The organism is Actinacidiphila epipremni (genome assembly GCF_012034175.1).
GTDB lineage: Bacteria > Actinomycetota > Actinomycetes > Streptomycetales > Streptomycetaceae > Actinacidiphila > Actinacidiphila epipremni.
On sequence record NZ_JAATEJ010000020.1, the window covers coordinates 115,062 to 172,161 of the forward strand.

Consider the following 57,100-nt stretch of genomic DNA (forward strand, 5'->3'; position numbering starts at 1 on the left):
TGCACATGCACCCCGACGAGACGGTCGGCCAGGCCATCGACGTGCTGCGCGAGTACGGCGTGTCGCAGATGCCCGTCGTCAAGCCCGGCGCCGGGCACCCGGACGTGATGGCCGCCGAGGTCGTGGGCTCGGTCGTGGAGCGCGACCTGCTGCACGCGCTGTTCACCAAGAAGGCCACGCTGGAGGACCCGCTCGACAAGCACATGTGCCCGCCGCTGCCGCAGGTCGGCTCCGGTGAGCCGGTCGCCGACCTGATGACGGTGCTGGAGGCGGCGGACGCCGCGATCGTGCTGGTCGAGGGCAAGCCGACCGGCGTCGTCAGCCGGCAGGACCTGCTGGCCTTCCTCGCCGCCCACGGCGGCGCCTGAGCCACCCGGGGCCCGGGTGGGGCCCGGCGGCGGGGATTCGCGGAACTGGTACACCCGCGACACGTCCGCGCAGCACGGGCTTAACACGCGTCCGGCAGATTGGGGGATGTCGAAAGGGCGGGCGGTACGCCGGCCCGGACGGCACCACACGGCGCCAAGGACTTCCGGAGCGGCTCCCGGACTCCATGGTGACCCGGACGCGCAAGGCCCGGCCCTGACCCGGCTCGCGTCCCTCGCGGGGACCGCCGTCGTCCCGCCCTCCGGACTCGCTCCGGGGGTGCGGCGGTCCCCGCGACATCCGTGTGCCCATTGCCCAGGCTCGGCAATGGGCCACGGCGCGGCAATATGCCGCGCCCCGCGCACCCTTCCCGCCGCCTAGTCCATGTCGTTGCGGGTCGTCTTCGTCCAGGCGTGGCTCAGCCCCTGGGCCAGGTTGACGCCGACTATGCCCGCCCAGGTGATGAACAGGCCCGCGGTGCCGGCGTTCACCGCGCCGATGGCCGACAGCGGGATCGCGACGATCAGCGAGAAGCCGGCGAAGCCGTAGCGGGCGAAGCGCGCGCTGGGCTGCGGCGGCCCGATCGGGTGGCGGTCGGCGCGGGCGGACGACGTCTGCTGCTGTGCGAGTTCGCGGCGCACCCGCTGCTCGACGCGGCTGTCGACGCGCTCCGACACCTTCTCGATGAACGAGTCGATCAGTTCGGACTCGTACTCCGCCCCCAGGTCCTTGCGGGCCTGCACAGTGGCGGACAGTTCCTTGGTCAGTTCCGGGTCGCGGGCGTCCATGGGCCCACGGTATGCGGGCCCGCGCGTGGGCCACACTGGGGTTAGCCCCCGGATCGGCCGGGGGCACGCCGTCCCCGAGGAGACCCGCATGGCCGACGCACCGCTGCTGACCGCCCTTCAGGGCGGCCCGGACCGGGCGGACGCGCTGACCGTCGACGGGCGCAGCAGCAGCTACGAGGACCTGCTCGGTGCCGCCGGGGCGGTCGCCCGCAAGGTCGCGGGCGCGCCGGCCTTCGCGGTACGGGCGACGGCCTCGCTGGAGACGGTCGCCGCGGTCGTCGGCGGGCTGCTCGCCGGGGTGCCGGTCGTGCCGCTCGCGCCGGACGCGGGGCCGGCCGAGAGCGAGCACATCCTGCGCGACTCCGGCGCCGAGGTCGTCACGGTGGACTTCGCCGAGCGCGCCGACTTCACCCCGGCCGCCCCTACCCCTGCTCCCGCCTCTGCCCCTGCCTCCGCCTCCGCGGACGCGGACCGGGACGCGGACCCCTCGCCGTACCGGAACGCCGCGCTCGTCCTCTACACGTCGGGGACGACCGGGCCGCCCAAGGGCGTGCTGGTGCCGCGGGAGGCGATCGCGGCGGATCTGGACGCACTGGCGCAGGCGTGGCAATGGACGGCGGAGGACACCCTGGTGCACGGGCTGCCCCTGTTCCATGTGCACGGGCTGGTGCTGGGGGTGCTGGGCGCGCTGCGCACCGGCAGCCGGCTGGTGCACACCGGGCGGCCGACCCCGCAGGCGTACGCGGCGGCCGGCGGCAGCCTCTACTTCGGGGTGCCCACCGTGTGGCACCGCGTGGCGCGCGACGAGGCCGCGGCCCGGGCGCTGTCCGGCGCGCGGCTGCTGGTGTCGGGCAGCGCGCCGCTGCCCACGCCGGTCTTCCGCGACCTGCACGCGCTGACCGGTCACGAGCCGGTGGAGCGCTACGGCATGACGGAGACGCTCATCACGATCAGCGCGCGGGCCGCCGGCGGGCGCCGCCCCGGCGCGGTCGGCACCCCGCTGCCCGGGATCGTCACCCGGATCGCCGAGTCCGCCGACGGCATCGGCGAGCTCCAGATGCAGGGCCCCACGCTCTTCGCCGGCTACCTCGGCCGGCCCGAGGCGACCGCGGCCTCGTACACCGAGGACGGCTGGTTCCGCACCGGCGACATCGCGGCGGTGGACGAGGACGGCACCCACCGGATCGTCGGCCGCGCCTCCACCGACCTCATCAAGTCCGGCGGCTACCGCATCGGCGCCGGCGAGGTCGAGAACGCGCTGCTGGACCACCCCCGCGTCCGGGAGGCCGCCGTCGTCGGGGCGCCGCACGCGGACCTGGGGCAGGAAGTCGTGGCGTACGTCGTCGCCGACGGGGTAACCGCCGCGGAGTTGACGGATTTCGTGGCCGCGCGCCTGTCGGTGCACAAGCGCCCGCGGACCGTCCGCTTCCTCGCGGAGCTGCCGCGCAACGCGATGGGCAAGCCGCAAAAGCGGTTGCTGCCCCCGCTCTGACCAGGGTAGAGGTGGGACGGAGGTGACCGGAGCGGCGTGCTCCCCCGAAGGGTGGCGCGTTCCACCCCGGGCTTGCCCCTAGCCGGGCGGCAAGTAAGCTCATCATCCAGACAACGATGCCCGTACCCACCGGGTGGCCGCCCCGGCCGCCCGGGTCGCCGATACCCCGGTTCCGCTCCGAAGGGTGGCGGTGATACGTCCTGCCATGGAGGCAGCACCGCATGTTCCACCGCATCGGACGCACAGTCGTCCGCCATCCCGTATGGACGATCGTCGCGTGGCTGATCGCGGCCGTCGCGATCATCGCGACGGCCCCGAGCCTGCCGTCCAACAGCGACGAGAGCAGCTTCCTGCCCAGCAGCTACGAGTCCATCAAGGCCATGGACCTGCAGGAGAAGGCATTTCCCCAGGCCTTCACCCCGGCTGCCATCGTGCTCTACCAGCGCGAGGACGGCGGCAAGCTGACCTCGGCGGACAAGAGCGACATCGACCGCATCACCAAGGGCCTGGGCGACAAGAAGATCGACCAGGTCCAGAAGGTCGTGGCCGGCTCGCCGTCCAAGGACGGCAAGTTCGAGACCGCCTACGTCCAGATGGACAAGAAGTCGCAGGGCCAGCCGAAGCAGGCCGACGCCGCCAAGGCGCTGCGTGACGACTCCACGTCGCTGGCCAAGGGCACGTCGCTCAAGGTCCAGGTCGGCGGCCAGGCCGCGCAGAACCTCGACCAGCAGGACGCCGGCAAGACCTCGGACGCGGTCGCGCTGATCGGCTCGTTCCTGATCATCATCATCACGCTGTCGATCATCTTCCGGTCCGTGCTGGTGTCGATCCTGCCGCTCGCGCTGCTGCTCGGCGTGGTCTTCACGACCTCCAACTCGCTGATCGCGTACGCCACCAAGATCTTCGGACTGCAGGCCAACAGCTCGATCTCGGCCCTGCTGATCGTGGTGGTGCTGGGAGTCGGCACCGACTACTTCCTCTTCCTGATGTTCCGCTACCGAGAACGGCTGCGGGCGGGGGACGAACCCAAGCAGGCGATGATCAACAGCGTCACCCGGGTGGGAGAAGCCATCGCCTCCGCGGCGGGCGCGGTCATCATCGCCTTCTGCGCGCTGGCGCTGTCGACCCTCGGCTTCCTCACCCAGCTCGGCCCGGCGCTGGCGATCCTCGTCGCGGTCACCCTGATCGCCGGCCTCACGCTCTTCCCGGCGGTCTGCTCGCTGATCCCGCCGCGCTGGCTGTTCGCGCCGGGCAAGAAGTGGCGGCAGGAGCCCTCGGGCACCCGCTTCGCCGCGATCGGCCGGGTGGTCGGCCGCAGGTCCGGCATGGTCGCGCTGGTCTCCGGCCTGGTGATGGTGCTGCTGGCGCTCGGCACGCTCGGCTACAAGGCGTCCTACGACCTGGCCTCCGGCTCGATCCCGAAGACCAAGGAGTCGATGGTCGTCCAGGACACCCTGACCAAGGCCTACTCCGCCGGCGCCGCCGAGCCGACCAACGTCTACCTCAACAGCACCGACGGCAAGCCGCTGCCGACCGCCGACTTCACCGCGTACGCGGACAAGCTGCGCGGCGCCGACGGGGTCGCGGACGTCACCTTCGACCAGAAGACCGACCTCAACAAGCCCGGCACCACCGCGAACTTCACGGTGACGCTGAAGTACGAGGCGGCCAGTGACCAGGCCATCAGCGCGGTGAGCGACATCCGTACGGTCGCCCACGACAACGCGCCGGCCGGGACGGAGGCGTTCGTCGGCGGCACGTCGTCGGTCTTCAAGGACATCAACGCGGCCGTCAACCACGACTACCGCACGGTCTTCCCGGTGGCCGCGGTGCTGATCATGGTCATCCTGGGCCTGCTGCTGCGCAGCGTGGTCGCGCCCTGGTACCTGATCGCCTCGGTGGGCCTCGGCTTCGGTGCGACCCTGGGCACGACGGTGCTGCTGTTCGGCCGGGGCGACGGCCTGATCTTCCTGCTGCCGATCATCATGTACCTGTTCGTCGTCGCCATCGGCACGGACTACAACATCCTGATGATCGCCCGGCTGCGGGAAGAGGCCCAGGAGGGCCGCAACCCCCGGGAGGCCGCCGCCGAGGCGCTCAAGCACGCCGGTCCCACGGTCGGCGCGGCCGGCCTGATCCTCGCGGCGACCTTCGGGACGCTCATGCTCTCCGGGAACTCCTTCCTCACCCAGATGGGCTTCGCGGTCGCCTTCGGCATCGTGATGGCCGCCTTCGTGATGGCGATGTTCTTCACGCCGAGCCTCACGGCGCTGATCGGTCACGCCGCGTGGTGGCCGGGGCATGCCGACCGGAGCACGAAGCAGGAGCTGCCGGGCTCCGGGCCGCTGGGCGGACCGGGTGCTTCCGGTGGTCCGGGCGGTCCGGGTGGTTCCGGGAGCCCCGACGGGCCGGGCGGTGCCGGCGGTCCCGGTGGCTCGCGCGATCCGGAGCTGGACGCCACCCGGCAGCGCTGAGCTGGGGTTTCCTCGCAGAAACCGAGTTATCCACAGGGCCGGACACGTGTCGATCACGTGTCCGGCCCTTTCGGTTACGCTGAGACAGCAGTCGGTGATCGGCGAGGAGGCCGACGGGGGAAGCGGGGGATCGAGATGAGTGACGCGATGGATCTCGCCTCGGGCGGGAGCGCCGCGGAAGGACCGGCGGGTCGCGCGGAGGCAGGGGCGCCGCCCCCGCCGGGGCGGCAGTGGCGGCGGCGGGTGCTGGGCGTGCCCGCGCTGGTGCTGCTCGGCGTGCTGCTGCTGATAGGGGCGGGCCTGGTGGACGACCACCAGGGCAAGCGCGCCGAGGAGCTGTGCCACCGGTTGCCGGTGCCGTGGCAGCAGTTCGCGCTGGCCTACGCCTCGCTGCTGTGCGGGCTCGCGGCCCTGGCGGTGTGCGCGCTGCTCTTCACGGCCGCCCGCCGCGCGGGGACACGCGGCGCCGACACGTGGCAGGGCAGCCTCGCGCTCGTCATATCCGTGCCCGGCCTGCTCGCGGTGCTCTTCGAGGCGACGGCGGTGTACGGCACGCATGCCGCGTCCGCCGAGCCGTACTGGCGCTGTGCGAGCGCCGGCTCGCTGCCGGGTGCCGCCGGGCTCGCCGCCGCCCTGCTGGGCTGAGGGTGCCGGGGGCGCGGCTCTTGCCCGCGGTGCATACGGTCATGCAGAGTCGGGGGCGAGTGAATAGGAGCCGGTGGACGGGGTCTGGGATGGACGGCGATGAGTAGCGCGGCCGGAGCCGAGAGCGGGTCCGCGGGGCCGGGCGACAGCGCCGCCGGCGGGTTGCTGAAGCTCTTCGAGGCGCACCGGCTGACACCCACCCAGCGGCGGATCGCGCACTGCCTGGTGCGGCGGGCGGCGGACGCGCCGTTCCTGTCCAGCGTGGAGGTGGCCGAACTGGCGGGCGTGAGCCAGCCGTCGGTGACCAGGTTCGCGGTGGCGCTCGGCTTCGACGGCTATCCGGCGCTGCGCCGGTATCTGCGGGAGGTGCCGGCGCCGGCCGCGCCGGAGGCGCCGGGTGGGAAGCCGGGGGGAAACGAGTACCAGCAGGCGGTGCAGGCCGAGATCGAGAACCTCAAGCACCTCGCGGCGGCGCTCGCCGATCCCGGGCCGGTCGTACGGGCCGGGGCGCTGCTCGCCCGGTCGCGTCCGCTGCCGGTGCTGGGGCTGCGGGCGGCGGGGGCGCAGGCCCGCGGGTTCGCGTACTTCGCCGCCAAGGTGCATCCGGACGTGCGGCTGCTGGACGAGGGCGGCACGATGCTGGCCGACCGTATCGACGCGGCGGTACGGGCGGGGGCGAGCGCGCTGCTGTGCTTCGCGCTGCCCCGGCATCCGCGGGAGGTCGTCGAGGCGCTGGCCCGTGCGCGGGGGGCCGGGCTGACGGTGGTGACCGTGGCGGACAGCGCGTTCGCGCCGGTCGCCGCGCACAGCGACCTGCTGCTGCCGGCCGCGGTCGGCACGGGGCTGGCCTTCGACACCGCGTGCGGGCCGATGCTGCTCGGCCGGGCGCTGCTGGAGGCGATGTGCGACGAACTGCCGGACGCACAGGCGAGATTGGAGGAGTTCGACACGCAGGCAGCGGCGCGCGGGCTGTTCGTGGAGTGAGGTCCGGCGGCTTCCTGCCGGCGACCGCACCTATAAACGTACGTCTTAACGAAAATCTGAGAATTTGGAAGTAGCCTCCCGACACCTGTCAGGTGCCGCCGTGGACCGGCCACGGTGGGCGAACCGGTGGACGAACCGGCAAACGATTCGGCGGAGGAGGCGGCGCGACGTGGTGCGCGGGACCTACACATTGGCGCGTGTGGCGGTGACGGTACGGACGGCGGGGGTCTGGCTGTTCTGGCTGGGCGTCGTCGCCGCGGCGCCCGGGACGGCGGTGACGTTCAGCCCGACCGGGCGGCGGATCGGCGTGATGGCCGGTGCCGCGCTCTTCGTCGTCGCCGCGGTGGCCGTCTTCCTGATACGTGGCGGGCGGGCGGCGGCGCGGGCCCGGGCGGCGAGCCGGGCGGCCAAGGTGGTGTTCCTGCAGGACCGCAAGGTGACCGCGCGGGCCTGGTTGCGGCGGCGGCGCTGGTGGCTGGTGCTCGCGTTCGTGGTGGCGGCCGGCTCGTCGGCCGGGCTGCCGTGCGCGGGCGGGATGCTGCTGGCCGGAGCGGGTGCCGGGCTGTTCGCCCGGGCGCTGCGGATCGGCCGGATCGAGCGGGGGCAGGACGCGCTGCTGTGGGTGCGCCCGGACGGCGACCCGGCGGCGTACCAGCTCACCGGTATCGCCGCGGGTGACGCGGTGCCCGGCGGCGGGCGCCGGCGCTGAGGGAGCGTGACGGGGCGGTCAGGGCTGGAGGGCGGGGAGGTCGGCGCCGGACTCGGTGAGCAGGTCGGTGAGGGACTGGGCGGGGCGGACCAGGGAGAAGGAGGGTTCGGCGCCGGGGGCGGTGGAGTAGGCCCAGACGGCGGGGCGGGGGAGGGCGTTGTAGGCGAAGTGGGTGGAGAAGTAGTAGGCGCCGGTGTCCAGCAGGGCGACATGGTCGCCGGCGTCCAGGCGCGGCAGGGCCCGGCCGCGGGCGACCAGGTCGCCGGCGAAGCAGCAGGGGCCGGCGATGTCCTGGACGACGGGCTCGCCCTTCTTCGGCCCGCCGTCCGGGTCGAGGGCGAGCACCCGCAGCGGCCAGGCGTCCGGGGCGAAGACGGTGCGGGTGGCGACCTGGGCGCCCGCGTGCGTCACGGCGATGGGCAGGCCGCCCGCGGACTTGGCGTATTCGACGCGGGCCAGGACCGTGCCGTGCTTGGCGAGCAGTGAGCGGCCGAACTCGGTGACGATGCCGTAGCGGCCGTCGAAGAGGCCGGGGACCTCGGCGCGCAGCAGGTCGGCGTAGGCGCCGAAGGTGGGCGTGGTGTCGTCGGAGCCGAAGTTGACCGGCAGGCCGCCGCCGATGTCCAGGGTGGTGACCTGGCGGCGGCCGGCGGCGGCGTTGATGCGCTCGGCGAGGTCGTAGGCGGCCCGGACGCCCTCGGCCATGAGCGGCAGCGGCACGCCCTGCGAACCGGTGTGGGTGTGCAGCCGGGTGAGCCAGGGCCGCTGCGCGTAGGCCCGCAGCACCCACTCCTCGGCGCCGGGGTCGCGCAGGGCGACGCCGAACTTCGAGGTGGCGGTCGCGGTGCTCATGGCGTCGATGCTGCCGCCGCCGACCTGCGGGTTGACCCGCAGCCCGAGGGGCGAGCGGGAGGGGCCGGCGGCCAGCAGGGCGTCGATCCGGTCGAGTTCCTGCGGGTTGTCGGCGTTGACGGCGATGCCGAGGGCCAGGGCCTCGCGCAGTTCGGCGAGGGTCTTGGCGGGGGAGTCCAGCACGGTGTGCTCGGGCGGGATGCCGGCGGCGCGGGCCATGGCGAGCTCGCCGGGGCTGGCGACCTCGGCGCCGAGCCCGTACTCCCGGAGCAGCGCCAGGACCGGCACCAGGGAGGCGGCCTTGACGGCGAAGGTGTGCAGGACGGCGACGCCGGGGGTGGCGAAGGCGGCGTGCAGGGCCGTCGCCGACTGCCGGATGCCCGTGATGTCCAGCAGCCCGGCCACCGGCTGCTCCTCGCCGACCAGCCCGCGCGCCACCGCCGCGCGCAGTGCCCCGTCCCGCCGTACCGCCGCCTCGTTGGTCATGGGCGCCATCCCACCATCCGCGCCCCGCCCGCCGCCAGCGCGAACCCCCGCCGGCACCCGGGGCGCCCGCCGGCCGGGCCGTACCCGCCGACTTGTTGACTAGAGCTATTCAGCTAGCCAGGATGTGAATATCTGACGCCATGACGAGGAGGCCGCACCGATGACGGGACCGAGGCCGGTACGCGCACCGCGCGGGACAGAGATCAGCGCGCGGGGCTGGCAGCAGGAGGCCGCGCTGCGCATGCTGCAGAACAACCTCGACCCCGAGGTGGCCGAGCACCCCGACAAGCTCGTCGTCTACGGCGGCACCGGCAAGGCCGCCCGCGACTGGCCGTCGTTCGACGCGATGGTGCGCACCCTGCGCGGCCTGAAGCAGGACGAGACGATGCTCGTGCAGTCCGGCCGGCCGGTCGGCGTCATGCAGACCCACGAGTGGGCGCCGCGGGTGCTCATCGCCAACTCCAACCTGGTCGGCGACTGGGCCACCTGGGAGGAGTTCCGCCGCCTGGAGGCGCTGGGCCTGACCATGTACGGGCAGATGACCGCGGGCTCCTGGATCTACATCGGCACCCAGGGCATCCTCCAGGGCACCTACGAGACCTTCGCCGCGGTCGCCGCCAAGCGCTTCGGCGGCTCGCTCGCCGGCACCATCACCCTCACCGCGGGCCTCGGCGGCATGGGCGGCGCCCAGCCGCTCGCCGTCACCATGAACGGCGGCGTGGCCCTGTGCGTCGACTGCGACCCCCGGGCCATCGACCGGCGCATCGAGCACCGCTACCTCGACGTGCGCGCCGACGACCTCGACCACGCGCTGCGGCTGGCGACCGAGGCCCGCGACGCGCGCCGGCCGCTGTCGGTCGGCGTGCTCGGCAACGCCGCCGAGGTGCTGCCGCACCTGCTGGCGATGGGCGCGCCGATCGACGTCGTCACCGACCAGACGTCCGCCCACGACCCGCTGGCGTACCTGCCGCTCGGCGTCGACTTCGCCGACATGGCCGACTACGCCGCCGCCAAGCCCGCCGAGTTCACCGAGCGGGCCCGCACGTCGATGGCCCGGCACGTCGAGGCGATGGTGGGCTTCCAGGACGCCGGCGCCGAGGTCTTCGACTACGGCAACTCGATCCGCGGCGAGGCCAAGCTCGCCGGCTACCCGCGGGCCTTCGACTTCCCCGGCTTCGTCCCCGCCTACATCCGCCCGCTGTTCTGCGAGGGCAAGGGCCCCTTCCGCTGGGCGGCGCTGTCCGGCGACCCCGCCGACATCCACGCCACCGACCGCGCCATCCTCGACCTCTTCCCGGAGAACGAGTCGCTGGCCCGCTGGATCCGGCTGGCCGGCGAGCGCGTCCACTTCCAGGGCCTGCCCGCCCGTATCTGCTGGCTCGGCTACGGCGAACGCGACAAGGCCGGCGAGCGCTTCAACGAGATGGTCGCCGACGGCACGCTGAAGGCCCCGGTCGTCATCGGCCGCGACCACCTCGACTGCGGCTCGGTCGCCTCCCCCTACCGCGAGACCGAGGCCATGCGCGACGGCTCCGACGCGATCGCCGACTGGCCGCTGCTCAACGCGATGGTCAACGTCGCCTCCGGCGCGTCCTGGGTGTCCATCCACCACGGCGGCGGCGTCGGCATCGGCCGCAGCATCCACGCCGGCCAGGTCACCGTCGCCGACGGCACGCCGCTGGCCGCCGAGAAGATCCGCCGGGTGCTCACCAACGACCCCGGCATGGGCGTCATCCGGCACGTCGACGCCGGGTACGAGGAGGCCGCCGACGTCGCCGACCGGCGCGGGGTGCGGGTCCCGATGCGGGAGACGGCCGTATGACGTCCGGCGAGCCGCAGACGGCGGACGCGAACGCCCCCGCTCCCCCTGCCGCCCCCACCCCTGCCGCCTCCGCCGCCGGCACCCGCGACCCGGCCGCCCCCGCCGCACCCGGCGACGGCTTCCTGACCATGTGGCGGGACCTCGCCGTCCTCGGCCGCAGCGCCGCGAGCGGCGGCTACCGCCGCTACGCCTGGACGCCCGCCGACGCCGACTGCCGCGCCTGGTTCCGCGCCCAGGCCGACGCCCGGGGCCTTGCGTACGAGACCGACCGCAACGGCAACCAGTGGGCCTGGCTCGGCGACCCTGCGGCCGGCGGCGCCGTCGTCACCGGCTCGCACCTGGACTCCGTACCCGACGGCGGCGCCTTCGACGGCCCCCTCGGCGTGGTCTCCGCCTTCGCCGCCCTCGACCTGCTGCGCGCACGCGGCGCCCGGCCGCGCCGCCCGCTCGGCGTCGTCAACTTCGCCGACGAGGAGGGCGCCCGCTTTGGCCTGGCCTGCGTCGGCTCCCGCCTGACGGCCGGTCAGCTCGACCCGGACGCCGCCCGCGCCCTCACCGGCGCCGACGGCGTGAGCCTGGCCGCGGCCATGGAGCGGGCCGGCCACGACCCGTACGCCATCGGCCCCGACCCCGAACGCCTCGCCCGCATCGGCGCCTTCGTCGAGCTGCACATCGAGCAGGGCCGCGCCCTGGACCTGGCCGGGCGGCCGGTCGGCGTCGCCTCGGCCATCTGGCCGCACGGCCGCTGGCGCTTCGACTTCCACGGCGAGGCCAACCACGCCGGCACCACCCGGCTCGAAGACCGCCGCGACCCGATGCTCACCTACGCCACCACCGTGCTGGCCGCCCGCAAGAAGGCCCGGCTGGCCGGCGCGCTCGCCACGTTCGGCAAGGTCGCCGTCGAGCCGAACGGCGTCAACGCCATCGCCTCGCTGGTCCGCGGCTGGCTGGACTCGCGGGCCCCGGACGAGGAGACGCTCGCCGCGGTCGTCGCCGCGATCGAGCAGGCCGCCGCCGAACGCGGCGCCCGCGACGGGGTCCGGGTGAGCGTCACCCGCGAATCGTTCACCCCGGTGGTGGAGTTCGCCCACGACCTGCGCGACCGGCTCGCCGCCCTGCTCGGACCGGGTGAACCGGCACCCGTTCTGCCGACCGGGGCGGGACACGACGCCGGAATCCTCTCCGCGGCCGTCCCGACCGCCATGCTGTTCGTACGCAACCCCACCGGCGTCTCGCACTCCCCGGCGGAACACGCCGCCGAGGACGACTGCGCCGCCGGGGTGTCCGCGCTCGCCGACGTATGGGAAGGTCTCGCGTGCAGGTGACGTACTGGCTGGAGAACGCCTGGCTCGGCACACACGCCGAACAGGGCACCCTGCTGACCGTGGTCGACGACCGGATCGCGGAGGTCCGCACCGGCGTCGAGCGCCCGCCCGCCGGCGCGGAGGTGCTGCGCGGCCTGACCCTCCCGGGGCTGGCCAACGCGCACAGCCACGCCTTCCACCGCGCCCTGCGCGGCACCGCCCAGATCGGCGCGGGCGCCCGCCCCGGCGGCGCGGAGCCCGGCGGCAGCAGGGGCCTGTCGGCGCCGACGTCCTTCTGGAGCTGGCGCGACGTCATGTACGACGTCGCCGCCGCGCTGGACCCCGACAGCTACTTCGCGCTGGCCCGCGCGGTCTACGCCGAGATGGCGCTGGCCGGCATCACCTGCGTCGGCGAGTTCCACTACCTGCACCACCAGCCCGACGGCACTCCGTACGCCGACCCCAACGCCATGGGCGAGGCGCTGATCGCCGCCGCCGCGGAGGCGGGCATCCGGATCACCCTGCTCGACACCGCCTACCTGCACGGCGGGTTCACCCGCACCGGCTACCGCCCGCTGGAGGGCGTGCAGCTGCGCTTCGGCGACGGCACCGCCGACCGCTGGTACGACCGCTGGTCCCGGCTCAAGGGCGAGGGCCATGCCAAGGTCGGCGCCGCCGTGCACTCCGTGCGCGCCTTCTCCGACCGTGACGGCTACCGGGTCTTCGCCGAGCGCACCGCGGACGTGCCCGTGCACATCCACCTGTCCGAGCAGACCGCGGAGAACGACGCGTGCATGATGCTGCACAGCCGCACCCCGACCCGGCTGCTGGCCGACAACGGCTTCTGGCGCGCCACCACCACCGCCGTCCACGCCACCCACCTCACCGCGGGCGACATCGCCCTGCTCGGCGCGGCACGCAGCACCGTGTGCATGTGCCCCACCACCGAGCGGGACCTCGCCGACGGCATCGGGCCCGCGCCGCAACTGCGCCGCGCCGGCTGCCCGATGAGCCTGGGCAGCGACAGCCACGCCGTCATCGACCTGTTCGAGGAGGCCAGGGCGGTGGAGATGGACGAGCGGCTGCGCGCCAGGACCCGCGGCCACTGGACGGCCGCGCAGCTGCTGCGCGCGGCGACCGACGACGGCCACGCGAGCCTGGGCTGGCCCGACGCGGGCCGGCTGGAGCCGGGCGCGCTCGCCGACTTCACGACGATCGCGCTGGACTCCGTCCGCACCGCGGGCCCGCCCCCGCGGCTGGCCGGCGAGACGGCCGTATTCGCGGCGACGGCGGCCGATGTCGTGCACACCGTGGTGGCGGGCCGGCAGATCGTCCGGGACGGCCGCCACCAGCTCGTCCAGGACGTCCCCGGCGCCCTGGCCACCGCCATCGGCGCCCTCCGCCACTGACCCGCCCCGCGCGGCGGAACCCGGCCCAGGCGCCGGCCCCGGCACCGGCACCGGAGCCCGCACCGCCCGAGCCCGCACCACCGGCCCCAGCACCCCCTGAGCCCTCGGCGGAACCGCCGCCCGCGGCCCTGCGCCCCCGAACCCCCACCACCCCCACGGCGAAAGCACCCACGATGACCACCAGCGGCACGCCGAGCACCCCGCCCCCCGGCGAAGGCGGCGGCACCAGCGCCGTCAGCCCCGTCAGCACGGCCATCACCGGCATCGGCAGCCTCCTCACCAACGACCCCTCCCTCGCCGCCGCCACGGGCGCCGCCGGACGCGACCCCCTCGGGCTGATCCCCGGCCCCGCAGCCGTCGTCATCGACGGCGACCGCATCGCCTGGATCGGTCCCTCCAGCAAAGCACCCCCCACCGACAACCGGCTCGACGCCGCCGGCCGGGCCCTGCTCCCCGGCTTCGTCGACTCCCACTCCCACCTGCTCTTCGCCGGCGACCGCAGTGCCGAGTTCGCCGCCCGCATGTCCGGCCGCCCCTACACCGCCGGCGGCATCCGCACCACCGTCGAGGCGACCCGCGCCGCCGGCGACACCGAGCTCGCCGCGACGCTGGCCCGCCACCTCGGCGAGGCGCTGCGGCAGGGCACGACCACGCAGGAGACCAAGTCCGGCTACGGCCTGACCGTCCACGACGAGGCCCGCGCCCTCGCGGTCGCCGCCCGCCACACCGACGAGGTCACGTACCTGGGCGCCCATGTCGTCCCGCCCGAGTTCGCCGGCGACCCGGCCGGCTACGTCGCCCTGGTCACCGGCGCCATGCTGGACGCGTGCGCCCCGCACGCCCGCTGGGTCGACGTCTTCTGCGAGCGCGGCGCCTTCGACGGCGACCAGGCCCGCGCGGTCCTCACCGCCGGCGCAGCCCGCGGCCTGACCCCGCGCGTGCACGCCAACCAGCTCGGCCACGGCCCCGGTGTCCAACTGGCCGTGGAACTCGGCGCGGCCTCCGCCGACCACTGCACGCACCTGGACGACGCCGACGTCGACGCCCTCGCGAGCGCCGCGGGCACCACGGTGGCGACGCTGCTGCCCGGCGCGGAGTTCTCCACCCGCGCCCGCTACCCCGACGCCCGCCGCCTGCTGGACGCCGGCGCCACCGTGGCGCTGTCCACCGACTGCAACCCGGGCTCGTCCTTCACCACGTCCATGCCGTTCTGCGTCGCGCTCGCCGTGCGGGAGATGGGCATGACCCCCGACGAGGCCGTGCACGCGGCGACCTACGGCGGCGCGCGGGCCCTGCGCCGCGACGACATCGGCCGGATCGCGGTCGGGGCCCGCGCGGACCTGCTGCTGCTCGACGCGCCCAGCCACGTCCACCTCGCCTACCGCCCCGGCGTGCCGCTCGCGGCGGCGGTGTGGCGCGGCGGTGTGCTGCGGCACGCGCCGGGCCTGCCGGCGGCCGAACGCGGCGGCCCGACCGGCGGACTGCTCATCGGCAGTGCGTGACCGGCCGGGCCGACTACCGCGCCGAGTACCGCGGAGGTCCGGGCGGGCCTACTCCTCGACCAGCAGCCCCCGGCGCAGCCGGGACAGCGTGCGGGTCAGCAGCCGCGAGACGTGCATCTGCGAGATGCCCAGCTCGTCGCCGATCTCGGCCTGCGTGAGATTGCCCACGAAGCGCAGCGCCAGGATGGCCCGGTCGCGCTGCGGCAGCCCGGCGATGAGCGGCTTGAGCGACTCGACGTACTCCACGCCCTCCAGGTCGTGGTCCTCGTAGCCGATCCGGTCGGCGAGCGCGCCCTCCGGGTCGTCCTCGGCGGGCTGGGCGTCCAGCGAGCTGGCCGTGTAGGCGTTGCTCGCCGCCATGCCCTCGATGACCTCCTCCTCGGGCAGGTCCAGCCGGTCGGCGAGTTCCCGCACGGTGGGCGTGCGGTCCAGCTGCTGCGCCAGTTCGTCGCCGGCCTTGGCGAGGTCCAGCCGCAGCTCCTGGAGCCGCCGCGGGACCCGTACCGACCACGACGTGTCGCGGAAGAAGCGCTTGATCTCGCCGACGATCGTCGGCATCGCGAAGGTGGGGAACTCCACGCCGCGGCTCAGCTCGAACCGGTCGATGGCCTTGATCAGGCCGATCGTGCCGACCTGGATGATGTCCTCCATCGGCTCGCTGCGGGTGCGGAACCTGGACGCGGCGAACTTCACCAGCGCAAGGTTGAGTTCGACGAGCGTGTTGCGGACGTACGCGTGCTCCTCCGTGCCCTCCTCCAGGCCGTGCAGCCGGCCGAAGAGGGTCTTGGACAGAGCGCGGGCGTCCACCGGTCCGATCTCGTCGTACGGGGGGATCTCCGGGAGCCCGTCCAGCGCTTCGAACTGCTCGAAAGCGGTGTCCTCGTGGTCCAGGCCGAGCCGGGGTGCCATGTGCTCCTCCTTGCTTGCGGCGGTCGGCTGTGCCTCGTGCCGTAACTCCACCCCTACGCCTGTTGCCGGGCGCGTCGCAAGTTCGGCGCCCGGACCGGGCGTTTTGCCCCGGTCCCGGCGGTCACCACCCGCGTGCGCCGGAACGCGCACCGTGACGGCAAGGGGGCCGCTCACCGGCCCGCCTCCCCGGACGACTACCGTCCCACCTGCGGAACGCGTAGGGTCGGGAACCGCGTCACCACGAAGGGCGAAGGAGCGTACATGGACCGTGAAGCGGTCGGCACCGCCGGTCTCGGCCGGCTGCGGGTCGAGGTCGCACAGCATGGTCGCACGGCGGTCTTCACCCCGGCGGGTGAGCTGGATCATCACACCGCCGACGTGCTCAGCGAGCCGCTGGGCGCGGCCATCGACGCCGGCACCCGCCGGCTCGTGGTCGACTGCTCCCAGTTGGAGTTCTGCGACTCCACGGGCCTGAACGTCCTGCTGAGCGCCCGGCTGCGGGTCGAGTCCGAGGGCGGCACGGTGCATCTGGCCGCGATGCGGCCGACCGTCGCCCGGGTGCTGGAGATCACCGGCGCGGATGTGGTGTTCACCGTGCACGAGACGCTCGACCAGGCCCTCCAGGAGTAGGGGGGTGGCCACGGGGGCGAGCACAGCAGCGGGTGCCGTGCGGCACCCGGGGTTTCGTGGATGCCCGGACGTGTTCCGGGAGATCCTTCGGGCAGGAGTAGGACGGACCCAGTCGGACTTCCGTGAGGTGAGGCCTAGATGAGCACGACCCGGCCCTACGCCGCGGACGACCGTGGTCCGGACCAGGAGGGTCCTGCCCGCGACGGGGGGACGGAAACCGTGGAATCCGACACCGAGCGCCGCCTGCCGCTCACCGAAGAGAGCGGCATCGTGCCCCGCGCCCGGGACTTCACCCGGCAGGCGCTGCACGACTGGGGCTGGCTGCCCGCGGCGAACGCCGAACGCAAGGCCGCCGCCGAGGACGTCCTGCTCGTGGTGTCCGAACTGGTCACCAACGCCTGCCTGCACGCCGGCGGACCCGAGGAGCTCCTGCTGCGCCGCAGCCCCAAGGTGCTGCGCCTGGAAGTCGTCGACGGCGGCACCGGCGACCCCGCCCCCCGCACCCCGCACCGCGCCGGCCGCCCCGGCGGCCACGGCATGTTCATAGTCCAGCGCCTGTGTCTCGACTGGGGCGTCGTCCGCCGCACGGACCGCCCGGGCAAGACCGTCTGGGCCGAACTCTCCTCCCCCTTCTGACCCCTTCCGACGGTCTCACCACCCGCCCATTGCCCCGCCGTGGCCATATGCGCCGAGAAACACTCCCCGCGCATATGGCTTTACGTTTTCCCGTCCGCGGCCATGTGCCGCGCCGTTGCCCCGCCGGTGGCCACGCCCGCCGGCGCCACCGTCCGTACCCGGGGTGTCAGCTCTTCAACGCGCGGGCCAGCGCCGCCAGGGCCGCCGGGTAGGCGCCCTCACCGGGGGTGCCGTAGCCGACGACCAGGCCCTGCGGGCGGTCCCCGGCAGCCGGGCCCGGCCCGTCGGCGGTGTGCCAGTGCTCGCCCAGCGCGCCCACCGCGAGCCCCCGGGCCGCCGCCCTGCGCATCACCTGCGCCTCGTCCGGGCCGTCCGGCGGCAGCTCCAGCAGCGCCTGGAGCCCCGCGGCCACGCCCCGCACCCGCACACCGCCCGGGCGCCCCGCGCCGATCCGGGCCAGGAGCAGGTCGCGGCGGCGCCGGTAGCGCAGCCGGGCGGCCCGCACATGGCGGTCGTACGCGTGGCCGGCGATCAGCTCGGCGAGCGTCAACTGGCCCACCGCCTCGGTCTGGTAGTCGCTGTAGAGCTTGGCCTCGGCGACCGGCCCCACCAGGTGCGGCGGCAGCACCATCCAGCCGAGCCGCAGCGCCGGGCCCAGCGTCTTGGACGCCGTGCCGAGGTAGGCGACATGGTCGGGCGCGGTGCCCTGGAGCGCGCCGACGGGCTGCCGGTCGAAGCGGAACTCCCCGTCGTAGTCGTCCTCGACGACGAGCCCGCCGCTCGCCCGCGCCCACGCGGTGAGTTCGTGCCGCCGGGAGGGGTGCAGCGTCACGCCCGTGGGGTACTGGTGCGCGGGGGTCAGCACGACCGCGTCCGGCGTGCCCGTACCTGCGTGCGGCAGGTCCGCGGCGGCGCCGTACGCGTCGACCGGCAGCGGCACGACCCGCCCGCCGGCCCGCCGCACCACCTCGCGGTGGAAGGGCAGCCCGGGGTCCTCCATCGCCACCACCGGCCCGCCGCCCGCACCGCCGCCCGCCGCGCCGCCCCGCAGCCCGCCCAGCACCCCGGTGAGCAGCGCCAGGCCCTGCACATAGCCCGAGACCACCACGATCCGCTCCGGGTCCGCCGCCACCCCGCGGGTCCGCCCCAGGTACTCCGCCAGCGCCCCGCGCAGCTCCGCCGTCCCGCGCGGGTCCCCGTAGCCGTAGCCGGCCGACGGCGCGGCGGCCAGCGCCCGGCGGGCGGCGCGCAGCCAGGCGGCGGCCGGGAAGGCCGTGACGTCCGGGCTGCCGGGCCGCAGGTCGTACCGCGGGGGCGGGAGCACGGCGGAGCCCCCGGGAGCCGCGGGCGGCGGCTTCTGCGGCCGGCCGGCGACCACCGTGCCCGAGCCCTGCCGCGCGGCCAGGTAGCCCTCGGTGGTGAGCTGGTCGTACGCGGCCTTGACCGTGCCGCGCGACAGCCCCGTCTCCGCCGCCAGCCGCCGGCTCGACGGCAGCCGGGCCCCGGGCGCGAGCCGCCCCTGCCGTACCGCGTCGCGCAGCGCCCGCTCCAGGCCCGCGCGGCGCCCGTACGAGCCGTCCGGCGGCAGGTCGAGCCGCAGGTCCAGGTGCAGGTCCACCCCCGACTCCCACGGTTCAGCGGCCGGCGCGGACGGCCGGGCGGGCGGCGCAGTGGGCCAGGATTCGTCCATGGAAGTGGACCTTATCCCGGCCCACCGGCGCCCGTAGATTCACGGCCATGAGCACTCAGCCCCTTGCCCAGGAAACTCAGGAAACCCCGGAAACGCCGCAAGCCCAGGAAACCCCGCACGCCCCCGCGGAGGGCGCCCCCGTCGTCCCCGCCGTCCGCCTCGCCGTCGACAAGCTCGTCCCGCACGTCAACCGCGCCATGAACGCGCTGGACGCCGCCGCCCGCGAGGTCAGCCTCGAAGCCCCGCTGCTGGAACTGGTCCGCGCCCGCGCCTCGCAGCTCAACGGCTGCGCCTATTGCGTCGACACCCACAGCAAGGACGCCCGCGAGGGCGGCGAGAGCGAGCACCGGCTGTACGCGCTGCCGGTGTGGCGCGAGACGCCGTTCTTCACCGCCCGCGAGCGCGCCGCCCTGGAGCTGACCGAGGCCGTCACCCGGCTCGCGGACGGGCACGTCGGCGACGACGTCTACGCCCGCGCCGCCGCCGAGTTCGACGACAAGCAGCTGGCCGAGCTGATCTGGGCGATCACCGTCATCAACGCCTGGAACAGGCTGGGCGCCACCGCCCGCCCCTGGCCGCTCGGCTGACCCGGCGGACCACCCCCTCGCGGCCCGGGCACGCGGTCTACCATCAAGCCCATGACCCGCGTACTTCTGGCCGAGGACGACGCATCCATCTCGGAACCCCTCGCACGCGCCCTGCGCCGCGAGGGGTACGAGGTCGAGGTGCGCGAGGACGGACCCGCCGCGCTGGAGACGGCCCTGCTGGGCGCCGTCGACCTGGTGGTGCTGGACCTGGGCCTGCCCGGAATGGACGGGCTGGAGGTGTGCCGGCGGCTGCGCACCGAGGGCCACACCTTCCCCGTGCTGGTGCTCACCGCCCGCGCCGACGAGGTCGACACGGTCGTCGGCCTGGACGCCGGCGCGGACGACTACGTGACCAAGCCGTTCCGGCTCGCCGAACTGCTCGCCCGGGTCCGCGCCCTGCTGCGCCGCGGCACGACCGAGCCGGCCCAGCCCGCCACCCACGGCGTGCGGATCGACGTCGAGTCGCACCGCGCCTGGATGGGCGACGACGAACTCCAGCTCACCGCCAAGGAGTTCGACCTGCTGCGGGTGCTGGTGCGGGACGCGGGCCGGGTCGTCACCCGCGAGCAGCTGATGCGCGAGGTGTGGGACACCACCTGGTGGTCGTCCACCAAGACGCTGGACATGCACATCTCCTGGCTGCGCAAGAAGCTGGGCGACGACGCGGCGAACCCGCGGTACATCTCCACCGTCCGCGGGGTCGGCTTCCGGTTCGAGAAGAACTGACCCGACGACGCCGTGCGCCGCCGCCTGATCTCCTCCACGCTGGCCGTGGTGCTCGTCGTCATCGCCGTCTTCGGGCTGTCCCTGGTCCTCGTCGAGTCGCGCACCATCGAGAGCAGCGCCCGCGACGGCGTGGAGTCCGAGGCGGTGCGCCTGGTCGGCATCGTCGAGAACCGCATCCTGGCCGGCGAGAGCATCGACGCCCAGGGCCTGGACCGGCAGATCGCCGCCGACCGCTACGCCGTCGTCCGGGTGCCCGGGCACCCGCAGGTGACCCTCGGCGCCCGCCCGGCCGGCAAGGTCATCACCTCCACGCAGCGCGGCGACCACGGCGAGTCCGTGACCGTCGAGCAGTCGCATTCCACCGTCAGCCGCGACATCGGCCGCAATGTGCTGGTGATCCTCGCGGTCGCGCTGCTCGCCGTGCTGGCCGCCGTGGGCCTCGCCGTATGGCAGGCCCGGCGCCTGGCGAGCCCGCTCAGCGACCTCGCCGCGACCGCGGAACGCCTCGGCTCCGGCGACCCGCGCCCCCGGCACCGCCGCTACGGCGTGCCCGAGCTGGACCGTATCGCCGACGTGCTGGACTCCAGCGCCGAGCGCATCGGCCGGATGCTCACCGCCGAGCGCCGGCTCGCCTCCGACGCCTCGCACCAGCTGCGCACCCCGCTCACGGCGCTGTCGATGCGGCTGGAGGAGATCATCGCCACCGACGACCAGGAGACGGTCAAGGAGGAGGCGTCGATCGCGCTGGGCCAGGTCGAGCGGCTGACCGACGTGGTGCAGCGGCTGCTGACCAACGCCCGCGACCCGCGCACCGGCTCGGCCGTCTACTTCGACCTCGACGAGGTCATCAAGCAGCAGGTCGAGGAATGGCGCCCGGCCTACCAGAACGAGGGCCGCTCCATCGTCCGCTCCGGCACCCCGGGGCTGCGGGCCGTCGGCACCCCCGGCGCGGTCGCGCAGGTGCTGGCCACGCTGATCGAGAACTCCCTCATGCACGGCGCCGGCACCGTCGCCCTGCGCACCCGCGTGACCGGCAACCAGGCCGTCGTGGAGGTCACCGACGCGGGCCGCGGCGTCCCGCCGGACCTGGGAGCGCGGGTCTTCGAGCGCACCGTCAGCGGGCGCAACTCCACCGGCCTCGGCCTGGCCCTCGCCCGCGACCTCGCCGAGGCGGACGGCGGCCGGCTCGAACTGCTCCAGCAGCGCCCGCCGGTCTTCGCGCTCTTCCTGGCCCGCGAGATGCAGGCCCCGCCGCCCCGCGAGGACGTCGTCAGCTGATCCGGCCGGGCCGGCGCGTACCGCCCTCGGCACTCTGCGCGCCCTCGGGACCGTGCGCGCCCTCGGCCAGGAACGACTCCGCCTCTTGCACAGCCTCCTTGGCCGGCATCGCCCGGAAGACCCAGGTGCGGTACGACCAGAACCGGAACAGCGTCGCCAGGCCGAGCCCCACGAACTTGAACACATTGCTCTGCAATGTGCTGTCCCAGTGGAAGCCGTACGTGGCCACGTACAGCAGCCCGTTCTCGATCACCAGCCCGACGCAGCTGAAGACCAGGAACAGCCCCATCTCCTTGGTGCGCTGCTCACTGTCCCGGTCGCGGTAGGTGAAGTAGCGGAAACCCAGGTAGTTGAAGGCGATCGACACCAGGGTCGCCAGCACGCTGGAGCGCACCGTCTGCAGCCCGGTGTTGCGGATGATCAGGTTGTACACCCCGAAGTTCACCAGCACGCCGGCCCCGCCCACCGCACCGAACTTCGCGATCTCGCGGTACATCAGCGCCATCCGGGCGCGCAGGGCGCTCAATCCGCTCATGGTGGTCGTCGGCCCTGTCTGTGGGGGTCGGTGTTACGGGTGTGTGTCCTCATGCTAACCGGCGGCGCCGGGCCATCAAGGAGCCGTCCGGCGTTCGGGCGCCCGTCGCGCGGCCGATACCCTGGTGGGGGCAACCCCGGGGGACCCGCCCCCGCGCACCACCGGCAGGACACAACGTGACATTCCCCGTAGTCGGCATGGTCGGCGGCGGCCAGCTCGCGCGTATGACGCACGAGGCGGGCATCCCGCTCGGCATCAGGTTCCGCATCCTCAGCGACACCCCGCAGGACTCGGCCGCGCAGGTCGTCTCGGACGTCACCGTCGGCGACTACCGCGACCTGGACACGCTGCGCGCCTTCGCCCGGGGCTGCGACGTGGTCACCTTCGACCACGAGCACGTGCCCGTCGAGCACCTGCGCGCCCTCCAGGCCGAGGGCGTCACGGTACGGCCCGGGCCCGACGCCCTCGTCCACGCCCAGGACAAGGGCGTGATGCGCGCCCGGCTCGCGCAGATCGGCGCGCCCTGCCCGCGCAACCGCATCGTCGCCGATGCCGCCGACGTCACCCGCTTCGCCGCCGAGGGCGCCGGCTACCCGGTCGTCCTGAAGACCGTGCGCGGCGGCTACGACGGCAAGGGCGTGTGGTTCGCCCGCTCCGAGGCCGACGCCGCCGACGCCTTCAAGGCCGGCGTCCCGGTCCTCGCCGAGGAGCGGGTGGACTTCGTCCGTGAACTGGCCGCGAACGTCGTGCGCTCCCCGCACGGCCAGGCGGTGGCCTACCCCGTGGCGGAGTCCGTGCAGGTCGACGGGGTGTGCGACACGGTGATCGCGCCCGCCCCGAACCTGCCCGAGGAGTTGTCCGCGCAGGCGCAGCGCCTGGCGCTGACCGTGGCGAGCGAACTCGGCGTCGTCGGCCACCTCGCCGTCGAGCTGTTCGAGACCCGCGGCCCGGACGGCACACCCGGCATCCTGGTCAACGAGCTCGCCATGCGCCCGCACAACAGCGGCCACTGGTCCATGGACGGCGCCGCCACCTCGCAGTTCGCCAACCACCTGCGCGCGGTCCTCGACCTGCCGCTCGGCGACCCCCGCCCGCGCGCCCGCTGGACGGTCATGGCGAACGTCCTCGGCGGCGACTACCCCGACATGTACGCCGGCTACCTGCACTGCATGGCCCGCGACCCCGGCCTGAAGATCCACATGTACGGCAAGGACGTGAAGCCCGGCCGCAAGGTCGGCCATGTCACCACCTACGGCGACGACCTGGCGGACGTGCGCGAGCGCGCCCGGCACGCGGCCGACTACCTGCGAGGGACGATCGATGAGTGAAGCGCCCGCGAGCACACCCCCGGCCGCCGCGGCCCCCGTCGTCGGCATCGTCATGGGCTCCGACTCCGACTGGCCCGTCATGGAGGCCGCCGCGCAGGCCCTGGAGGAGTTCGGCGTCCCCTTCGAGGCCGACGTCGTCTCGGCGCACCGCATGCCGCGCGAGATGATCGCGTACGGCGAGCAGGCCGCCGGGCGCGGCCTGAAGGCGATCATCGCCGGCGCGGGCGGCGCCGCCCACCTGCCCGGCATGCTCGCCTCCGTCACCCCGCTGCCGGTCATCGGCGTGCCCGTGCCGCTGAAGTACCTCGACGGCATGGACTCGCTGCTGTCCATCGTGCAGATGCCCGCCGGCGTGCCCGTCGCGACCGTCTCCGTCGCCGGCGCCCGCAACGCCGGCCTGCTGGCCGTACGCATCCTCGCCGCGCACGACGAGGCGCTCCAGGAGAAGATGCGCGACTTCCAGGAGTCGCTGAACGCGCAGGCCACCGAGAAGGGCCGCCGGCTGCGCGGCAAGATCTCCGGCGCGGGCGGGTTCGGCTTCGCCCAGTAGGGCGGGCACATAGGCTGACCCGCATGGACCTCCTCGCCCGCGCCCGCGGCCTGCTCGCCGCCCACCCCGTCGTCGACGGCCACAACGACCTGCCGTGGGCGCTGCGCGAGCAGGTCGGCTACGACCTCGACCGGCTCGACGTCGCCCTCGACCAGAGCGAGCGGCTGCACACCGACATCCCGCGGCTGCGGGCCGGCGGCGTCGGCGCGCAGTTCTGGTCGGTGTACGTGTCGGTCAGCCTGACCGGCGCGGACGCGGTCACCGCGACGCTGGAGCAGATCGACGTCGTGCGCCGGATGACCGACCGCTACGCCGACGACCTGGCGCTCGCGCTCACCGCCGACGACATGGAGCAGGCCCGCAGCAAGGGCCGTATCGCCTCGCTCATGGGCGCCGAGGGCGGCCACAGCATCGACGACTCGCTCGGCGTCCTACGGGCCTTCCACGCCCTCGGGGTGCGCTACATGACGCTCACCCACAACACCAACACCGCGTGGGCGGACTCCGCGACCGACGAGCCCGCCGCGGGCGGCCTGACCGCCTTCGGCGAGGAGGTCGTCCGGGAGATGAATCGGCTGGGCATGCTGGTGGACCTCTCGCACGTGTCCGCCGACACCATGCGCGCCGCCCTGCGCGTCACCGAGGCGCCGGTGATCTTCTCGCACTCCTCGGCCCGCGCGGTCTGCGACCACGTGCGCAACATCCCCGACGACGTGCTCGCGGCCCTGCCCGGCAACGGCGGCGTGGCCATGGCCACGTTCGTGCCGAAGTTCATCCTTCCGGCGGCCATCGACTGGACGCTCGCCGCCGACGAGAACATGCGCGCCCACGGCCTGCACCCGCTGGACACCACGCCCGCCGGCATGGCCGTCCAGCGCGCCTACGAGGCGGACCACCCGCGCCCGCTCGCCACCGCCGCGACCGTCGCCGACCACCTGGACCACATGCGCGAGGTGGCCGGCGTCGACCACATCGGCCTCGGCGGCGACTACGACGGCACCGCCTTCACCCCCGAGGGGCTGGACGACGTCGCCGGCTACCCGCAGCTGATCGCCGAACTGCTGCGCCGCGGCTGGTCCGACACCGACCTCGGCAAGCTCACCTGGGGCAACGCGGTGCGGGTGCTGCACGACGCCGAATCCGCGGCGGCCTCGATCCGGCTGCGTCGCGGACCCTCGACGGCGACGCTCGCCGCCCTCGACGGCTGAGCGGTACGCGGCGGGCGCCTCAGTGCGCGCACAGGCAGAACGGGTGCCCCACCGGGTCGGCGTAGACCCGCCAGTTGCGGCTGCCGCCGAGGTCGTCCTCCAGCAGCTTCGCGCCGAGCGCCAGCACCTGCTGCTCCGCCTCGTCCATCTGCGCGCGCGGCACGGAGATGTCCAGGTGGTACTGCTGCGGGCGCGCGGGGTCGGGCCACACGGGCGGCCGGTAGTCCGCGACGCGCTGGAAGGACAGCGCCGGGCCCTCCTCGCGGGCGAGGTCCACCCACTCGTCGTCGTCGACCTCGACGCGCCCGCCGACCAGTTCGGCGTAGAAGGCCGCGAGCGCGGCGGGGGCGGGGCAGTCGAGCACCACGGAGCTGAGCCGGCCGATCATGGCGGTTCCTTTCCTCGTCACTGATGGCCGCCGATGTCACCGACGGCCGCCGACATCACCGACGGCTGCCGTACGTCAGGCGTTCGGGCGGCCCATCGCGCGGTACGTCCAGCCCGCCTTGCGCCACACCGCCGGGTCCAGCGTGTTGCGGCCGTCCAGGACGACCCGGCCGCGGGCGACCTCGGCCAGCGCCGCCGGGTCCAGCTCGCGGAACTCGCGCCACTCGGTCAGGTGCAGCACTATGTCGGCGCCCCGCACCGCCTCCAGCGCGCTCGCGGCGTAGCCCAGCGTCGGGAACTGCGCGCGGGCGTTGTCCATGCCCTTGGGGTCGTAGACGGTGACCTGGCCGCCCTGGAGCTGGATCTGGCCGGCGACGTTGAGCGCCGGGGAGTCCCGTACGTCGTCGGAGTCCGGCTTGAAGGTGGCGCCCAGCACCGCGATACGGCGGCCCAGGAAGCCGCCGCCGGAGGCCCGCCCGGACGGCGCCGACGCCAGCGCCTCACGCGCCATGTCGACCATCTGGGTGCGGCGCCGCATGTTCGTCGAGTCGACCTCGCGCAGGAACGTCAGCGCCTGGTCAGCGCCCAGCTCGCCGGCCCGGGCCATGAACGCGCGGATGTCCTTGGGCAGGCAGCCGCCGCCGAAGCCGATGCCGGCCCGCAGGAATTTGTGGCCGATCCGGTCGTCGTAGCCGATCGCCTCGGCGAGCTTCGCCACGTCGCCGCCGGCCGCCTCGCTGACCTCGGCCATGGCGTTGATGAAGGAGATCTTGGTGGCCAGGAAGGCGTTCGCCGCGGTCTTGACCAGCTCGGCCGTGGGGTAGTCGGCGACCACGAAGGGCGTGCCCTCGGCGACCGGCCCCGCGTACACCTCGCGCAATGTCCGCTCGGCCCGCTCGCTGCGCACGCCCACCACGATCCGGTCGGGGTGCAGGGTGTCCTCGACGGCGAAGCCCTCGCGCAGGAACTCCGGGTTCCAGGCCAGCTCCGCCTCCTCGCCGGCCGGCGCCAGCTCCGCCAGCAGGTCCGCGAGCCGCGCCGCGCTGCCGACCGGCACGGTGGACTTGCCCACCACCAGCGCGGGCCGCTTCAGCAGCGGCGCGAGCTGCCCGAAGGCGCGGTCGACGTAGCTCATGTCGCACGCGTACTCGCCCTGCTTCTGCGGGGTGTTGACGCACACGAAGTGCACGTCGCCGAACTCGGCGACCTCCTCCCACGACAGGGTGAAGCGCAGCCGCCCGCTGGACCCCTCGATCCCGGCCACATGCCGGGCCAGCAGCTCCTCCAGGCCGGGCTCGAACATCGGCACCCGGCCCTGTGACAGCAGCTCGATCTTGCGCGGGTCGATGTCGAGCGCGAGCACGTCGAAGCCGAGCTCGGCCATCGCCGCGGCATGGGTGGCCCCGAGGTATCCGGTGCCGATCACGGTGAGCTTGAGAGGCATGCGCTGAGCATAGTAGGCAGGCACCCGCCCGGATCAGGGTGCGCGCACCCCCCGCGGCCATGCCGCCGCGCGCTTGTCACGGACGTCACGTAGGCCGCCCGGCGCCCGCGGCCCTAGGATCGTAGGGTCACGTAGGTTACTTAACGGTAGTTAGCACTCGGGGAGTGAGACTCTGTGGCCGGATCCTCCGACTTCGACCTTTTCCGGACCTCCGAAGAGCACGACATGCTGCGGGAGTCCGTACGGGCGCTCGCCGAGGCGAAGATCGCGCCGTTCGCCGCCGAGGTGGACGAGCAGGCCCGCTTCCCGCAGGAGGCGCGCGACGCGCTGGAGGCCAACGACCTGCACGCCGTGCACGTCCCCGAGGCGTACGACGGGGCCGGCGCCGACGCGCTGTCCACCGTCATCGTGATCGAGGAGGTCGCCCGGGTGTGCGCCTCGTCCTCGCTCATCCCGGCCGTCAACAAGCTCGGCTCGCTGCCGGTGCAGCTGTCCGGCTCCGAGCAGCTCAAGGCCCGCTACCTGGGCGCGCTCGCCCGCAAGGAGGGCATGTTCTCCTACGCCCTGTCCGAGCCCGAGGCCGGCTCGGACGCGGCGGGCATGAAGACCCGCGCGGTACGCGACGGCGACACGTACGTCCTCAACGGCGTCAAGCGCTGGATCACCAACGCCGGCGTCTCCGACTTCTACACCGTCATGGCTGTCACCGACCCCGACAAGCGCTCCAAGGGCATCTCCGCCTTCGTGGTGGAGAAGGGCGACGAGGGCGTCTCCTTCGGCGCCCCGGAGAAGAAGCTCGGCATCAAGGGCTCGCCCACCCGCGAGGTCTACCTCGACAACGTCCGCATCCCCGCCGAGCGCATGATCGGCGAGGAGGGCACCGGCTTCGCCACCGCGATGCGCACCCTGGACCACACCCGGATCACCATCGCCGCACAGGCCCTCGGCATCGCCCAGGGCGCACTCGACTACGCAAAGGGCTATGTCGCCGAGCGCAAGCAGTTCGGCAAGGCCATCGCCGAGTTCCAGGGCATCCAGTTCATGCTCGCCGACATGGCCATGCAACTGGAGGCCGCCCGCCAGCTCACCTACGCCGCCGCGGCCCGCTCCGAGCGCGCCTCCGCCGGCAGCAAGGGCGAGGACCTCACCTTCTTCGGAGCCGCGGCAAAGTGCTACGCCTCCGACGTGGCCATGTCCATCACCACCGACGCGGTCCAGCTCCTCGGCGGATACGGCTACACGCGCGACTACCCGGTGGAGCGGATGATGCGCGACGCCAAGATCACGCAGATTTATGAAGGCACGAATCAGGTCCAGCGGATCGTCATGGCGCGGAACCTGCCCGCGTAGCAACTCTGTAACAGCAGATGCGCAAAGAGCACCCGGTTCGGGTGCTCTTTGTGTGTCTGGGGTCGAGTTATGGTCGGTTTGCGATCAATTGACAAGCCCGAGCGGCGACTTGTAGAGCTGTGAGCGCCATCAGCCGGGCGGGGGGCCGTCGCGGTGACGAAACGGCCTCTTCCGCGCTTGAGATCTGATCCCGTGAAGGGAAGACGTGTTCACAAACCGCCGCACCGCTATCGCGGTGCGTTCCATAGGCGTTGCCTCCGCCGCCGCCGCTCTGGCACTGGGCGTTGCAGGCACCTCGTACGCATGCGATATCAAGGACTTCTCCGCCAATATCTCCTGCGACCAGGAGAGCGGGAAGGGCACGCTGCTCGTCCACGACACCGACGGCATCCGCCCGGTGACCATCGTTGTCACGACCGACAGCGGCGCGCCGGTCACCTCGGGCTCCTTCACCGACCGCGGCAGCGACTTCAGCCTGAGCGTGCCCTGGACGCCCGGCACGCATTACGTCGTCACCGCCTCGGTGAAGGGCTGGGTCGACAACGAGGTCATCACCAAGGGCTCGACCACCGTGTCGGACGAGACCTGCGGCGCGACCCAGACCGCCCCGCCCAGCTCGCCGCCGGCGACCTCGCCGACGACGACGCCGACCACCCCGGCCGCCGGCGCCCCGACGCCGAGCGCCACCACCAGCTCGCCGGCCGTCGCGGTCGCGGACACCAACGCGCCGAAGCCGGCCGGCGGGACGTCCAACCTCGCCGAGACCGGTGGCGGCAGCAGCACCGGCCTGATCGCCGGCGTCGCCGCGGTCCTGGTGGTCGCGGGCGGCGGCACCGTCTTCGCGCTGCGCCGCCGCAGGCCGGCCGCGCACAGCTGACACCTCCCGTACGGCCGACGGCCCCGGTTCCTCCCGCGTGATCGCGGGGGAGCCGGGGCCGTCGGCGTCAGAACGGGCACTACGGGTGGGGCGACGGGCGGGGCGCGGGCGGGGCCGCTACTTCGTGACGGTCACCTTGTCGTCGTTCTTCAGCTCGCCGAAGAGCGTCTTCGCCTTGGTCATGTCCCACTTGACGGCGTCGCCGTCGTTCGGCGTCATGTAGTTGGCGTTGGCTATGGGCACGGTCAGGGAGTGCCCGTCGCCGCCCGTGACGCCCTTCATCGCCCAGAACATCGAGGCGAGGTCCTTCAGGCTCATCTTCTTGTCGACGATGAGGGTGTCCAGGCCGGAGCCGATCACCGGGTAGAGCTTGAACGGGTTCAGGATCGTCGAGGGCGAGGCGGCCTGGTGCGCCAGGGTCGACAGGAACTTCTGCTGGTTGCGCATCCGGCCGAGGTCCTGGTCGGCCTCCTGGTGGCGCTGCCGGACGAAGGCGAGCGACTGCTGGCCGTTGAGCTTCTGGCAGCCCGCGGCGAAGTCCGCGCCCGAGGCCTTGTCGTGCAGCGGCTTGTCCAGGCACATGTTCACCCCGCCGAGGGCGTTGACGAGGTTCACGAAGCCCGCGAAGCCGATCTCGGCGTAGTGGTCGATGTGGATGCCGGTGTTGTACTCCACGGTCCTGGTCAGCAGCTCCGGGCCGCCGTCGGAGTAGGCGCGGTTGAGCTTGTGCGTCGAGGCCGCGTACCGCTTGTGCGACTGCTGGCCGGTGAACGCCGGTATGGTCACGTACGAGTCGCGCGGCAGGCTCATCATCGTGGCGCCGTTGCTGCCGGTGTGCAGGATCATCATCGAGTCGGTGCGCTGGCCCTCGGCGGCGCCGGTGTGCAGGTTCTTCTCGTCCTCCTTGGTCAGCCCCTCACGGCTGTCCGAGCCGACGATCAGGTAGTTGGTGCCCTTGCCCGTCGGCGGCCGGTCCTCGACCTTGCTCAGGTCCACCTCGCGGCGCACCTTGGAGTCCGCCCAGAAGTACGTGGACACCGACACCGCGAGCAGCACCACGACCAGCCCGAGGGCGGTGTAGCCGATCTTCCTGCGGGTGCTCCAGCGGGGGGTGCGCGGCGGGCGCGCGGCGCGCGGGGTGCCGCCGGTGCTCGGCGGGCCGTAGCCGTCGCCGTCACCGGGGCCGCTCGGCTGCGGGATCGCGCCGGGCGGCAGCCGGTCGCCGGGCGCGGGGCGGCGGGTGGGCTGCGGCGGGATCCCGCTCGCAGCCGCCGCCTGCCGGCGTGGCGACAGTTCGGGGGGCAGCGGCGGCTCGGACAGCCGGCGCTGCTCGGTGTCATCGCTCCAACCGTTCATGCCGTTCATGTCGGCCAGTGTGCCCGGCTGCGGCGTGGGACCTTGAATCAGGGGCGGTTCTGTAGCAGACTCGATGCATTCCGGTACATTCGGCCGCCCGCCACAGCCGTTTCGTGACGCGCCCCGGGCCGGACATACAGTGGCAGCCATGATCGACCCCTCAGCGGCCTCCCCCGGCACCCCGGAGCCGCCCGCCGCCCCGCAGGTCCCGCGCGTCCCGGCGATCCCGGGCAAGCCGACCTCCGCCGCCCGCATCACGCTCTCCCACATCATGAGCGCGCACGACACCAACCTGCTCGGCACCGTCCACGGCGGCGTGGTGATGAAGCTGGTGGACGACGCGGCCGGCGCCGTCGCCGGCCGGCACTCCGAGGGCCCCGCCGTCACCGGCGCGATGGACGAGATGGCCTTCCTCGAACCGGTCAGGGTCGGCGATCTGCTCAAGGTGAAGGCCCAGGTCAACTGGACCGGCAAGACCTCCATGGAGGTCGGTGTACGGGTGGTGGCCGAGCGCTGGAACGAAGCCGGGCGGCCCGCCAAGCAGGTCGCCAGCGCCTATCTGGTCTTCGTCGCCGTCGACGCCGAGGGCCGCCCGCGCCCGGTGCCGCCGGTGCTGCCGGAGACCGACGAGGACCGCCGCCGCTGGCAGGAGGCGCAGATCCGCCGCACCCACCGGCTGGCCCGCCGCCGCGCCATCCTGGAGCTGCGCCGCGAGCGCGCGGAGCCCGAGGCACCCGAGAGCTGACCGGGGGCGCCTCAGGGGCGGCCACCGGGCCTCCCAGCGGCCCCCCGCGCTCGCCTGCGCCCCTCAGGGGCAGCCCACCTGGTCGCCGGTGAGGGCGCCCGCCTCGGGCCGCGAGCCCGGGTCCGGCACCGGCGCGGTCACCGGCCGCACCCGGGCCAGGGCGAAGTCCGGCCCGAGCGTGACGTGCAGCACCGGCCCCTGCTTGGGCGCCGGCACCAGCTGCGCGCCCGGCAGCGCGACCGCCAGCGCCTTCGCCGAGGCGTCCCAGCGCGGGTCGTAGCGGATGACGGTGTGCGGCACATGCTCCTTGGCCGTCGTGGGCGTCCCCGTGGTGGCGAAGCCGGTGGCGTGCAGCGCCTTCTGCGTGTCGCCGGCCAGGCCCGCGACCGCGGTGCCGTTCTCCACCGCCACCCGCACCGTCGCCGGGTCCACCGCGACCGGCACCCCGGCGGGCGTGGCCTTCGCGGCCGGCCGCGGGGCCGTCAGCGGCCGGTCCGCGCGGATCGCCGCCCACAGCCGGCCGGCCTTGAGCGCGTCCCACTTCACGGTCGAGCCGATCCCGGGCACATTGAAGCTGGTGTTGCTCAGCGGCACGGACTGGAATTCCGACGACGCGGGCGAGAAGCCCTTCATGGCCTGGGCGAGGTCCACGATGTCCTTGCTGTCCAGGCCCTGGTCCGCGCGCACCGAGCCCAGCACCGCGGAGACGACCTTGCGCAGCCGCAGCGGGTCGCTCAGCGTGCCCCCGCTGGTGACCTTCGCGATGACCTGCGCCATGAACCGCTGCTGGCGCTGCATCCGCCCGAGGTCGGCGGCGGGGTCCACATGCCGCGAGCGCACATATTGCAGCGCCTGGCCGCCGTCGAGCACCGTGGTGCCGGCGGGCAGGTCCAGGCCGGTGTAGGAGTCCTTGAGCGGCTTGGAGGTGCACACCGGGACGCCGCCGAGGACGTCGACGGTCTTCATGAAGCTGGTGAAGTCCACTTCGAGGTAGTGGTCGATGTGCACCCCGGTCAGCTGCTCGACCGTGCGGACGGTGAGCTTGGGGCCGCCCTGCGCGTACGCCTGGTTGAGCTTGGCCGGGTGGGTGGCGGCGACGGGCCTGCCGCCCGGCCTCGCGCCGCCCTTGCGGTCCTGCGCGCCCGTCTCGGGCCCGGCGGCGGCTGCGGCAGCGCCCTTCGCCGGCGTACGCGCCGGGTACGGCACGCTGCCGGCCGGACCGGGCGGCCGGGGGAGCAGCACGTACGTGTCGCGCGGGATGCTGACCACACTGGCGCGGGAGTGGTCCTGCGACAGGTGCACCAGCATCATCGTGTCGGTGCAGTGGCAGGGCGCGCCGCCCAGGTGGTACTCCTTCTTCTCGTCCGGGGCCAGGTTGTCCCGCCCGTCGGTGCCGACCAGCAGGAAGTTCGTGCCCTTGCTGCCGCCCGGCCGATTCTCCATACCGCCGAACGCGTCCACCCGGCCGATCGCCCCGCTCACCCCGGTGACCACCGCATGGCCCACTCCGCTCGCGGTGATCAGGAGCACGGCCACCCCGCCGAGGATCCTGGTGCTCAGCCGGATCGGCCGCAGCTGCCGCGACCGGTGCCGCCGCGGTACGTGCCCCGGCCGCCGCCGCCCGGGCTGCGGGCGCGGGGCGGTGGCGGGACGACGGCTGGCAGGCGGCACGGGCTGGCCTCCCCGGCGTACGGACGGCAGGACCCGTTCAGGCTAGGGACAAATACGACTGTCAGCCTTGCCCCCACGCGCCGGTTCCCCCCGATGGCGGTAACGTTTCCCGCGATGAACGCCGTGAACACCGCCTCCGCCCCCGCGCTCCCGGCCGTCTCCGTGATCATGCCGGTGCTCAACGAGGAGCGCCACCTCCGCAACTCCGTCCGGCACATCCTGCAGCAGAGCTACGCGGGTGAGCTGGAGGTCGTCATCGCGCTGGGTCCCTCCAAGGACCGCACCGACGCGATCGCCGCCGAGCTGGCCGCCGAGGACCCGCGGGTCCACACGGTGCCCAACCCGACCGGGCGCACCCCCGCCGCGCTCAACGCCGCCATCAAGGCGTCCCGCCACCCCGTCGTGGTGCGGGTCGACGGCCACGGCATGCTGTCGCCCGACTACATCTCCACGGCCGTGCGGCTGCTGGAGGAGACGGGCGCGGCGAACGTCGGCGGACTGATGTACGCCGAGGGCGAGAACGCCTGGGAGCAGGCCGTCGCCGCCGCCATGACCGCGAAGATCGGGGTCGGCAACGCCGCCTTCCACACCGGCGGCAACGCCGCGCCCGCCGACACCGTCTACCTCGGTGTCTTCCGGCGCGAGGTGCTGGAGCAGCAGGGCGGCTACAACGTGGAGTTCATCCGCGCCCAGGACTGGGAGCTGAACTACCGCATCCGCGAGGCCGGCCACCTGATCTGGTTCTCGCCCGAGCTGCGGGTCTCCTACCGGCCGCGGCCGAGCGTGCGCACCCTGGCCAAGCAGTACAAGGACTACGGGCGCTGGCGCCGGGTCGTGACCCGCTACCACCGCGGCTCGGTCAACCTGCGCTACCTCGCCGCGCCCGCCGCGCTGCTGGCCTGCGTCCTCGGTGTCGTCGGCGCCTTGCTCACGCCGTGGACGCTGGTGCTGCCGGCCGGATACCTCGCCGTCATCACGGCCGGCTCGCTGCCGGCCGGCCGGGGCCTTCCGGCCGCCGCCCGGCTGCGCATCCCGCTGGCGCTGGCCACCATGCACATGTGCTGGGGCTACGGCTTCCTGACCAGCCCGCGCTCGCTGGCCCGCCGGGTCATCGCCAGCCGCCGCCCCGCCGTGCAGGCCGGGGCGACGGGAGCGGCCGGGGCGACGGCGGGTGCCGCCGCACCGGGGCCCGCTCAGCCCGCCCAGCGGTAGACCGGCTGGATCGGCATGCACTTGCCGGTGTCCGCGCCGTTCATGGCGTCGGCACCGGCGGGCACGCCGCCCGCCTTGGGCAGGGTCGCGCTGTAGTCGGTGCCGCTCTTCCAGTCCGCGCCCACCGTCACCGTGACGACCTGCGCGGACGTGGACGGCTTGACGTCGCTGACCGGGATCTTCAGTGCCGCCGCCACCGACGTCGCGTCCGCCCTGCCCTGCTCGCCGGCGCCGGCCGGATAGACCACGCCGGTGCCGGGGCTGGGGTGCGCGGTCCGGGCGGGGTCGGCCTGCGTGAAGCCCGCGGTCTTCAGCGCCGTCGCGATGGCGGTCGCCCGGTGCCCGACGGCCGGGTTGCCGGCCGTGCCCGCGGTGCCGTTGACGACGCTCACCCCGATGCTGCCCGGCGCCGCGGCGGGCGGCCCGGAGGGCGCGGCGGGAGTCGGCGACGCGGTCGCCGCGCCGGGTGCCTTCGCCTTGCCGTTGGTGTCCATGGCCACGTCGTTGCGCACCAGGGACCACACCGTGCTCGCGTCCCGCGCCGGCAGATAGTGCGCCGCGGGGGCCTGCGGGTCGGCAATATGCGGCATGGTCAGCATCGTCATCCGCTCCGGCGGGATGCTCTTGAGCTCCATGCCCAGGTCGTAGAGCTTCTTCGGGGTGCCGATCTCGGACGAGACCTCGAAGGCACCCATCGCCGTCGTCGCGATCTTGTTGAGCCGGCCCGGGTTGGTGAACAGGTTCTCGCCGCGCAGCCTGCGGATGAGCGAGCTCATGTACATGTGCTGCGCCTTGGCGCGCCCGGAGTCGTCGCCGAACGCGTCACGGGTGCGCAGCCATTGCAGGGCCTGCTTGTCCTTGACGATGTGCGTGCCCTTGGTGAGCTTCAGCCCGGAGCCGCCGTGCGGGATGGCCGCGGTGGGGCGGTCCCACACACTGTGCTCCACGCACACCTCGACACCGCCGAGCACGTCGGCCATCTTCACCACGCCGGAGAAGTCGATCATCAGCCAGTGGTCGATGTAGACGTTGGTGAGGTTCTGCACGGTCGCGAGCGTGCAGCCCGGGCCGCCGCGGCCCAGCGAGGCGTTGATGATCGTGTTGGTCGGCGCGTACGTCTTGTGGGTCTTGGGATCCTCGCACTGGGGTATGTCCACCCGGGTGTCGCGCGGGATGCTCACCAGCGACATGTTGCTGCGGTCCGCCGACAGGTGCGCGATCATGATCACGTCCGCCCGCGCGCCCGCGCTGTCCGCCGCCCCGCCGAGCGCCTTGTCGGCGTCGCTGAGCCGGCTGTCGGAGCCGAGGATCAGGATGTTCATCGCCGAGGTGCCGTTGGCGTTGGCCTTCGGCTTGGCGACCGTCGTCCGGCCGCTGACCCGCTCGCCCTTGCGGATCTTGCCGGACAGGTACTCGTAGTAGCCGTACGCGGCGCCCGCCGTGCCCAGCACGCCCACCGCCGCGACGATCGCCACCCAGCGCAGCACCTTGCGCTTGCGGCTGCGCTGCCGCCGCGGGCCGCCCCTGCGGTGCCCGCCGCCGCGCCCCGGGGGGCCGGCCGGGGCGCCGGGCGGCTCCTCCCGGCCGCCGTCCGGGCCGGGGTCGTCCGGGCCGGGGTCGCCGTCGTGGGCGCCGTCGTGGGGGCCGCCGTCGTGGGGGTGGTCCGCGCCGCTCCCGTACGGGCTGCGCGGCCCGGGGATCCGGCCGGGTGCGGGCTGCGGGGGGTACGTCCGCGGTCCGTCGCGGTGGAACCCGTCGTCCCGTCCGAGGCCGCCGGCGTCCGGCGGCGCGCCTCGGCCGCCCCCCGTTCCCCCGTCGCGCATGAACGCACCCTCCCCCTGATCCGGCCGGCCTCCGCCGTCCTCCTGCCGGACGGCGTGCGGGCACGGGGAGTTGCACCCCGCCCCTGAGTTGATACGCGCGGGGTACGCGGGTCGGTTGCACACGCCGGCCCGATGCGGCGCGGCTCACCTCATTGCGCGGCCCATTTCGCGCCGCGGCTCACTTCACGCACGCCGAGTCGTCCGCCCCGGTCTTGTCCAGGTCGTCCGGCTCGGCCGAGGGGTCGGGGACGGGAACGCCGGCCCTGGTGAAGTCCGCGCCCAGCGTGAGCGCCATGTCGGAGCCGGCCGCGACCGCGGGGGAGGGGCGCAGCGCCGAGCCTGGCAGGCCCAGCATCGCCGCGAGGGTGCGGGCCTGGGCGGCCTGCTCGGGCGCGTAGACCAGCGTCGTACGGGCCGCGGGCGCGGGCGCGTTGCCGCCGTTGGCGGGGCCGCCGACGCCCTGCGTGGCGCGCAGCCAGTCCACCGTGCCGCGGGCCGCGAGCGGGATGCCGCTGCCGTTGTAGACCCGCACCCGCACATCGGCCGGCGGGGCCTTGGGGCCGAGCAGCTTCGGGTCGGTCCTGGGCTTCTTCTTCCGGCCGCTCAGCGACACGTCGTCCTTGATCAGCGTGAACAGCCGCTGCGCCCTGGCCTGGTCGACGACGACGGTCGCGTGGACCTTCTCGTTGGGGTTGTCCACCACCGGAAGTGTCACGAAGGTGATGTGCTTGACGTCCAGCTTGCCGAGGTCGCGGGCCAGGCTGGCCAGCCGCGAGACGCTGCCGATCGCGCTGTCCACGGTGAGCGCCTTGGTCGCGGTGTCGGCGAGCGTGAAGAGCTTCCTGGGGTTGGTGAGCGACCCGCTGGACTTGACCTTGCGGATCATCGCGCCGAGGAAGCGCTGCTGGAGCTTGATGCGGTCCAGGTCGCTCTGGTTCTGCAGCGCGTGGCGGGTCCGGACGAACTCCAGCGCCTGCTCGCCCTCGATCCGGTGCGTGCCGGCCGGCAGCCGCAGATGCGACTTGGGGTCCACCAGCGGCCGGGCCAGGCACACGTCCACCCCGCCGATCGCCGTGGACAGCGTCTTGACCGCCTCGAAGTCGACCATCATGAAGTGGTCGACGGGGATCCCCGTCAGCTGCGTGACCGCCCGCATCGTGCACCCCGGGTCCCGGCCGCCCACGCCCAGGCTCTCGTTGAACTTCGGGGCCGTCAGCCCCGCCGGGATGCCCGGGATGGTCCGCACCGAGCCGTCCGGCTGCCGCGTCGGGCAGTCCGGGATCGACGTCACGATGTCGCGCGGGATGCTCATCGCGGTGGCGTTGCTGCGGTCGGCCGAGACGTGGAAGAGGATCGTGGTGTCGGCGTGGCCCATGTCGTCCGGGTCGCCGTACGCGTCCCCCAGGCCCTGCCGGCTGTCGGTGCCGATCACCAGCAGGTTCAGCGGGCCGTCGCCGAGGACGTCCTTGCTGCCGGCGTCGCCGACGTCGACCGTGGTGAGGTTGCCGTTGAAGTGCTCGTAGACCAGGTAGCCGCCGACGCCGACGACGACGAGGACCAGGCCCATGGTGGCCGCCACCCACAGCAGCGCCTTCCGGCGCCGCGACAGGCCCTTCCGGCCGGCCCGTCCGCCGCCCCCGCCGCCCCCGCCGCCCGCGCCCGGCCGGCCCCCGCGACCGCCCTGGACGCCCCTGCGGCGGCGCTGCGGGGGCGCCGCGGGGGAGCGGCGCACGCGGGGCCGGGGGATGCGCTCGGGGGGCGCCACGGGGCCGCGGCCGGCCTGCCGCGGCATCTCGCGCGGCCGGGTCCGCCGTGCCGCCGCCTCGGAGCGCGGCCGGTAGGTGCCGCTGGCCGGGTCCAGCACCCACTGCCCCGCCGGATCGATGTCGTCTCGGCCTTGCGTGTCCACGGTCGCTCGGGCCCTCCATCCGGTAACCGCCGGATCGCTTACAGTAGCCGCCCGGTGTGACGCGGAGGTGTCGTACCGAAAGATCCGTTGACCGGACAAACGGACAAAGCCCTGCAATTGCAGGGAATCGGCGGGTGTTTTCCGTGCTTATTGCCGGACTTCACCCGCATGCCCGAACTGGCGCCCGACGCTTACCCCTTGCTGTCGCCCGCCGGTCCCGGCCGGCTCCCGGCTCAGCAGTGGGCGGCGGTCCCGGGGGTCAGCTTCACGTCCTTGGGCGGCGCCGTCGGCGGGCCGATGGGCGCGCCGGGCTTGGTGTAGTCGGCGCCGAGCGTGAGCGTCATGTTGGCGCGCGGCGCCGCGTCCTTGGTGCCCTGGACCAGGGCCGAGGCCGGCAGGCCCATCATCGCCGCGAGCGAGCGCGCCTGGTCCGCCTGGTTCGGCGCATATTGCAGCGTCGTCTTCGCGACCTTGCCATGTGCGTCGCCGCCGTTGGTGGAGCGGTCCACGCCCTGGGTGTTCTGCAGCCACGCCAGCACGTCCTGCGAGGCCCCGAAGACGCCCGTGCCGTTGTAGATCTCCACCCGGGTGTCGTGCGGCTTCGCTTTGGGGCCGGTCAACTTCGGGTCGCTCGCGGCCGATTGCGCGCCCGTCAGCGACACGTCGTTCGCCAGCAGCGCGTAGATCTGCGACGCCTTGTCCTTGTCCGGCGCCGCCGACGCCCCGGTGCCCGTCACCGGCATCGCCACGAAGGTCGTGTCCTGCGGGGCGACCGCGCCCAGTGCCGCGGCCAGGTTGCTCATCGTCTCCGGTGTGCCGAGCGGGGAGTCCGCGGTGACCGCCGAGGGGGCGGTGCGCGCCAGCGCCGTCAGCGTCCGCGGCACCGTGATCGTACGGTCGACGCAGCGGTCGGCCGCGGCGATGTCCTTGGTTCCGCCCTTGACCGCCGCGTAGTCCACGGCCACGACGTGGTCCACTGCCAGGCCGGTGAGCTGCTTGACCGTCCGCAGCGCGCAGCCCGCGTCACGGCCGCCGGTCAGCGACGCCGAGAAGGGCTGCGCCTTGGCGCCCTTGACCGTGCCGCCGCCGGTGGCCGCCGGGCAGTCCGGGATGTCGGTGACCATGGCGGGCGGGATCGCCAGCGCGGTGATGTCGCCGCGGTCCGCCGAGAGGTGGACCAGCACGGCGGAGTCGGTCGACGCGCCCGCCGCCGGGTGCGAGTTCAGCAGCAGGACGTTCATCGCACCGGTGTGCACCGGCTCCTTGGCCCCCGCGCCGGCCAGGTCCACGGTGTGCAGGCCCGGCCCGCCGCCGCCCCCCAGCGCCGCGACGCTCGCGATCCCGCCGACCAGCAGCACCGCGCAGGCCGCCCCCACGCCCCACACCACGGGCCCGCCCGGCAACTGCCCGAGCAGCGCCGCCGCCCCGCCCTTGGCCGGCTTCGCCTTCCGCCGGCCGGCCCGCCCCTGCGGTGCCCCGGTCCGCCGCCCGCCGCCCTCGGCGGCCGTCTGCGGCGCCGGCGGCGTCGGCGGCACCTCGGGGGCCCAGGCGGGCGCGGGCGGCGCCACGGGGGCGTCGTGGCCGTCCTGGGCGGGCTGCTCGCCGGTGTCGTACGAGGCCGGCTGCCCGCCCGTGCCGTAGGCCGACGACTCACCCGTGCCGTACGGGGAGTGCTGCTCGCCGGCGTCGTAGGAGTGCTGGTCCCCGGACTCGTACGAGCCGTACGAGGCGTAGGGGTCGTACGTGCCCTGCGCCTCGTAGCCGCCCTGCGCGGCCGTGCCCTGGCCGTACGCGTCCGGCGCGGACTCCGGCTGCCCGCCGTACTCCTGCGCCTGCTCCTGGCGCTGCGGGGGCACGTCGAGGCGCAGCTCGTACATGCCCGTCACCGGGTCCAGGACCCACTGGTCCGCCGGGTCGACGTACCCGGGCTCCTCCGTGCTCACGGTCGATCGGGTCCTTCCTCCGCGGCCGGCCGGGCGCTCACGTTAACCCATCGGGTCACGTCGCGGCTTTGCCGCAGATGTCCGCGGCGGCGGTCGTACCACGGTAAGTGGGCCCGGAGGTGGGGGCGTCGGTGGGTGTGTCACCCGAGGTCGGCGTGCCCGCGGAGGGCGCGGTGGACGTCCCGCCGGCGGTCGTGGCGGCCGGGGCGCCGGAGGTCGCGGTGTCCTCCGGATGGCCGTCATCGGTGACCGTCACCGGCAGGTCGTCGCGCAGCGCCGCGAACAGCTTGCCGGCGGCCGGCTGCTTGAGCTGGTCGCGGTTGTGGTCGAGCGTGTACTGCTCCTGGGGCAGCGTCAGGAACACCATCTTCTGCGACGGTATCCGCTGGATCTCGCGGGCCAGGCCGTACAGCTCGCTGAGCGAGTCCAGGCCGGGGTCGGCGGTCAGCGAGGACGTCGCCGCCGACAGCACGGGCAGGACCTTCGTCGGGTTGAGCAGCACGCCGTTGCTGGTGACCTTCGAGAACAGCGAGCCGAGGAAGCCCTGCTGGCGGTCGATGCGCTGGGTGTCGCTGCCGTCGCCGAAGCCGTGCCGGGCCCGCACATAGCCGAGCGCCTGCTCGCCGCTGAGCGTCTGGCGCCCGGCGGGCAGGTCCAGGTGCGCCTCGGAGTCGTGCACCGGCTCGGCCAGGCACACGTCCACGCCGCCGACGGCGTTCACGATCTTCTTGAAGCCGGAGAAGTCGACGATGAGGTGGTGGTCGATCCGGATCCCCGTCATGTCCTCGACGGTGCGGATCGTGCAGGCGGCGCCGCCGAACTGGAAGGCCCAGTTGAACTGCTCGAACTTCGGCTGGGTCTGCCCGCCGTCCGGCTTGGTGCAGCTCGGCACATGCGCCATGAGGTCGCGCGGGATGCTCATCGCCGTGGCACTTTGCCGGTCCGCGGCAATGTGCAGCAGGATCGCGGTGTCGGAGCGCTGCGTGCCGCTGTCCCGGCCGTACTTCCCGTTGCCGTTGCCCCGGTTGTCCGACCCGATGAGCAGGATGTTCTCCGCGGACGTCGGCCCCTGGGTCGGCCGCTCGGAGGCGTGCACCTGCAGTTCGTTCTCGGTGACGCGGTCGGTGGTGATGTTCCCGTTGAGCTGCTGGTAGAGGTACCACAGGCCGCCCGCGCCCGCGAGCACCAGCAGTGCGGTGGCCCCGGCGAGGATCTTCAGCCAGCGGTAACTGCGCCGCCTGGGCCCGCTGTCCGCCGGCGCCGCCTGCTCCGGGTCCGCTTCGGCCGCCGGCGCGGACGCCGCCTGCGGCGGGTCGGCGTCGGGCGCCGGTTCCCGGTCGGCCTCCGCGGCGTTCTTCTCGGGCTCCGCATCGGCCCGGTCCTCCGCCGGAGGCATTCCCGACGACGTCACGTCCCCCCCAACCCTCGCATTTCAGGCGCCCCCGGCCCGCAAACATGCGCGCCACTCGTTCAGACGGTCGAATGGGCCGGTTGGTTGCCCCGAGCACGCACCTGGGCGAACTCCCAGGAACGGGCGGGCACGGCGGGGGTTTTCGCGGGAGTTGTGCGGGGGATCCCGGCAGGGCTCCGCAAAGGTCGCCGGGAGCGCCGCGTCAGAGGGTGAGGGTGGTGCGCTCCGCCGCCTCGCGGGCGGCCAGCGCGTCCGGCGACAGGCCCGCGGAGTGCCGGCTCAGCACGGCCGAGCCGCCGACCGCGAGCGGGGCCAGCAGGCCGGCCGCCAGGCCCGTCCACGAGCTGAAGGGGAGCCGGCTGAGGACCCGCGCACCCGGCTCCAGCCCGTACGCCCGCGCCCGGGCCACCACCTCGGCGCCGGTGAGCACGTCCTCGCCCGCGAGCTCCAGCGCCGGCGCGTCCGCGGCCACCGGCGCGTACGGCACAAAGCGGTCGCCCTGCCCCGGCACCTCGGCGGCGTAGTCCAGGAAGCCGGCCGGCGGCTGCGGGAAGCGCCCGCCGAGCGGGCGCAGCGCGAGCGCGACCCGCTCGCCCTTGCAGGCCCGCGCGGTCTCCAGCGTCTCGGGCCCGCTCACCACCAGGTCCGCCCCCGCGGGGTCCGCGCCGGGCGCCACCACGACACCGGCGGAGAAGCCGGCCAGCACCCACACCGCGGTCTGCCAGTGCGCGGGCAGCAGCAGCGCCAGCCGGTCACCGGGCTGCGCGCCCAGCTCGTCCTGGAGCAAATTCCCGGTCTTGGCCACCCAGTTGGCGAACGTCGCGACCGACAGCTCCACGCGCTCGCCGGTCTCGTCGTCGTAGAAGGTGATCAGTGGCCGCGCGGGATCCGCGCGAAGCGCCCCGGCGAGCAGCCCGGCAGGCGTGTCAGCAGCAGTCGACGTCACACCGCCCAGGCTACCGGCCACCCCGCCGCCCTCCACGAGCCCGCCTCCCCGGCGGCCGTACGCCCGCCGGTCCACCGCTCCGGCAGCCGCGCCCCATCCAGGGCGTGGCTCCCGGGCAGGGCACCACACCCGCCGGTTCGCCCTCCGGCCGCCGCGCCCGGCTGCCCGCCCTCCCCGGGCGCCGTGGCGCGCCGTGCGGGCGGATACCCTCGGCGGGTGTCCTCGCCCTTCCCCCGCCCGCGTACCGCCGCCGCCGTGCCGCCGGTCGCGGTGGGCGGGCTCACCCGGACGTGGACGCCGCAGGGGCCGCTGGACGTGCGCCGCACCCTCATGCCGCTGCGCCGCGGCCCGGCCGACCCGGCCTTCCGTATCGACCGCGACGGCACCGTGTGGCGGGCCAGCCGCACCCCCGAGGGCGCCGGCACGCTGCGGCTGCGCGGCACCTCGGCGCAACTGGAGGCGGAGGCGTGGGGGCCCGGCGCCCAGTGGCTGCTGGACGCCCTCCCGGGGCTGCTCGGCGGCCTCGACGACCCGGCGGCCTTCACCCCGCGCCACCGCGTCGTCCACGCGGCGCACCGCCGCAACCCCGGCCTGCGGCTGACCAGGACCGGCCTCGTCCTCGAAGCGCTCATCCCGTCGATCCTCGAACAGAAGGTCACCACCGCGGAGGCGTACGAGGCGTGGCGGACCCTGCTCCACCAGCACGGCGAGCCCGCGCCCGGGCCGGCCGGCCGCCGGATGCGGGTGATGCCGGACGCGCGCGGCTGGGCCCGGGTGCCGTCGTGGGACTGGCACTGCGCCGGCGTCGACGACAAGCGCGCGTCCACGGTGATGCGCGCGGTGCGGCTCGGTGGCCGGCTGGACGCGCTGGCGTCGCTGCCGGCGCGGGAGGCGAGCGTCCGCATGCAGTCCATCCCCGGCATCGGCCCCTGGACGGCGGCCGAAACCCTCCAGCGCAGCCATGGGGCGCCCGACGAGGTCACCGTCGGCGACCTCCACCTGCCCCACCACATCGGCTTCGCCCTGACCGGCGCCCGGCGCTGCGACGACGCCACGATGCTCGAACTCCTGGCCCCTTACGCCGGCCAGCGGCACCGCGCGGCCCGGCTGATCCTGCTGGCCTCGCCGAGCCCGCCGCGGCACGCCCCGCGACTGGCCCCCAACCCGCCGAACCGCCACTCCTGACCACCGGCCCCGGGAGACCGCCCTCAGCGCCCGCCCTCAGCGCCCGCCCTCAGCGCACCGCGATGAAATCCTCCGCCCCGCGCGGCGCCCGCGGCGGCGGCACCTGCGCCGGGCGGCCCACGGCGACCGCGCCCATCGGGTCCCAGTCCGCCGGCAGGTCCAGCACCTCGCGCACCACGTCCCGGCAGAACATCGTCGAGGACACCCATGCCGAGCCCAACTGCTCCCCGGCCAGCGCGACCAGCAGGTTCTGCACGCCCGCGCCGGTGGCGACCACGAACATCTCCCGCTCCGCCGCCGCCCGCCGCGCGTCGGGATAGGCGTGGGCGCCGTCGGCGACCAGGCACGGCACCACCAGATACGGCGCCTTGCGCAGGACGTCACCGCGGCGCAGCCGCTTGGCGATACTGCCCTCGGAGAAGCCGTCGCGCCGCAGGTCCGCCTCCCAGGCGTCCCGCATCGCGTCGAGCAGCCGGGTGCGCACCTGCGGCGTCTCCAGCAGCACGAAACGCCACGGCGTGGTGTGGTGCGGAGCCGGCGCCGTCACGGCGAGCGCCACCGCGCGCCGTACCGCCGCCGGGTCGACCGGCTCGTCGGTGAAGTCGCGGACGGTGCGGCGCAGCGAGACCGCCTCCCGTACCGCCTCCGACGTACCGAGCCGGAACATGTCGTCGGCCGGGCTGCGCACCAGCGCCCGCGCCCCGGGGTCGGGGTCGGGGTCCGCCGACAGGCCCGCGGGCTCGGCATACGACTCTGCATATTGCGCAGCCTCGGCATATGGCGCAGCCTGCGCCGCTTCCCCGGCGGGCAGCACCACATGGCCGAGCCCGCGCACCACGGCCACCGGCCGCCCCGTCGCCTTGCCCTTGACCAGGTCGCCGGCCGCGGCCAGTTCGTCCGCGGTCGCGGTGACCGTGACCACCAGCGGGTTGCCGTACGCGTCCTGCCCGCCGCGCATGTCGTCGAGGACGGCGACGCCCGCGGCGCCGATCGCGACGTCGGTCAGGCCCTGCCGCCAGGGTCGCCCGAACGTGTCCGTGACGACGACACCGACGTTGACGCCCAGCTCCGCGCGCAGCCCGGCGCGGATCCGGCGGGCGGAGGCGTCCGGGTCCTCCGGGAGCAGCAGCACCGTGCCCGGCGCGGTGTTGGACGCGTCCACGCCGGCCGCGGCCATGACGAAGCCGTGCCGGCTCTCGACGATGCGGGTCCTGCCGCGGCGCGCCACCAGCCGTACCGTCTCCGCGTCGATCGCCGCCTCGCGGTCGTCCGCGGCGACCAGCCGCCCCTCCGCCTTGCTGACGATCTTCGACGTGACCAGGACCACGTCCCCGTCGACCAGGTCCACGCCCGTCGCGGCGACGAGCTTGGCGATGTCCGCCCCGGCCCTGACCTCGCCGATGCCGTCCAGCGCGAAGACCTCCATCCGCGCGCCGCCCGCGGCCCCGCTCATGCCCGCACCTCCTGCGCCAGCGCCAGCGCCTCGCGCGCCATCTGCGTGGTCGCCGCCAGCCCCGTCATCATCAGCGGTACGGCCCGGCAGCGGATGCCGGCCGACTCGACCTCGGCGACGGCCCCGGCGTCGACGGTGTCGACCAGCCAGCCGTCCAGCAGCCCCGAGCCGTAGTGCGCCGCCACCGCGGCGGCGGTGGACTCCACGCCGACCGCCGCGAGCACCTTGTCGGCCATGCCGCGCACCGGCGCGTCCCCGACGATCGGCGACAGCCCGACGACCGGCACCCCGGCCTCGGCGACGGCCTCGCGGATGCCCGGCACCGCCAGGATCGTGCCGATGCTCACCACCGGGTTGGACGGCGGGAAGACGATGACGTCGGCCGCCGCGATCGCCTCCAGCACGCCGGGCGCCGGCTTGGCGGCCTCGGCGCCGACCGGCGCGACGGCGTGGGCGGGGACGGCGGCGCGCATCCGTACCCAGTACTCCTGGAAGTGGACGGCCTTGCGCTCGCCCTCGACGTCCACCACGACATGCGTCTCGACCCGGTCGTCGGACATCGGGATGAGCCGCACCCCGGGCTTCCAGCGGGCGCACAGCGCCTCGGTGACGGCGCTGAGCGGATAGCCGGCGGCCAGCATCTGGGTGCGCACGATGTGCGTGGCGAAGTCCCGGTCGCCCAGGCCGAACCACTCCGGGCCGACGCCGTAGGCGGCCAGTTCCTCCTTGACGGCGAACGTCTCGTCCGCCCTGCCCCAGCCCTGCTCTTCGTGGATGCCGCCACCGAGGGTGTACATCACGGTGTCGAGGTCGGGGCAGACCTTCAAGCCGAACAGATGGATGTCGTCTCCGGTGTTGCCGACGACGGTGATCTCCGCCTCCGGCGCCGCTGCCAGCAGGCCGCGCAGAAAGCGCGCCCCGCCGATTCCTCCGGCCAGAACCACGATTCGCATGGTGTCCAGTCTTGCAGCCCGCCGCGGCGGCCCGTACGGCCAGGCGTCCTGGGCGGCCGGCTCAGCGGGCCGGCTGCGGTGCCGCGGCCCCGGCGGGCCGCCCGCCGAGGGCGCCGGCGGCCGGCGTGCAGGTGTGCGGGGTCATCTCGGTCAGGCCGGGGAAGTAGACGTGCAGGCTCACCGCGGGCTCCAGGGCGTCGTTGACGACCTCGTGCACATATCCGGGGGCGAAGGCCCGCTGGTCGCCCAGGCGCAGCGTACGGACGGCCTCGCCGCCCGCACCGCGGACTTTTTCGCGCAGCTCGCCGCGCAGCACGGTCAGGACGCCGGAGGACGGGCCGTGGTCGTGCAGCCCGCTGCCCTGCCCGGGCAGCCAGCTCAGCAGCCACACCTCGTAGCCGGGGCCGGTCTGCAGCCGGGCGTACCAGCGGGTGGTGGCGTCGTAGCCGACCAGCGGGGCCCAGCGCCCGCGGTCGGCCGCGATGGCGCGGGCCAGCCCGGCGAACTCCGCGACGGTGCTGGGGTGTTGCGGCACCGGGGGGAGGAGGTGGGGCAGGGCGAGCGGGTCACCGGCGATGGAGACGTCGGAATACATGGGGTGTGTCCCTGGGAGTGTGCGCAATTGGCGTGTGCGGGATGCCGGGACCGGCGGATGCGGGGCCCGGCGGGGGCTCAGCGACAGCGGCAGGGACAACAGCAGTTCTGCGCGAGCACGACGCAGCAGGACTCGCGGCGGCGGGTCCGGTAGGGCACGTGGTGCTCGGCAGGCATGGTCACAAGGAGACCGGCCCGGCGGACCCGCTGTCAAATAGGTGTCCGTTATGTCGGGCTTCTTTCACCTGATCCGGCGCCCCGACCGGAGAAAGGTTTGTGCACGGGCATGCGCGGATAGATGGAGCGGCATCCGTGGACCATCGGCAAGCCCGTCCGCACACCGCGGCATTCCGCTTGCAGGATGCACCGGCTCCGGGGAGGTCGCGCGGCGGCAATTCCGTCGTTGCTCGTCGTCGTTCGTCGCCGTTCGTCGTTGTGCGCCGTCGCGCATATGACCGAATGCTCCCCCGGGATCGCGTGCTCCCGTGATCGAAATGTGATCCGCGCCCCTTCACTCGCACGGGTGCAACGGGGCGCGTCCTCGCAGCGTCTGACGAGGTGTGAAGGGTGGACGACCGGACCACGGTTGACGGTTCCGGGCTTTTGGTCGGATAACAGCACTTTCCGTGACACCTTGGTTCAGCGGAGTGAATAACGGGCTCAATAGCAGATCTCGGCTTGACTGGCCCGGATCGCCGCACTTGTAATTTCACTCGTGTCGTTCACCCGCAGACGGTGACGGCCCACATCACGGGGAAGCACGACAGACGAGGGGCGCGCATGACCGAGCAGTTCCAGTTGCTGCTGGCCGAAGAGGCCGACGAGGAACTCGGCTGGCAGGAGCGCGCGCTGTGTGCGCAGACCGACCCTGAGTCGTTCTTCCCCGAAAAGGGCGGTTCCACACGTGAGGCGAAGAAGGTCTGCCTCGCGTGCGAAGTCCGTTCCGACTGCCTGGAGTACGCCCTCGCCAACGACGAGCGCTTCGGCATCTGGGGCGGCCTGTCCGAGCGCGAGCGCCGCCGGCTGAAGAAGGGCGTCGTCTGACCGCCGCCCCGCCCGCCAGCGGCCCCCGGCCGGCCCCCTGACCAGCGGCCGTACGCCCGCAGGCCGCCGCCCGGCCGGCCGGCCGCACCACCGCGCAGCCCGCCGCGCACGTCGTCCCGACGTGCGCGGCGGGCTGCCGTTGTTCTCACACCGGGCACACGTCAGGGCGGTCGCACCCGCGTAAGCCGTTAGTGTGGGGGGCCGTCCGAGATGCAACCCCGCCGCGCGCGGGCGCCAGCGTCCACCGCAGTCCAGCGAACCGGGGCCAGAACCTCGATGTCCGTGAACCACCCAGCACCGGCCGTCCATCCGGCCGGCACCCCTGAGTTCCCGCGCCATGTCGTCACCGCCGTGCTGGTAGCCCACGACGGCGCGCGCTGGCTGCCCAAGGCCCTCGCAGGTCTGCTCGCCCAGGACCGTCCCGTCCAGGACGTCATCGCCGCCGACACCGGCAGCGCCGACGACTCCGCCCGCCTGCTCGCCGAATCCCTCGGCGACCAGCGCGTCCTGCACCTCGCCCGCCGCACCGGCTTCGGCGCCGCCGTCGAGGAGTGCGCCCGCGCCGCCGCCCCCCTCACCGCCGACGACCTGCCGTACCTGGCCCCGCGCGGCAGCGGATGGGACCCCGTCAGCCGCACCTGGAACGACGACGACACCTATGGCGACGCCGGCGCCCCGCACGGCGAGCCCGTCCAGTGGCTGTGGCTGCTGCACGACGACTGCGAACCCGACCCCGGCGCGCTCGCCGCCCTGCTGCGGATCGCCGACAGCACCCCCTCGGCCGCCGTCGTCGGCCCCAAGCTGCGCAGCTGGTACGACCGCAGGCAACTGCTCGAAGTCGGCGTCAGCATCGCCCGCAGCGGGCGCCGCTGGACCGCCCTGGAACGCCGCGAGCAGGACCAGGGCCAGCACGACCAGGTGCGCCAGGTGCTGTCGGTGTCCTCCGCCGGCATGCTGGTGCGCCGCGACGTGTGGGACGCGCTCGGCGGCTTCGACCGCCGGCTGCCCCTGATGCGCGACGACGTCGACTTCTGCTGGCGCGCCCAGGCCGCGGGACACACCGTCTACGTCGCCCCCGACGCCGTCCTGTGGCACGCCGAGGCCGCCTCCCGCGAGCGCCGCCCCGTCGACTGCGCCGGCCGCTCCGCCGCCAACCCGCACCGCGTCGACAAGGCCGGCGCCGTCTACACCCTGCTGGCCAACACCCGCGGGCCCCTGCTGCCCTACGTGGCGCTGCGCGTCGTCGTCGGCACCGTCCTGCGCACCCTGGCGTACCTCGTCGGCAAGGTGCCGGGCCAGGCCGTCGACGAGATCGTCGGCCTGCTCGGCGTACTGCTGCGCCCCGGCCGGCTCCTCGGCGCCCGCGCCAGACGCGGCAAAGGGGCCGTCGCCCCCGGCGAACTGCGCTCGCTCTTCCCGCCGCCCGGCGCGACCGTACGCGCCACCGTCGAGCAGGTCGTCAGCAACTTCGGGGGCCGCGCCGACGCCTCCGCGGCGGCCGTCGGACGGCACGGCGGCGGCATCGAGTCAGGACCCGGCGACGACGACGGCGACTTCCTCGAGATCGAGCAGTTCGCCCGCCTCAAGCGCATCGCCCGCAAACCCGGCCCGGTGCTCTTCGCGGTCCTGCTGCTCGTCTCGCTCGCCGCCTGCCGCTCCCTGCTCGGCGGCGGCACCCTGTTCGGCGGCGCCCTGCTGCCCGCCGGCTCCGGCGCCTCCGACCTGTGGCGCAGCTACGCCGGCTCCTGGCACGCCCTCGGCACCGGCGGCACCGAGTCCGCGCCGCCCTACCTCGCCGTCCTCGGCCTGTTCTCCACCGTGCTGTTCGGCTCGACCGGACTGACCCTGACGCTGCTGCTGGTCGCCTCCGTGCCGCTGGCCGGCGTCACCGCCTACTTCGCCTCCCGGCCGCTGGTCGACTCCCGGCTGCTGCGCGCCTGGGCCTCGGTCGCCTACGCCTTCCTGCCCGCCGCCACCGGCGCCCTGGCCGCCGGCCGGCTCGGCACCGCGGTGCTGGCGATCCTGCTGCCGCTCATGGCCCGCGCCGCCGTCGGCTGCGCCGGGCTCCAGCTCGGCGACGCCGCCCTGGACCGCGGCGCCCGCCCCGGGTGGCGCGCCACCTGGGCCCTGGCGCTGATGCTGACCTTCACCACCGCCTTCACGCCGATCACCTGGCTCATCGCGCTGGTGCTCGCCGCCGCGACGCTCGCCTGGCGGCTGGCCACCGGCCGTGGCAACCTGCTCGTCCCGCACCTGCTGCGCTTCGCCGCGCTCCTGGTCACGCCGATGGTGCTGCTCGCCCCCTGGTCCCTGACGCTGCTGTCGCACCCCGGGCGGATGCTGCACGAGGTCGGCCTGCCCTACGGCACCAAGAGCGCCTCCGGCATGGACCTGCTGCTGCTCAGCCCCGGCGGCCCCAAGGGCTCGGGCGGCCTGCTGCTGGTCGGCCTGGTGCTCGCCGCACTCGCCGCGACACTGCGCGACAGCCGCCGCAAGGCCGTCCTGGCCGCGTGGGCCGTCGCCGCGGTCGGCCTGCTCTTCGCCGTCGTCGAGAACGGCCACGCCTGGGCCGGCCCGGCCACCCTGGTCTACGGCCTTGCGCTGCTGGCCGCCGCCGCGGTCGGCGCGGAGGGCGCCAACGAGCGCATCGCGGCCAGCGGCTTCGGCTGGCGCCAGCCCGTCGCTGGCCTGGTCGCGCTGGCCGCCGCCGCGGCGCCGCTGCTGGCCGCCGCCACCTGGGTGCTGCACGGCGCCGACGGCCCGATCGCCCGCCGCGACCCGCAGCAGGTGCCCGCCTTCGTCGCCGAGGAGTCCACCTCCGGCGACCGGGCCCGCACCCTGGTGCTCAGCGGCACCGAAGGCCACGTCTCCTACGCGCTGGTCCGCGGCGACGGCATCCACATCGGCGACGCGGAGATCGCCGCGCAGGCCCCGCGCCGCCCGGCCCTGGACTCCCTGGTCGCCAACCTCGTCGCCGGCTCCGGCGCCGACCAGGGCAGCCGGCTGGCCGGATACGCCGTCCGCTACGTCCTGGCGCAGAAGGGCACCCCGCGCGAGCTCGGCCGCGTCCTGGACGCCACGCCCGGCCTGTCGCGGGTCAGCCAGGCCGACGGCAGCGAACTGTGGCGGGTCGACACGACCGTCTCGCGCATCACCATCACCGCCAAGGGCGCCGCCCCCGTCGCCGTGCCCTCCGGGCTGCTGGAGGCGCACACCAAGGTGCCCGCGGGGCCGCAGGGCCGGGTGCTGCGGATGGCCGACTCCGCCTCCGAGGGCTGGCGGGCCACCCTCGACGGCAAGAGCCTCCCCCCCACCACCGTCGACGGCTGGGCCCAGGGCTTCCAGCTGCCCGCGTCCGGCGGGCGCCTGGACGTGACGTTCAAGGAGCCCGTCACCCACATCGGCTGGCTCGGCGTCCAGGCGTTCCTGCTGCTCGTCACGATCGTCCTGGCGCTGCCCGGCCGGCGCCGCGAGGTCGACGACGACCTGCCCGAGGCCGAGGGCGCCGTCGCCGCCGACATCCCCGCCCAGGCCACCGGCGAGGGTCGCAGGGCCCGCCGCCTCCAGGCCGCTGCGGAGGCCGAGGCCGAAGCCGCCGAAGCCGCTGCCGCCGCCGCAGGCCAGGACGGCGACGGGCCGCCCGCGCCCGACGGCGACGATCCCGGCTACCCGCAGCAGGAGCCCTACGAGGCCGCAGGAGCCCCGTACGACCCCGCGCAGGGCTACCAGCCCGCCGAGGGCGGCTACGACCCCGTGGCGGCCGGCTACGAGGCCACCGAGGCCGGCTACGACCCGTACGCGGTCCCCGCGCCCGGCAGCGGCCAGGGCGGCGACCCGTACTACGCGCCCTACCCCGGCCAGCAGCAGTGGGAGCAGCAGCCCTACCCGGCCGGCCAGGGCGCCGGCTACGACCAGCAGGGCGGCTACGACCCGTACGGCTACCCCGCCCCGCAGCAGCCCGGCTACGACCCCTACGGGCAGCAGGCGCCGCACGACGGGACGGTGACCGGCTACGGCGACCAGGCGCCCTACACCGGGCAGGGCGGATACGCCGACCCCGGCGCCTACGGCGAGGACGGGGCGTATTACGCAGAAGGCGACCACCGCCGCGACGGGAGCGACCACCAGTGAACCGCAGCACCCTCTCCCTGGCCGGCGCCGTCGTCGTGCTCGCCGTCCTCACCGGCGCCGCCTCCCTGACCGGCGGCGACGACTCGGCCGCCGCCCCCGCCGGCAGCGCGGTCCGGCTGCCGGTGCAGCGCAGCACCCTGGTGTGCCCGGCGCCCTCGCAGTCGGAGTTCGCCGACACCACCTACGCCTCGTTCACGCCCGTGACGACCACCGAGGGCGGCGGCACGGGAACCGGCAGCGGCACCGGCAGCGCGCAACTGGCCACCGCCGCGGACAAGCCCACCGTGCTGTCCCCGCCGCTGAAGCAGCCCGGCCGCACGGTCACCTACACCACGGAGAAGACCGACGCGCCCGCCCTGGTCGGCACCGCCGACGGCTCGCTCGCGCCGGGCTGGGCGGCCGGCCAGACCACCGTCGTCGACGCGGGGCCCGGCCGCGGCCTGCTCGGCACCTCCTGCCTGACCCCCGACAGCGAGTTCTGGTTCTCCGGCGCCAGCACCGCCGACGGCCGCCAGGACTACCTGCACCTGGTGGACCCCGACGACGCCCCCGCCGTCGTCGACATCGAGCTGTACGGCAAGGACGGGCTGCTCAAGACCTCCGCGGGCGACGGCATCACGGTGCCGGGCAAGGGCTCCACGCCGGTGCTGCTGTCCACGCTGGCCACCGACAAGGCCGCCGACCTGACGGTGCACGTCGTCGTCCGCAGCGGCCGGGTCGGCGCGGCCGTCCAGGCCACCGACGCCTCGCACGGCGCCGACTGGCTGCCGCCCTCCGCCGAGCCCGCCACCACCCTGGTGATGCCCGGCATCCCCGCCGACGCCACCTCCGTGCAGCTCGTCGCGTTCGCGCCCGGCTCCGACGACGCCGACCTGACGGTCAAGCTCGCCACCAGCACCGGCCAGATCTCCCCGGCCGGCCACGAGACGCTGCACGTCAAGGCGGGCATGACCGCCTCCGCCGCGCTCGGCGACATCACCAAGGGCGACGCCGGCTCGCTGATCCTCACCCCCGGCAACCTGCACGCGCCGGTCCCGGTCGTGGCGGGGCTGCGGATCACCCGGGGCACGGGCAGCAAGCAGGAGTTCGCGTTCCTGCCCGCGACCGCCGCGATCGACACCCGCGCCTCCGTCGCCGACAACCGCGACAAGGCCGCCACGCTGGCGCTGACCGCCCTGAAGGAGGAGGCCCGCGTCAAGGTCACCTCGTGGCCCGGCGCGGCCGGCGGCACGGCCGTCAGCCGGACCGTCGAGGTCAAGGCGGGCACCACGCTGTCGCTCCAGCCGGTCGCGGCGACCGCGGGCAAGGGCTCTTTCGCCGTGACCGTCGAACGCCTCTCCGGCGGCAGCGTCTACGCCTCCCGCGAACTCGCGCTGCCGTTGAACGGCGTGCCGATGTTCACCATCCAGCCGCTGCCCGACGACCGCGGCACGGTCGAGGTGCCCAAGGCGGAGTCCGACCTGACGATCCTCGGCAAATAGCCGCGCCGCACACCGGCCCGGTACATACACCGGCTCTTTGCGCAGCCCCCGCCGGCCCGGTGCGTACGCGGGTCCTTTTACGCGGCCTGCGCCGGCTCGGTACATAGCGCCGGAACGGCCCGCGTGCCGTGTCCCCGGCTCAGTCCTCGCCGTACTTGGGGTCGACGTTCTCCGGGGACAGGCCGAGCAGCTCCGCGACCTGCTCCACCACCACCTCGTGGACCAGCAGCGCCCGCTCGTCGCGGTTCTTGGCGCGGATCTCCACCGGGCGCCGGTAAATGACGATCCGGCTCGGCCGCCCCTTGCCCGCGCCGACCAGCCGCCCCAGCGGCACCGTGTCGCCGTCCCCGGCCGGGCCGTCCTGCGGCCACGGCACCTCCTGCACGGCGAACTCCACATCGGCCAGCTGCGGCCAGCGCCGCTCCAGCCGGTCGGCGGCGTCCCTGACCAGGTCGTCGAAGGCGTCGGCGCGGCTGACCGCCAGCGGCACCTGCGGCGGCGCGATCGGCCCGCGCATGCCGCGGCCGTGCCGGTCACGGTGCCGCGGACGCGGAGCGGAGGGAGGCGGAACCGAACTGTCCATCAGCGTGAGCCTAGCTCCCGGCCGGACCCACTGTCGCGACCCGCGCGGACGCGGCCCCTTTATCGTCATCGCGCGCCGAGGTTCAGACCGCATCAGGCCACAGAACTGACGGAATCGCGCCACCTGGCGATCGGACACGTCACGTGCCACCGTCACCTCCGCCCGCACCGCGCCCCCGCAAACCTCCGATGATCCCGCCATCGCCGCAGGCCAGCCGCACCGCCGCGGCGGAGCGGCCGAAGGGCGGCACCGCACGACACGACCGGGTGAGCCTGCGGAGAGTCGTCGCGGCCCGCTCAAGAGTGCGGTACCGTCCAACGTCGTGAGCCCTGTACGTCGCTGTTCGCGCACCGCCTGCGGCCGTCCCGCCGTCGCGACGCTGACGTACGTCTACGCGGACTCCACGGCCGTCCTCGGCCCGCTGGCGACCTACGCCGAACCCCACTGCTACGACCTGTGCTCCGAGCACTCCGAGCGGCTGACCGCGCCCCGCGGCTGGGAAGTCGTCCGGCTCGCCGTGGACACCGGACAGGTCCGCCCCAGCGGCGACGACCTGGAGGCACTGGCCAACGCCGTACGCGAGGCCGCCCGCCCCCAGGAGCGCCCCCGGCCCGGCGCCCGCGACATCGACCCGCTGGAAGTCGCCCGCCGCGGCCACCTGCGCGTCCTGCGCTCACCCGAATAGCACCGGGGCCACAACACCCGGCACCACCGGGGCACCGCCGCCCGCACCGCCCCGTGCGGCCCGGCCGCACACCCGCCGGGGTAGGTTGTGGCCGACCGCGGCCCATTGCCACGGTCTTCCCGTCCGCGTCCGGATTCCCCGCGACCCGTACAGCAGAGGTGTGCAGTGGCCGACCTGTCGCAACTGGTCAAGGCGTACGACGTACGCGGAGTCGTACCCGACCAGTGGGACACCCCGCTCGCCGAGATCTTCGGCGCGGCCTTCGCCACCGTCACCGGCGCGGACGCCGTCGTCGTCGGCCACGACATGCGGCCCTCCTCGCCCGCCCTGTGCGACGCCTTCGCCCATGGCGCGGCCTCCCGCGGCGCGGACGTCACCCGTATCGGACTGTGCTCCACCGACGAGCTGTACTTCGCCAGCGGCCGGCTCGGCCTGCCCGGCGCCATGTTCACCGCGAGCCACAACCCCGCCCAGTACAACGGCATCAAGATGTGCCGCGCCGGTGCCGCCCCCGTCGGCCAGGACACCGGCCTCGCCGACGTCCGCGCGCTCGCCGAGCAGTGGCTGGAGACCGGCGTCCCGGCCGGCGCCGCGACCCCCGGCACCGTCACCGACCGCGACGTGCTCGGCGACTACGCCGACTGCCTGCGCTCCCTGGTCGACCTGAGCGGCATGCGCCCGCTGAAGGTCGTCGTCGACGCCGGCAACGGCATGGGCGGCCACACCGTGCCCACCGTCCTCGCCGGCCTCCCCGTCGACCTGGTGCCCATGTACTTCGACCTCGACGGCACCTTCCCCAACCACGAGGCCAACCCGCTGGACCCGAAGAACCTCGTCGACCTCCAGGCCCGCGTCCGCGAGACCGGCGCGGACCTGGGCCTGGCCTTCGACGGCGACGCCGACCGCTGCTTCGCCGTCGACGAGCGCGGCGAAGGCGTCCCGCCGTCCGCCGTCACCGCCCTGGTCGCCGCCCGCGAACTGGCCCGCCACCCCGGCGCCACGATCATCCACAACCTCATCACCTCCAAGACCGTGCCCGAAGTCGTCCGCGAGCACGGCGGCGTCCCCGTCCGCACCCGCGTCGGCCACTCCTTCATCAAGCAGGAAATGGCCGCCACCGGCGCCGTCTTCGGCGGCGAGCACTCCGCGCACTACTACTTCCGCGACTTCTGGAACGCCGACACCGGCATGCTCGCCGCCCTCCACCTGCTCGCCGCCCTCGGCGGCCAGGACGGCCCGCTGTCGGCCCTGGTGGCCGCCTACGACCGCTACGCGTCCTCCGGCGAGATCAACAGCACCGTCGCCGACCAGCAGGCCCGTACGGCCGCCGTACGGGCCGCCTTCGCCGGCCGGGACGGCGTCACCTTCGACGACCTCGACGGCCTCACCGTCACCGGCCCCGACTGGTGGTTCAACCTGCGCGCCTCCAACACCGAGCCGCTGCTGCGGCTCAACGTCGAGGCCGCCGACCACGCCGCCGTCGCCCGGATCCGCGACCAGGTCCTCGCCCTCGTCCGCGCCTGACCCGCGGGGCCCGCGCCCATGCGTCGTGCCCGCGCCGCGGACGCGGCGATAGGCTGGCAGCCACCACACACCCGGCCGGCACCCGGCCGGCCGCCCACCGCCCGGAGGACACCGCACATGCCGCTCGTGGAAGCCAGCCTGCTGGACATCCTCGCCTGCCCGGCCTGCCACGCCCCGCTGCGCGAGGACGAGGACGCGGCCGAGCTGGTGTGCACCTCCGCCGACTGCGGCCTGGCCTACCCCGTCAAGGACGACATCCCCGTCCTGCTGGTGGACGAGGCCCGCCGCCCCGGCTGACCCGGAACCGCCACGGCCGCACCCGCACCGCCGGGGCACCGCCCGCACCCGGCCGCAGTCCGGCCCGCACCCCGACCCGGAGGTCGCCTTGTTCGACGAGTCGCTGCTGGAGGACCCCGAAGCCCTCGCCCGCGCCGACAGCCGCGGGCTGCTGCGCGCGGTGGCCGCCGCCGGCGCCCGGGTCCGCACCGCGCTGCGCCTCGCCGACGAAGCCGGCCTGGCCGACCTGCGGCCCGACGGCCGGCCCCGCACCGTCCTGGTCGCCGGCAGCGGACCCGACGCCCCCGCCGTCGCCGACCTCCTCGCCGCCCTCGCCTCCGGCAACTGCCCCGTCCAGGCCCTCGCCCCCACCGGACCCAACGTCGAACGCGCCCGCTGGACCCTGCCCGGCTGGGCCGGATCACTCGACCTGCTGCTGCTGATCTCGCCCCACGGCACCGAACAGGGCCTCACCGACCTCGTCGAGCAGGCCTACCGGCGCGGCTGCTCCGCCGTCACCGTCACCCCGCCCGGCACCCCGCTCGCCGAAGCCGTCGCACAAGTACGCGGCCTCGCCCTGCCGTTCGCCGCCGCCGCCCCCGGCAGCACCGCCGCCGACCCGGCCACCGACCCCGCCGCCGACACCGGCGCCTTCTGGGCGCTGCTCGCCCCGCTGCTCGCGCTGACCGGCCGGCTCGGCCTCACCGACACGCCCGCCGCCGAACTCCAGGCCGCCGCCGACACCCTCGACGAGACCGCCGCCCGCTGCGGCCCCGCCGTCGCCACCTACACCAACCCCGCCAAGACCCTCGCCGCCGAACTCGCCGACGCCCTCCCGCTGCTGTGGAGCCAGGGCCCCACCGCCGCCACCTGCGCCCGGCGCTTCGCCGCCGTCCTCGGCACCCGCGCCGGCAGCCCCGCCCTCAGCGCCGAACTGCCCGCCGCGCTCACCCTGCACGGCCCGCTCCAGGCCGGCACCCACGCGCTCAGCGCCGACTCCGACGACTTCTTCCGCGACCGCGTCGAGGAACCCGACGGCCTCCGGCTCCGCGTCGTCCTGCTCCAGGAAGCCCCCGACCAGCCCGGCTCGGCCGCCCCCGCCGCCCGCGAACAGGCCTACGCCCACGACACCCCGCTCAGCGAGATCGCCGCCACCGGCGGCACCGCCCTGCACATTGCCGCGGAAATCCTCGCCCTGACCGATTTC

At 74.3% G+C, this 57,100-nt stretch carries 48 protein-coding genes (2 of these 48 only partly in view); 30 read left to right on the forward strand and 18 right to left on the reverse strand.

The window, feature by feature from the left end:
* Positions 1-368, forward strand: the final stretch of a protein-coding gene (locus tag HCN08_RS23110; protein WP_167985116.1) for a cystathionine beta-synthase. It extends 1,021 nt beyond the left edge of the window; 368 of the gene's 1,389 nt are visible here — the last part of the coding sequence; the start codon falls outside the window, past its left edge; its stop codon occupies positions 366-368.
* Between the two features lie 375 nt (positions 369-743).
* On the opposite strand, the gene HCN08_RS23115 is transcribed toward HCN08_RS23110, so the two are convergent.
* Positions 744-1,154, reverse strand: a complete 411-nt coding sequence (locus HCN08_RS23115; protein ID WP_167985117.1) for a hypothetical protein — start codon at positions 1,152-1,154, stop codon at positions 744-746.
* A gap of 88 nt (positions 1,155-1,242) precedes the next feature.
* Between HCN08_RS23115 and HCN08_RS23120 the strand changes: the two genes are divergently transcribed.
* The 5 genes from HCN08_RS23120 (at position 1,243) to HCN08_RS23140 (ending at position 7,458) form a co-directional block, all read left to right on the forward strand.
* Complete coding sequence (locus tag HCN08_RS23120) at positions 1,243-2,646, forward strand: AMP-binding protein (protein WP_167985118.1); 1,404 nt, start codon at positions 1,243-1,245, stop codon at positions 2,644-2,646.
* A gap of 221 nt (positions 2,647-2,867) precedes the next feature.
* Complete coding sequence (locus HCN08_RS23125; RefSeq protein WP_167985119.1) at positions 2,868-5,120, forward strand: MMPL family transporter; 2,253 nt, start codon at positions 2,868-2,870, stop codon at positions 5,118-5,120.
* Positions 5,121-5,255: 135 nt separating this feature from the next.
* Positions 5,256-5,765: a hypothetical protein gene (locus HCN08_RS23130; protein ID WP_167985120.1), complete on the forward strand. Its 510-nt coding sequence runs from the start codon at positions 5,256-5,258 to the stop codon at positions 5,763-5,765.
* A gap of 99 nt (positions 5,766-5,864) precedes the next feature.
* Positions 5,865-6,749, forward strand: coding sequence for a MurR/RpiR family transcriptional regulator (locus HCN08_RS23135; protein WP_167985121.1), 885 nt, complete (start codon positions 5,865-5,867; stop codon positions 6,747-6,749).
* A 169-nt stretch (positions 6,750-6,918) separates the two neighbouring features.
* Complete coding sequence (locus HCN08_RS23140; RefSeq protein WP_167985122.1) at positions 6,919-7,458, forward strand: hypothetical protein; 540 nt, start codon at positions 6,919-6,921, stop codon at positions 7,456-7,458.
* A gap of 18 nt (positions 7,459-7,476) precedes the next feature.
* Here the strand turns inward: HCN08_RS23140 and HCN08_RS23145 are convergent, their stop codons facing one another.
* On the reverse strand, positions 7,477-8,796 hold the full coding sequence (locus HCN08_RS23145; protein WP_167985123.1) for a type III PLP-dependent enzyme domain-containing protein: 1,320 nt from the start codon (positions 8,794-8,796) through the stop codon (positions 7,477-7,479).
* A gap of 160 nt (positions 8,797-8,956) precedes the next feature.
* On the opposite strand from HCN08_RS23145, the gene hutU reads away from it, so the two are divergent.
* The 4 genes from hutU to hutI all read left to right on the forward strand — a co-directional run bounded on the left by hutU (position 8,957) and on the right by hutI (position 14,833).
* On the forward strand, positions 8,957-10,618 hold the full coding sequence (hutU, locus tag HCN08_RS23150) for a urocanate hydratase (protein ID WP_167985124.1): 1,662 nt from the start codon (positions 8,957-8,959) through the stop codon (positions 10,616-10,618).
* 128 nt (positions 10,619-10,746) lie between these two features.
* Positions 10,747-11,943, forward strand: a complete 1,197-nt coding sequence (locus HCN08_RS23155) for an allantoate amidohydrolase (protein WP_206319143.1) — start codon at positions 10,747-10,749, stop codon at positions 11,941-11,943.
* A complete protein-coding gene (locus tag HCN08_RS23160; RefSeq protein WP_167985126.1) occupies positions 11,919-13,331 on the forward strand; it encodes a formimidoylglutamate deiminase in 1,413 nt (470 codons plus the stop codon). The genes HCN08_RS23155 and HCN08_RS23160 overlap by 25 nt, the downstream gene beginning before the upstream one ends.
* A 173-nt stretch (positions 13,332-13,504) precedes the next feature.
* Positions 13,505-14,833 carry an imidazolonepropionase gene (gene hutI / locus HCN08_RS23165; protein WP_167985127.1) on the forward strand — a complete coding sequence of 443 codons (1,329 nt, stop codon included), beginning with the start codon at positions 13,505-13,507 and terminating at the stop codon, positions 14,831-14,833.
* Positions 14,834-14,881: 48 nt separating this feature from the next.
* Here hutI and HCN08_RS23170 read toward each other — a convergent pair whose 3' ends face one another.
* Positions 14,882-15,742 carry an RNA polymerase sigma factor SigF gene (locus HCN08_RS23170; protein ID WP_167985128.1) on the reverse strand — a complete coding sequence of 287 codons (861 nt, stop codon included), beginning with the start codon at positions 15,740-15,742 and terminating at the stop codon, positions 14,882-14,884.
* A 261-nt stretch (positions 15,743-16,003) separates the two neighbouring features.
* Between HCN08_RS23170 and HCN08_RS23175 the strand changes: the two genes are divergently transcribed.
* Together HCN08_RS23175 and HCN08_RS23180 are read left to right on the forward strand one after the other, a co-directional pair.
* A complete protein-coding gene (locus tag HCN08_RS23175; RefSeq protein ID WP_167985129.1) occupies positions 16,004-16,372 on the forward strand; it encodes an STAS domain-containing protein in 369 nt (122 codons plus the stop codon).
* 138 nt (positions 16,373-16,510) lie between these two features.
* Entirely contained in the window at positions 16,511-17,008 is a 498-nt protein-coding gene (locus tag HCN08_RS23180) for an ATP-binding protein (protein WP_167985130.1), read from the forward strand.
* A 166-nt stretch (positions 17,009-17,174) separates the two neighbouring features.
* On the opposite strand, the gene pdxR is transcribed toward HCN08_RS23180, so the two are convergent.
* Entirely contained in the window at positions 17,175-18,698 is a 1,524-nt protein-coding gene (pdxR, locus tag HCN08_RS23185) for a MocR-like pyridoxine biosynthesis transcription factor PdxR (protein WP_167985131.1), read from the reverse strand.
* Positions 18,699-18,745: 47 nt separating this feature from the next.
* Here pdxR and HCN08_RS23190 point away from each other — a divergent pair, with 47 nt between their 5' ends.
* The 3 genes from HCN08_RS23190 to HCN08_RS23200 are packed head-to-tail and all read left to right on the forward strand — an operon-like array spanning position 18,746 to position 21,289.
* Positions 18,746-19,285, forward strand: a complete 540-nt coding sequence (locus HCN08_RS23190; RefSeq protein WP_167985132.1) for a carboxymuconolactone decarboxylase family protein — start codon at positions 18,746-18,748, stop codon at positions 19,283-19,285.
* Positions 19,286-19,336: 51 nt separating this feature from the next.
* A complete protein-coding gene (locus HCN08_RS23195; RefSeq protein WP_167985133.1) occupies positions 19,337-20,011 on the forward strand; it encodes a response regulator transcription factor in 675 nt (224 codons plus the stop codon).
* Positions 20,012-20,023: 12 nt separating this feature from the next.
* Positions 20,024-21,289 carry an ATP-binding protein gene (locus HCN08_RS23200; protein WP_167985134.1) on the forward strand — a complete coding sequence of 422 codons (1,266 nt, stop codon included), beginning with the start codon at positions 20,024-20,026 and terminating at the stop codon, positions 21,287-21,289.
* On the opposite strand, the gene HCN08_RS23205 is transcribed toward HCN08_RS23200, so the two are convergent.
* The gene (locus HCN08_RS23205; RefSeq protein WP_167985135.1) at positions 21,282-21,824 is read right to left on the reverse strand and encodes a GtrA family protein; all 543 of its coding nucleotides are present in this window, start codon (positions 21,822-21,824) and stop codon (positions 21,282-21,284) included. The two genes, HCN08_RS23200 and HCN08_RS23205, sit on opposite strands and share 8 nt — an antisense overlap.
* A 197-nt stretch (positions 21,825-22,021) precedes the next feature.
* Here HCN08_RS23205 and HCN08_RS23210 point away from each other — a divergent pair, with 197 nt between their 5' ends.
* From HCN08_RS23210 to HCN08_RS23220, 3 genes are read left to right on the forward strand one after another with little or no spacing between them, the layout of a single operon-like run.
* Positions 22,022-23,152: a 5-(carboxyamino)imidazole ribonucleotide synthase gene (locus HCN08_RS23210; RefSeq protein WP_240970362.1), complete on the forward strand. Its 1,131-nt coding sequence runs from the start codon at positions 22,022-22,024 to the stop codon at positions 23,150-23,152.
* On the forward strand, positions 23,145-23,702 hold the full coding sequence (gene purE, locus HCN08_RS23215; RefSeq protein ID WP_167985137.1) for a 5-(carboxyamino)imidazole ribonucleotide mutase: 558 nt from the start codon (positions 23,145-23,147) through the stop codon (positions 23,700-23,702). Before HCN08_RS23210 ends, purE begins: the two co-directional genes overlap by 8 nt.
* 23 nt (positions 23,703-23,725) lie before the next feature.
* Positions 23,726-24,910: a dipeptidase gene (locus HCN08_RS23220; RefSeq protein ID WP_167985138.1), complete on the forward strand. Its 1,185-nt coding sequence runs from the start codon at positions 23,726-23,728 to the stop codon at positions 24,908-24,910.
* A 19-nt stretch (positions 24,911-24,929) separates the two neighbouring features.
* On the opposite strand, the gene HCN08_RS23225 is transcribed toward HCN08_RS23220, so the two are convergent.
* Together HCN08_RS23225 and HCN08_RS23230 are read right to left on the reverse strand one after the other, a co-directional pair.
* On the reverse strand, positions 24,930-25,298 hold the full coding sequence (locus tag HCN08_RS23225) for a VOC family protein (RefSeq protein ID WP_167985139.1): 369 nt from the start codon (positions 25,296-25,298) through the stop codon (positions 24,930-24,932).
* A 75-nt stretch (positions 25,299-25,373) separates the two neighbouring features.
* Positions 25,374-26,741, reverse strand: a complete 1,368-nt coding sequence (locus HCN08_RS23230) for a UDP-glucose dehydrogenase family protein (RefSeq protein WP_167985140.1) — start codon at positions 26,739-26,741, stop codon at positions 25,374-25,376.
* Positions 26,742-26,915: 174 nt separating this feature from the next.
* Here HCN08_RS23230 and HCN08_RS23235 point away from each other — a divergent pair, with 174 nt between their 5' ends.
* Positions 26,916-28,091, forward strand: a complete 1,176-nt coding sequence (locus HCN08_RS23235) for an acyl-CoA dehydrogenase family protein (protein ID WP_167985141.1) — start codon at positions 26,916-26,918, stop codon at positions 28,089-28,091.
* A gap of 235 nt (positions 28,092-28,326) precedes the next feature.
* Positions 28,327-28,968, forward strand: a complete 642-nt coding sequence (locus tag HCN08_RS23240) for an LAETG motif-containing sortase-dependent surface protein (RefSeq protein ID WP_167985142.1) — start codon at positions 28,327-28,329, stop codon at positions 28,966-28,968.
* 117 nt (positions 28,969-29,085) lie between these two features.
* Here the strand turns inward: HCN08_RS23240 and HCN08_RS23245 are convergent, their stop codons facing one another.
* Positions 29,086-30,333, reverse strand: coding sequence for an LCP family protein (locus HCN08_RS23245; RefSeq protein ID WP_167985143.1), 1,248 nt, complete (start codon positions 30,331-30,333; stop codon positions 29,086-29,088).
* A gap of 139 nt (positions 30,334-30,472) precedes the next feature.
* Between HCN08_RS23245 and HCN08_RS23250 the strand changes: the two genes are divergently transcribed.
* Positions 30,473-31,069 carry an acyl-CoA thioesterase gene (locus tag HCN08_RS23250; RefSeq protein WP_167985144.1) on the forward strand — a complete coding sequence of 199 codons (597 nt, stop codon included), beginning with the start codon at positions 30,473-30,475 and terminating at the stop codon, positions 31,067-31,069.
* A 63-nt stretch (positions 31,070-31,132) separates the two neighbouring features.
* On the opposite strand, the gene HCN08_RS23255 is transcribed toward HCN08_RS23250, so the two are convergent.
* Positions 31,133-32,740, reverse strand: coding sequence for an LCP family protein (locus tag HCN08_RS23255; RefSeq protein WP_456319013.1), 1,608 nt, complete (start codon positions 32,738-32,740; stop codon positions 31,133-31,135).
* A 114-nt stretch (positions 32,741-32,854) separates the two neighbouring features.
* On the opposite strand from HCN08_RS23255, the gene HCN08_RS23260 reads away from it, so the two are divergent.
* Positions 32,855-33,952: a glycosyltransferase family 2 protein gene (locus HCN08_RS23260; protein ID WP_167985145.1), complete on the forward strand. Its 1,098-nt coding sequence runs from the start codon at positions 32,855-32,857 to the stop codon at positions 33,950-33,952.
* Here HCN08_RS23260 and HCN08_RS23265 read toward each other — a convergent pair.
* From HCN08_RS23265 to HCN08_RS23285, 5 genes are all read right to left on the reverse strand, one after another.
* Positions 33,934-35,775 carry an LCP family protein gene (locus tag HCN08_RS23265; RefSeq protein ID WP_240970352.1) on the reverse strand — a complete coding sequence of 614 codons (1,842 nt, stop codon included), beginning with the start codon at positions 35,773-35,775 and terminating at the stop codon, positions 33,934-33,936. The two genes, HCN08_RS23260 and HCN08_RS23265, sit on opposite strands and share 19 nt — an antisense overlap.
* 178 nt (positions 35,776-35,953) lie before the next feature.
* Complete coding sequence (locus HCN08_RS23270; protein WP_322974627.1) at positions 35,954-37,684, reverse strand: LCP family protein; 1,731 nt, start codon at positions 37,682-37,684, stop codon at positions 35,954-35,956.
* Positions 37,685-37,917: 233 nt separating this feature from the next.
* Positions 37,918-39,627: an LCP family protein gene (locus HCN08_RS36700; protein ID WP_322974628.1), complete on the reverse strand. Its 1,710-nt coding sequence runs from the start codon at positions 39,625-39,627 to the stop codon at positions 37,918-37,920.
* A 55-nt stretch (positions 39,628-39,682) separates the two neighbouring features.
* On the reverse strand, positions 39,683-41,038 hold the full coding sequence (locus tag HCN08_RS23280; protein WP_322974629.1) for an LCP family protein: 1,356 nt from the start codon (positions 41,036-41,038) through the stop codon (positions 39,683-39,685).
* A 202-nt stretch (positions 41,039-41,240) separates the two neighbouring features.
* On the reverse strand, positions 41,241-41,984 hold the full coding sequence (locus HCN08_RS23285) for a TIGR03089 family protein (protein ID WP_167985147.1): 744 nt from the start codon (positions 41,982-41,984) through the stop codon (positions 41,241-41,243).
* Positions 41,985-42,200: 216 nt separating this feature from the next.
* Here HCN08_RS23285 and HCN08_RS23290 point away from each other — a divergent pair, with 216 nt between their 5' ends.
* On the forward strand, positions 42,201-43,169 hold the full coding sequence (locus HCN08_RS23290) for a DNA-3-methyladenine glycosylase family protein (RefSeq protein WP_167985148.1): 969 nt from the start codon (positions 42,201-42,203) through the stop codon (positions 43,167-43,169).
* 49 nt (positions 43,170-43,218) lie between these two features.
* On the opposite strand, the gene HCN08_RS23295 is transcribed toward HCN08_RS23290, so the two are convergent.
* The 3 genes from HCN08_RS23295 to HCN08_RS23305 all read right to left on the reverse strand — a co-directional run bounded on the left by HCN08_RS23295 (position 43,219) and on the right by HCN08_RS23305 (position 46,170).
* A complete protein-coding gene (locus tag HCN08_RS23295) occupies positions 43,219-44,622 on the reverse strand; it encodes a coenzyme F420-0:L-glutamate ligase (RefSeq protein WP_167985149.1) in 1,404 nt (467 codons plus the stop codon).
* On the reverse strand, positions 44,619-45,575 hold the full coding sequence (cofD, locus tag HCN08_RS23300; RefSeq protein WP_167985150.1) for a 2-phospho-L-lactate transferase: 957 nt from the start codon (positions 45,573-45,575) through the stop codon (positions 44,619-44,621). The genes HCN08_RS23295 and cofD overlap by 4 nt, the downstream gene beginning before the upstream one ends.
* 61 nt (positions 45,576-45,636) lie before the next feature.
* Entirely contained in the window at positions 45,637-46,170 is a 534-nt protein-coding gene (locus tag HCN08_RS23305) for a cysteine dioxygenase (RefSeq protein WP_167985151.1), read from the reverse strand.
* A gap of 779 nt (positions 46,171-46,949) precedes the next feature.
* Here HCN08_RS23305 and HCN08_RS23310 point away from each other — a divergent pair.
* The 3 genes from HCN08_RS23310 (at position 46,950) to HCN08_RS23320 (ending at position 52,825) form a co-directional block, all read left to right on the forward strand.
* Positions 46,950-47,213 carry a WhiB family transcriptional regulator gene (locus HCN08_RS23310; RefSeq protein WP_031519519.1) on the forward strand — a complete coding sequence of 88 codons (264 nt, stop codon included), beginning with the start codon at positions 46,950-46,952 and terminating at the stop codon, positions 47,211-47,213.
* 276 nt (positions 47,214-47,489) lie between these two features.
* The gene (locus HCN08_RS23315; protein WP_167985152.1) at positions 47,490-51,344 is read left to right on the forward strand and encodes a glycosyltransferase family 2 protein; all 3,855 of its coding nucleotides are present in this window, start codon (positions 47,490-47,492) and stop codon (positions 51,342-51,344) included.
* A complete protein-coding gene (locus HCN08_RS23320; protein ID WP_167985153.1) occupies positions 51,341-52,825 on the forward strand; it encodes a DUF5719 family protein in 1,485 nt (494 codons plus the stop codon). Before HCN08_RS23315 ends, HCN08_RS23320 begins: the two co-directional genes overlap by 4 nt.
* A 139-nt stretch (positions 52,826-52,964) precedes the next feature.
* Here the strand turns inward: HCN08_RS23320 and HCN08_RS23325 are convergent, their stop codons facing one another.
* Positions 52,965-53,408 carry a metallopeptidase family protein gene (locus HCN08_RS23325; RefSeq protein WP_167985154.1) on the reverse strand — a complete coding sequence of 148 codons (444 nt, stop codon included), beginning with the start codon at positions 53,406-53,408 and terminating at the stop codon, positions 52,965-52,967.
* Between the two features lie 322 nt (positions 53,409-53,730).
* Between HCN08_RS23325 and HCN08_RS23330 the strand changes: the two genes are divergently transcribed.
* The 4 genes from HCN08_RS23330 to HCN08_RS23345 form a co-directional block, all read left to right on the forward strand.
* Complete coding sequence (locus HCN08_RS23330) at positions 53,731-54,093, forward strand: DUF3499 domain-containing protein (RefSeq protein ID WP_167985155.1); 363 nt, start codon at positions 53,731-53,733, stop codon at positions 54,091-54,093.
* A 165-nt stretch (positions 54,094-54,258) separates the two neighbouring features.
* Positions 54,259-55,617, forward strand: a complete 1,359-nt coding sequence (locus tag HCN08_RS23335) for a phosphomannomutase/phosphoglucomutase (RefSeq protein ID WP_167985156.1) — start codon at positions 54,259-54,261, stop codon at positions 55,615-55,617.
* A gap of 117 nt (positions 55,618-55,734) precedes the next feature.
* A complete protein-coding gene (locus tag HCN08_RS23340; protein WP_167985157.1) occupies positions 55,735-55,914 on the forward strand; it encodes a Trm112 family protein in 180 nt (59 codons plus the stop codon).
* 88 nt (positions 55,915-56,002) lie between these two features.
* Positions 56,003-57,100: the 5' portion of an SIS domain-containing protein gene (locus HCN08_RS23345; protein ID WP_167985158.1), read on the forward strand. 42 nt of this gene lie beyond the right edge of the window; the window shows 1,098 of its 1,140 coding nt (coding positions 1-1,098); it begins with the start codon at positions 56,003-56,005; its stop codon lies beyond the right edge, outside the window.

Excerpts from the sequence above, each read along its gene's own strand:
- hutU (WP_167985124.1), top strand. The coding sequence starts at position 8,957 with ATGACGGGACCGAGGCCGGTACGCGCACCGCGCGGGACAGAGATCAGC.
- HCN08_RS23170 (WP_167985128.1), bottom strand. The coding sequence starts at position 15,742 with ATGGCACCCCGGCTCGGCCTGGACCACGAGGACACCGCTTTCGAGCAG.
- HCN08_RS23230 (WP_167985140.1), bottom strand. The coding sequence starts at position 26,741 with ATGCCTCTCAAGCTCACCGTGATCGGCACCGGATACCTCGGGGCCACC.
- HCN08_RS23210 (WP_240970362.1), top strand. The coding sequence starts at position 22,022 with ATGGTCGGCGGCGGCCAGCTCGCGCGTATGACGCACGAGGCGGGCATC.
- HCN08_RS23340 (WP_167985157.1), top strand. The coding sequence starts at position 55,735 with ATGCCGCTCGTGGAAGCCAGCCTGCTGGACATCCTCGCCTGCCCGGCC.
- HCN08_RS23145 (WP_167985123.1), bottom strand. The coding sequence starts at position 8,796 with ATGACCAACGAGGCGGCGGTACGGCGGGACGGGGCACTGCGCGCGGCG.
- HCN08_RS23125 (WP_167985119.1), top strand. The coding sequence starts at position 2,868 with ATGTTCCACCGCATCGGACGCACAGTCGTCCGCCATCCCGTATGGACG.
- purE (WP_167985137.1), top strand. The coding sequence starts at position 23,145 with ATGAGTGAAGCGCCCGCGAGCACACCCCCGGCCGCCGCGGCCCCCGTC.
- HCN08_RS23245 (WP_167985143.1), bottom strand. The coding sequence starts at position 30,333 with ATGAACGGCATGAACGGTTGGAGCGATGACACCGAGCAGCGCCGGCTG.
- HCN08_RS23220 (WP_167985138.1), top strand. The coding sequence starts at position 23,726 with ATGGACCTCCTCGCCCGCGCCCGCGGCCTGCTCGCCGCCCACCCCGTC.
- HCN08_RS23190 (WP_167985132.1), top strand. The coding sequence starts at position 18,746 with ATGAGCACTCAGCCCCTTGCCCAGGAAACTCAGGAAACCCCGGAAACG.
- HCN08_RS23160 (WP_167985126.1), top strand. The coding sequence starts at position 11,919 with ATGGGAAGGTCTCGCGTGCAGGTGACGTACTGGCTGGAGAACGCCTGG.
- HCN08_RS23195 (WP_167985133.1), top strand. The coding sequence starts at position 19,337 with ATGACCCGCGTACTTCTGGCCGAGGACGACGCATCCATCTCGGAACCC.
- HCN08_RS23180 (WP_167985130.1), top strand. The coding sequence starts at position 16,511 with ATGAGCACGACCCGGCCCTACGCCGCGGACGACCGTGGTCCGGACCAG.
- HCN08_RS23115 (WP_167985117.1), bottom strand. The coding sequence starts at position 1,154 with ATGGACGCCCGCGACCCGGAACTGACCAAGGAACTGTCCGCCACTGTG.
- HCN08_RS23175 (WP_167985129.1), top strand. The coding sequence starts at position 16,004 with ATGGACCGTGAAGCGGTCGGCACCGCCGGTCTCGGCCGGCTGCGGGTC.
- HCN08_RS23205 (WP_167985135.1), bottom strand. The coding sequence starts at position 21,824 with ATGAGCGGATTGAGCGCCCTGCGCGCCCGGATGGCGCTGATGTACCGC.
- HCN08_RS23135 (WP_167985121.1), top strand. The coding sequence starts at position 5,865 with ATGAGTAGCGCGGCCGGAGCCGAGAGCGGGTCCGCGGGGCCGGGCGAC.
- pdxR (WP_167985131.1), bottom strand. The coding sequence starts at position 18,698 with ATGGACGAATCCTGGCCCACTGCGCCGCCCGCCCGGCCGTCCGCGCCG.
- HCN08_RS23310 (WP_031519519.1), top strand. The coding sequence starts at position 46,950 with ATGACCGAGCAGTTCCAGTTGCTGCTGGCCGAAGAGGCCGACGAGGAA.
- HCN08_RS23265 (WP_240970352.1), bottom strand. The coding sequence starts at position 35,775 with ATGCGCGACGGGGGAACGGGGGGCGGCCGAGGCGCGCCGCCGGACGCC.
- HCN08_RS23130 (WP_167985120.1), top strand. The coding sequence starts at position 5,256 with ATGAGTGACGCGATGGATCTCGCCTCGGGCGGGAGCGCCGCGGAAGGA.
- HCN08_RS23250 (WP_167985144.1), top strand. The coding sequence starts at position 30,473 with ATGATCGACCCCTCAGCGGCCTCCCCCGGCACCCCGGAGCCGCCCGCC.
- HCN08_RS23225 (WP_167985139.1), bottom strand. The coding sequence starts at position 25,298 with ATGATCGGCCGGCTCAGCTCCGTGGTGCTCGACTGCCCCGCCCCCGCC.
- HCN08_RS23325 (WP_167985154.1), bottom strand. The coding sequence starts at position 53,408 with ATGGACAGTTCGGTTCCGCCTCCCTCCGCTCCGCGTCCGCGGCACCGT.
- HCN08_RS23260 (WP_167985145.1), top strand. The coding sequence starts at position 32,855 with ATGAACGCCGTGAACACCGCCTCCGCCCCCGCGCTCCCGGCCGTCTCC.
- HCN08_RS23155 (WP_206319143.1), top strand. The coding sequence starts at position 10,747 with ATGTGGCGGGACCTCGCCGTCCTCGGCCGCAGCGCCGCGAGCGGCGGC.
- hutI (WP_167985127.1), top strand. The coding sequence starts at position 13,505 with ATGACCACCAGCGGCACGCCGAGCACCCCGCCCCCCGGCGAAGGCGGC.
- HCN08_RS23315 (WP_167985152.1), top strand. The coding sequence starts at position 47,490 with ATGTCCGTGAACCACCCAGCACCGGCCGTCCATCCGGCCGGCACCCCT.
- HCN08_RS23120 (WP_167985118.1), top strand. The coding sequence starts at position 1,243 with ATGGCCGACGCACCGCTGCTGACCGCCCTTCAGGGCGGCCCGGACCGG.
- HCN08_RS23305 (WP_167985151.1), bottom strand. The coding sequence starts at position 46,170 with ATGTATTCCGACGTCTCCATCGCCGGTGACCCGCTCGCCCTGCCCCAC.
- cofD (WP_167985150.1), bottom strand. The coding sequence starts at position 45,575 with ATGCGAATCGTGGTTCTGGCCGGAGGAATCGGCGGGGCGCGCTTTCTG.
- HCN08_RS23295 (WP_167985149.1), bottom strand. The coding sequence starts at position 44,622 with ATGAGCGGGGCCGCGGGCGGCGCGCGGATGGAGGTCTTCGCGCTGGAC.